Origin of the sequence: Frigoribacterium sp. PvP054 (assembly GCF_040547465.1) — a bacterium.
Classification (GTDB): Bacteria; Actinomycetota; Actinomycetes; order Actinomycetales; family Microbacteriaceae; genus Frigoribacterium.
This window is the reverse complement of sequence record NZ_JBEPPU010000002.1, coordinates 1-57,671: the sequence shown is the minus strand read 5'-3', so window position 1 is coordinate 57,671 and position 57,671 is coordinate 1. Positions and strand designations below refer to the sequence as shown.

The following is a 57,671-nucleotide window of genomic DNA, read 5'->3' as shown; positions in this document are numbered from 1 at the left end:
CGGTGGCCGGGGCGACCGCGACGGCCGCCGAGATGCTGGACCGCGCCTCCTCGGTGCTCGGGCTCTCCGGCCTGCCGTCCGTCGCCGGCCAGGTCGTCGTCGTGTCGGGGGCCGGCACCCTCGGACTGGTCGCGACGGCGATGGCGACCGACTCGGGTGCCCGCGTCGTGGTCGTCGACCCGCAGGAGGCGCGGCGCGAGCGGTCGCGCGCGTTCGGCGCCGTCGCCGTGGTCGACCCCGCGGCGACGGCCGGGCCGCACGCCCTGTCGCGGGTGCTCGCGGCCGTCGACCGGTCGGGGCGCCACCGCACGGTCGGGCTCGCGGTCGACGGGGCCGGGGCGTCGACCTTGGTCGAACAGGTCGCGGTCGGGGGAGTCGTCGTGCTCGCGCGAGGGACGGTGCGCGGGGACGACGTCGTCGTCGCGGGCGCGCGACTCGTCGAGGGGCTCGTCACGGTCACGGGAGCGGGCGACACCGGGCCCGAGAGGCTCGCGTCGGCCGTCGCGTGGGCGTCCGAGGCCTGGCGACGGTGGCCGCTGGGGTCGCTCGTCGGCGAGACGGTGCATCTGACCGACGTGGGGGCGGCCCTGAGCGCGGCGGGTCCGGGTGACGGCCTGATCGGAGTCGAGCCCGCCCCCGCGGTGCGGTGAACCTGATCGCGCGTGGTGGGTCCGGTGTCGTGTGGCTGACCCACATGCTGTGCTTCGCCGCGGCCACATCGGTCATTGGTGGGGCGTGACACCCCGGATGGGGGGCGCGAGAGCCTCCATGAATTGAGCTATCGTCATCACGGCTCTCGCCCGAACGGGCCGTCATCACGCTGGACAGGAACCTCATGACGAACGTCAACCCGCCCACTTCCGACCGCCGGCCGCGAGGGTTTCGCCCGCGGTACATCGGCTATGCCCTCGTGGCCCTCGCCTTGCTGCTCGGTCTCGTGTCATCGGGCTTGAGTGGCCTGCTCATCATGGCCGGCCTCCTCGGCGGAGGGTTCGCGCTGTATACCGTGGTCAGCGGTCGCAAAGGCCTGCTCGGCTTTCCCTCGCGAGGGGCAGGAGCGTTGGCCTCTGTCGGCGCCGTCATCGTCCTCGTGGTGGGCGGTGTCGTCGCTCCGGCTCCGTCGAGTGACCCGAGCACTGCCGCCGGAGAAAGTCAATCGGTGGCAGGTTTCGCTGCCACGTCGCAGGCAGACAAGGATCGTGCCGACCAAGAGGAACGAGCCAAGGTAGCCGCGGACATCGAAGAGGAGAAGCGAGCGAAGCTCGAGGCCGAACGTGCCGCGGCCGACGCCGAGGCCGCTCGGATCGCCTCCGAAGAGGCTGCACAGCAAGCCGCGGCGGAGCAGGCTGCAGCCGATCAGGCAGCTGCGGCGGCGGCTGCACAGGCCGAGGCTGATCGTGTGGCCGCTGAGCAGGCCGCAACCGCCCAGGCCGAAGCGGATCGGGTTGCCGCGGAACAGGCTGCCGCTGCTGCCGCAGCACAGGCGCCGGCCCGGTCGACGTCCACCTACTACGCGAATTGCACGGCTGCGCGCGCCGCGGGTGCCGCCCCAGTCCGAGTAGGCGACCCTGGGTACGCAAGCCACCTCGACCGTGACGGTGACGGCATCGGCTGCGAATGACGGCTGCGAGGCCGAGCCGGCGCCGCGGTGAACCACGATCCGCGCGGAGAGCCCCGGACTCCGTGGCCTGTGGCGGACCCAGCTTCGTCGCGATCGGCAGCACGGGACGGCGTCGGCGGACCGGTCAGGAGGCGCGGCGCAGCCGGTGGAGGACGTGCGGCCGCAGCTCGTGGCCGGGTGGCAGCGCCGGGTGCTCGAAGTCGTCGGCCGGGTCGTGCGTCATGCCGAGGCGGCGCATCACGCGGCGGGACGGTTCGTTGATCGCGGCGGTGAAGCTGATGAGGGCGGGCAGGTCGGCACCGGCCGGGTCGAACGCGAGGCGGACGACCTCGCGCGCGGCCTCGGTCGCGAAGCCGCGGCCCCACGCGTCCCGGGCGAGCCGCCAGCCGATCTCGACCTGCTGGTCGAGCACGGGGTCGAACGACGGACGCGACAGCCCGACGAAGCCGACGAAGGCCCCCGTGTCGCGACGTTCGACGGCCCAGAGCCCAAACCCGTCGGACTCGATCGCGGCGTCGAGCCGGTCGACCATCGCGTCGCTCTCGGCGCGCGTGCGCGTCGAGGGGAAGTAGCGCATCACCTCGGGGTCGGCGTTCAGGGCGGCGAACGGCTGCCGGTCGGAGTCACGCCAGCGGCGCAGCAGCAGGCGGTCGGTGGTGAGCACCCGGCGACGCTAGCAGCCCGGAGGCGCCGGGGCAGGGGAGGGGGCGGGGCGGACGAGCCGAGGTGCCGGAGAACCCCGTTCCGAACGACGCACCCGGAAGAGACGGGGTGCATCGTTCGAAACGGGGTTCAGGGTCGTGTCGTGGCCTGGCGTGGCGCCACCGGGCGGATCAGCCGCGGTCGCGCGGACGACGCAGTCGCAGGGCCACCCCGAGCGCCATGATCAGGAACGCCGCGACGGCGATGCCGATCCACTCGCCCGAGCCCGTCCAGGCGAGCCCGGCCGGCGAGGCGACGACGGTGCCGCCCGAGCCGGTCCCCGAGCCCGAGCCGCCACCCGGCGTCCCCGCACCCGGCGTCCCGGCACCGGGGGTGCCGGCACCGGGGGTGCCGTCACCCGGCGTGCCGCCCCCGGGGGTTCCGGGGTCGCCGGGACCGGCCGCCGCGAGCACCGTCAGCGTGGCCCGCGCGATCTGCCCGGACCCTTCGAGCTCGACGACGTGCGCCCCGGGCTCGAGGTCGGCCGGCACGACGAACCGCAGCACGCCGACTCCGGCCGCCGTGGCGTCGGTGCCACCGATCGACTGCGGCTCCGAGAACACCGTGCCCGCCAGGGCCTCGCCGCCCACGAAGCCCGTCGCCGTGATCGACACCGTGTCGCCCGGTCGTGCGGTCGCGGGGTCGAGCGTGCCGGGCACGACGACCTTCGTCGGCTCGACGACGCCCAGCTCGATGCCGAGGACCGTCGCGAACCGCGCGAGGGCCACGTCGGGCAGTCCGCGTTGCAGGGCGTTCTCGGCGTCGGCCGTCAGGGCGGCCGACCCGTCGGCCGCCGAGCCGTCGACCATCGCCGCCTGGGCGAGGTCGCGGGCGATGGACACGAGGTCGTCGGCCGTGGCCATCGCGCCGAGGTCGGTGCCGCCGAACGGCGTCACGGCCGCGAGCAGGAGGCGCAGGGCCGTGGCCGCGTCGGTCACCGTCCCGTCGGCGTCCCACACGTCGGCGTCGAGCACGTCCTGCACCGCCTCACGGGCCGCGCCCTCGGGCAGGGAGGCGACCAGCGCCTCCAGACGGTCGCGCTCGCTGTCGGTGCGCAGGCCCCAGCCGTACGGGTAGAGCGGTTCGTAGTCGGCGTCGCCGACGTTGATCGGCACCTGGTCGGCGCTCGCCGCCCAGGTCACGGGCAGGCGTCCGGTGAAGGGCCGGTCGCCGAACAGCACGTCGGCGACGCCGGCGCCCTCCGAGCCCGGCAGCGAGGACGCGACGACCGCGTCGGCCGCGCTGACGACGTCGCCGAGCAGCTGCGGACGGCCCGAGACGACGAGCACGACGCACGAGGCGGTCGCCGCGCACACCTCGTCGACGATCGCCTGGTCGGACGCCGTCAGCGACAGGCTCGAGCCGTTGTTGGGCACGTCGCCCTGACCCTCGGCGTACGGACGCTCGCCGACGACGACGACACCGGTCTGACCGGCGCCGATCGGGGCCGACGCGTCGGGGCTCAGCGTGACCGAGGCTCCCGGGGCGACCTCGCGGATGCCCTCGGCGATGCTCGTCCCGGTCGTCGTGTCGCCCGAACCGCCCTGCCAGCTGATCGTCCAGCCGCCCATCTGGCGGCCGAGGTCGTCGGCGGTGGAGCCGGCGACGTAGAGGTCGGCGTCCGCGGCCAACGGCAGCGCGCCTCCCGCGTTCTTCAGCAGCACCTGCGACTCGCCGGCGGCCTGACGGGCCACGGCACGGTTCTCGGCCGAGCCGACCCCGTCGACGTTGGTGCGGTCGGCGAACGGCTGCTCGAAGAGGTTCAGGTCGAACTTCTGGGTGAGGATGCGCCGCACGGCGTCGTCGACCCTCGACTCGGCGACGTCGCCCGAGCGCACCGCCGCCACGATCGCGTCGATGAACGCACCGTAGTTGTAGGGCGCCATCGCCATGTCGAGCCCGGCGTTCACCGAACGGACGGCCTTGTCGGCGTAGCTGCCGCCCGGCAGCTTGTCGATGCCCTCCCAGTCGCTGATGAGGAATCCCCGGAAGCCCAGGTCGCCCTTCAGCAGGCCGGTGTTGAGCGCCGCGTTCTCGTGCATGCGCACCGGGCCGTCGCCGAGGTCGACCGCCGAGTACGACGGCATGATCGTGCCCACGCCCGCCTGGAGGGCCGGCAGGTACGGGTCGACGTGCAGCCGGGTGAAGTCCTCGAGCGAGTCGGCGTTCGTGACGCCCTGGTCGATCGGGTACGCGCCCGTGCCCGCGACCGACTCGTCGTAGCTCGTGCCGCCGTCACCGGCCCAGTGCTTGGCGGTGGCGAGCACCTCGTCGGCTCCGCCGATGTCGGTGGGGTCGTCGCCCTGCAGGCCGACCACCGACGGGGCGGCGAAGGTGCGGACCAGGTCGGGGTCCTCGCCGAACGACTCGTAGCTGCGACCCCAGCGCTCGTCACGCGAGACGCAGAGGCACGGGGCGAACGTCCACGGCACGCCGGTCGCGCGCACCTCGGTCGCCGTCACGCGGGCGATCTCCTCGACGAGGGCCGGGTCGCGGGTCGCGCCGAGGCCGGTGTTGTGCGGGAAGATCGTCGCGCCCACGACGTTGCTGTGGCCGTGGACGGCGTCGACGCCGTAGACCATCGGGATCTGCAGGCGGGTCGACAGGGCCTCGCGCTGGTACGCGTCGACCATGTCGGCCCACGCGACCGCGGTGTTGCCCTCGGGCACCGAACCGCCACCGCTCAGCAGCGAACCGAGCGCGCGACCGCTGATGTCCTGCGGCGACGACAGGCCGAGCCGCTCGGCTTGCGCCATCTGGCCCACCTTCTCGTCGAGCGTCATGCGTCCGAGCAGGTCGGCCACGCGGTCGGCCGTCGGCAGCGAGGCGTCGAGGTACGGCAGGTCGTGCGCACCGATCACGACGCGCGGGCCGTCGCCGACCTTGGCCGTGGTCGACGCCAGCGACACCGAGAACTCCTTCGACTCGGCGGCCCCCGAGGAGGCGCGGGTCGACACGGTCACGGGCTGCGCCGTCCCCGAGGCGGTCCCCGCCGCGAAGGTCACCGTGCCGGACGCGGCGTCGTAGTCGGTGCCCTCGGCGGCGGTGCCGTCGGCGGTCGTCCAGTCGACCGACACGTCCGACGCGAGCGGCTCGTCGCCCGCCGTCGTCACGGTCAGCGGGATCTCGACCGAGCCGCCGGCGTCGACCAGGTAGACGTCCTGCGACGGGTCGACCGTGACGGACGCGGCGCTCGCCGGGGTGCCGTACAGCTGCGTGTCGTCGATCGCGTAGCCGACCGGGGCAGGGGTGCCCGGGGTGAAGGTGAACGAGTAGCCGAAGGCACTCGTCAGGTCGAGCGTGCCGTTCGTCGTCGCCGCGTCGCCCGGCTGGTAGCCCGACGGGGTGAACGACGAGAAGGGCAGTTCGACGAGCTTCCAGCGGCTGGTGCTGCTGCCCCAGTTGTCCTTGAAGGTGGTCGCCCAGAGTTCGCTCGTCTCGGCCGTGCTGCCACCGGTCGGGTTGCCGTCCTTGACCTCGACCTTGATGTCGGCGCCCGCGGTCGGCGAGGCCGGGTTGTTGGACTGCGACGCGTACCACCAGAACCTCAGGCCCTGGTAGCTCGACCAGTCCTGGCTGTCGGCCAGGTTGTGGCTGAGGCCGCCGTAGCCGCCCGCCGGGATCGCGAAGTCGCCGCTCATCACGTGGTTGTCGGCACGGCCGTCGCGCTCCTGCACGGTGACGTCACGGCTGATCGTGGGCTCGAGCGGTGCGGGGGAGCCCCAGGTGAAGAAGCCGACCGGGTCGGTCGTCGTGCCGAGCGGCACGTCGCCCTCGAAGTCCTCGATCGTCGTCGCGCGCTCGAAGAGGGCGACGTCGTCGAACTGCCACGAGCCCGCGCCGAGTCCGGTCAGGGTGACGGCGAAGCCGGTCGAGGCCGAGGGGTCGAAGCGCAGGTCGCTCGACGGCTGGCCCTTCTGCCGCAGGTCGGCGAACAGCACGCTGACCTGCTTCCAGTCGGCGCTGTCGTCGACGACGGTCTGCTCGAACAGGGCCGCGTTGCCGTTCTTCAGCTCGTAGTGCAGGGGCAGGCCCGAGGCGGTGCCCTGGAACCAGAACGAGAAGCCGTCCGCGTCGCTCCAGTCGGTGGCGGGGGTGTCGTGCGAGAAGCCGAACCAGCTCTCGGCGGTGGTGGGGCCGGCGACGGTGGCACGCAGGGCCTGGCCGCCCGTCGCTCCCTCGCGCTGCGCCTCCACGGTGTCGAGGACGGGGGTGACCTCGGGGCTCTGGCCCCAGCCGAAGTAGCCGGCGGGCACGCCGCCCTCGAAGTCGTCGAGCACGGTCGTCGCACCCGCGTTGGGCAGGGTGCCCGTCGGGGTGAGGGCCACGGTCAGGGTCGCCCGCGTGCCGAGCACGGTCGGGTCGCTGGGCTCGGACGCGGTCAGCTCGATGGTCTTGCGCGGGCTGAGCGCGCCGGTCGACGTCGTCACGAGGTCGACGGAGGCGCTGGTCGCGCCGGGCGCGAAGGTCACGGTCTCGTCAAGGGCCGCGTAGTCGGTGACCGCGGTCGCCGTGCCGCCGGTGGAGCGCACGCGCACGGTGACCGGCTCGTCGCTCGGGCCGGTGAGGCTGAGGCCGGCGGTGAGGGTCTGACCGGCCGCGACGGTGGCGGTCGATCGGTCGAAGGTGACCGAGCGCGTCTGCGCCTCGCCGAAGACCTGGAGGCCGTAGGCCGAGTAGCCGTAGAAGTGCTCGCGGGTCGCGTCCCAGGTGGCGGCGGCGCGCTTCAGCATGCTCACGCGCACGTAGCGGGCGTCGGTCGGGGTCGAGAGGGTGACGTCGTCACGCCCGCCGTCGCTCGTGACCGTCTGCGCCGTGGTCCAGCTCTCGGCCAGCGTCGGGTCGCCCGACGTGACGTCGACGGTGTAGTCGGTGGCGTACGAGGTCTCCCAGTCGAGGCCGATCGCGTCGACGCGGGCGGTGCCGCCGAGGTCGACGATCACCGACGCGGTGAACTCGACGTCCTCGTCGGGGCCGTTGCCGCTGGCCCAGCGCGTGGCGGGGTCGCCGTCGATCAGGGCCTCGGCGGGGAACGTGCCGTCGCCGTCGGCCTGGCTCGCCGAGGCGGTGACCGTGCCGAAACGGGCGAGGTCGACGGGGGCGGCCTGGGCGGCGATCGCCGGCAGGCCGCTCAGCAGCAGGGCCGCGGCGGCGGTCCCGGCGGCGAGCGCGAGACCGCGGCGTCGACGACGTGCGGGACGCGACCGAGGGGTCGAGGAGGAGCGGGCAGGGGCAGCGGACACGATTACTCCCTTGTAATCACGGCTGTCTCACGACAGAGCTGGAGCCACCCCCGAACGAGGGCGGCTCACGTCTGGCTCATCGTAGGGTCACAGGCGCTTCGAGGGCAATGGGGGCGGGTCCGCGTTCCGCGGTGGTCCCTCCCCGGGTGACAGCGCACCGCGTCTCGTGCACCGCGCCTCGTCTCGACCGGGTGTGGTGCACGAAACGCGGTGCAGCGCTGCTCGACGCTGCCGGGCGCGACCCGGTTCAGGAGGCGCGGGTGCGGGCGCGCAGGCCGACGAACGACACCAGCGCGCTCGTCACGAGCAGCACGGCGACGACGACGACGACGCGGTGGAACCCGCCCACCGTGAGCGCGCCTCCGGCGATGACGCCGAGGAAGGCGACGGCGACGAGCCCGGCCACCCTCGAGATGGCGTTGTTGACCGCCGAGGCGATGCCCGACTGCCCTGACGGGATCTGCGACAGCACCGTGGAGGTCAGCGGGGCGACGGTCACCGACAGGCCGAAGCCGAACAGGACCACGCCGGGCACGATCTGCCACCAGACGTCGATCGGGTCGCGGACGAGGAGCATCCAGAGGAACCCGCTCGCGGTGATCAGCGGCCCGACCGTCATGAAGGGGCGGGGCCCGTGCGTGGCGGCGAGCGTGCCGAAGAGCGTCGAGAACAGCAACGAGACGATCGTCGTGGGCAGGGTGACGAGACCGGCCAGCGTCGCCGGCAGCCCGGCCAGCTCTTGCACGACGAGGGGGATCGTCAGGGTGCCGAGGCTGAGCGCCGAGTAGATGCCGACGGTGGCCAGGTTGCCGACCGTGAAGGTGCGGGTGCGGAACAGGCCGAGCGGCATCATCGGGGCGGTCGTGCGGCGCTCCCACCAGACGAAGGCGGCGAGCGCGGCGAGCCCGACCACGAGCGGCGTGACGACGAACCAGGCGCCGAACCCGACGCGCTGCCCCTCGATGAGCGCGAAGACGGGTCCGGCCAGGCCGACGGCGGCCAGCACCGCGCCGACGACGTCGACCCGTGGGGGAGACCCCTCGCCACCCCGGTGGGCGTCGCCGGGCAGGCGGCTCATCAGCCCGAGCGTGAGGACGACGGGCACGACGACGACGGCGAACACCCAGCGCCAGCCGAGCGTGTCGACGAGCGCGCCGCCGGTCAGCGGGCCGATCAGGAAGGCGACTCCGGTCCAGGCGGTCCAGCTGCCGATGGCCTTGCCCTGGGCCGGACCGCTGAAGGTCGAGGTGATCAGCGCGAGGCTGCTCGGCACGAGCAGGGCCGCGGTGACGCCCTGCAGCGCGCGGGCGGCGATCAAGAGGCCCGGGTCGGGGGCGAGGGCGGCGAGCAGGCTCGTCACGGCGAAGCCGACGAGCCCCGCGCGCAGCACGCGCACCCGGCCGAACGTGTCGCTGAGCGAGCCGGCCACGAGCATGAGCGATCCCAGTGTCAGGAGGTAGGCGTCGACGACCCACTGCTGCAGGGCGAGGCCGGCGCCGCCGTCGCCGGCTGCGCCTCCAGCTACCGTGCCGCCGAGCTCGCGGGCGATGGCGGGCAGCGCCACCGTGACGATCGACCCGTCGAGGAACGCCACGAACGAGGCCAGCACGGCGACGACGAGCACGACCCTGCGGCCGCGCAGGGTCGCGGCGTCGCTCGGGGCCGGGGGAGGTGTGCTCATGCTGCACTCAACACCCGGGGGGCGCACATCGATGCCCCTCCCGCCAGACGGCGCCAGGAGATGGGCACAGCGCCAGGCCTTCTCCTGGTGCCGTGCCCACCTCGTGGCGTCGTGCGGTGCCTCACCCCTCGCGGACGACGTCGTCGGGCGACTTGTCGGGTCGCCACCCGCGCCAGCTCGGCTGCCGCAGCCGCCCGGTCGCGGTCCACTCGGCGATCGACACCTCGCCCACCCGTGACGGGGTGACCCAGTGCGCGTCGCGCGCGTCGACCGCGGGCACGCCCACCAGCGGGCTGGTCTTCCGCTCGGCCGCCCGCAACGACGGCAGCAGCTCGTCGAGCTCGCGGTCGGTGAACCCCGTGCCGACCCGGCCGACGTAGTGCAGCCCGTCGTCGCCGGGCACGCCCATCAGCAGCGAGCCGACGCCGTCCGCCCGTCGACCGGCACCGGGGCGCCAGCCGGCGATCACGACCTCCTGCGTCTGGTGGTGCTTCATCTTGATCCAGGCCCGCGACCGTCGGCCGGCGCTGTAGGTCGCGTCGCGGCGCTTGGCGACCACGCCCTCGAGCCGGAGGCGCTTCGAGGTGGCGACCGCCGCCCCCAGGTCCCCCTCGAACGCCGGGGGCACGTCGATCGCGCCGCCGCTCTCGACGATCCGCTCGAGCACCTCGCGCCGGTCGTCGTACCCGTCCTTCACGAGCGAGCGCCCCTCGGCCCGCATGACGTCGAAGAGCAACAGCTTGACGGGTGCACCCTTCGCCGCCCGGGCCACGTCGCGGGGCCGCGTCAGCCCCATGCGCGTCTGCAGCAGGCCGAAGTCGGGGCGACCCTTCTCGTCGACGGCCACGATCTCGCCGTCGAGCACCGCGCCTCCGTCGCCGTCGACCCGCTCCGCCAGCACCTGCAGCTCGGGGTAGGCCGGCGTGAGGTCGTTGCCGTTGCGGCTGGTCAACGTGACCGCGCCGTCGTGGACGACCGCCACCGCGCGGATGCCGTCCCACTTCATCTCGAACGCCCACCCGCCCTCGGCGACGTCGTGCGCGTCGCCCGTCGTCGCCAGCATCGGGGCGACCGGGTCGGGTGCGGGCATCTCCTCCTTCGCGTCACGAGCCGAGGAGGCGCGGCTCGCCTTTCCGGGGGAGCCGCCGGCCGCGCGCGACGTGCGTGAGGACGTGCCGACGTCCGACCTCCCGGCGTGCGCACTCGCGTGGCCGCCACCGTCACCCGACTCGTCCTTCATGCGGTGGATGAGCCAGTTCGACTCGGCCCGTCCGCCGCCGTGCCCGGTGTGGATCAGCGCCACGCGTCGCGTGCCCCGCTGCTCGCCGTGCAGCACGACGATGACCTCCTTGCCGTCGCGCCACTTCTCGAGGTCGTACTCGCCCGAGTCCCAGATCGTGACCTCGCCGGCGCCGTACTCGCCCTTGGCGATCGTGCCCTCGAAGGTGCCGTACTCGAGCGGGTGGTCCTCGGTCTGCACGGCGAGGTGGTTGGTGCCGGGATCGTCGGGCTCGCCCTTGGGAAGCGCCCAGCTGACGAGGACGCCGTCGTGCTCGAGCCGGAAGTCCCAGTGCAACGAGCTCGCGTGGTGCTCCTGGATGACGAAGCTCGTGCCGTCGGTCGAGGCGGGGGCGTCGGCCGGCACCGGTTCGGCGGTCTTCGAGGCGTCCCGCTTCGACCGGTAGACCTCGAGGCGGTCCCGGGTCTTCTCGGACGGGTCGTGGTCCGCGGCCTCCGTGTTGCGGAAGTCCTCGCCCAGTTCCCCCGACGGCACCGGCACGTGGGCGGAGACGTCGGCCAGGGGGTCGCCGCGCCGCTTCAGACGCGAGAGCACGTCGGTGTACTCGAGCTGCACGAGCGTCTTCGAGGCGAGCTCGCGCCAGGTGCGCGGCATCGCCACGGTCGGCCGGGTCCGCCCCCGCAGCGAGTACGGCGCGACCGTCGTCTTGGCGCCGTTGTTCTGCGACCAGTCGAGCAGCACCTTGCCCCGGCGGTCGGCCTTGCCCATCGTGCTGAGGACGAGGTCGGGGTGGTCTGCCTCCATCGCACGGGCCAGTTCGTGGGCGACCTCGCCGACCTGGGCGCTCGTCTGCCGCCCGTCGAGCCGCGCGTAGAGGTGGACGCCCTTGCTGCCGCTCGTGACGGGCATCAGCTCGAGTCCCATGCCCTCGACGATCGGGCGCAGCAGCGTCGCCACGGCCACGCACTCGGCGAGGCCGACGCCCTCACCCGGGTCGAGGTCGAGAACCAGCCGGTCGGGGTTGCGTTGCGCCCCCTTCGGGCCGAACCGCCACTGCGGGACGTGCACCTCGAGGGCGGCGACCTGCGCCAGCCAGGTGAGCGTCGCCAGGTCGTTGACCATCGGGTAGACGTTCGCGTGGTCCTTGTGCTCGATGGTGTGCCGGGCGACCCAGTCGGGCGCCGAGTCGGGCAGGTTCTTCTCGAAGAACACCTGGCCGTCGACGCCGTCGACCCAGCGCTTGCGGGTGGCCGGCCGGCCCTCGACGTGCGGCAGCATCCACTCGGCCACGGAGGCGTAGTAGCCCAGCACGTCGGCCTTCGTCGTGCCCGCGTCGGGGTAGAGCACCTTGTCGAGGTTCGTCAGCTGCAGCCGGTGCCCGCCCACCTCGACGGTCTCGCCGCGTCCCTTGCCCGCCATCGCGCGCCTCCCTGCCTCGTGTGCTTCTCGTTCTACCCGGGTCTCGTCCTCGCCGGGTCTCGTCACCGCCTCTCGGCCACGGGGACGACCGCGGCCCGCCGCCCCGCGCGAGCGGGACGACGGGCCGGGGTGTCGTCAGGACGACCGAGCCGAGGAGGCGCGGGTCAGACCGCGGGCATCGCTCCGGCGATCGTGATGGTCGCGCCCGAGGTGTAGCTCGACTCGGGGCTCACGAGGTGCACGTAGGCCGCGGCCAGCTCGGCGGGTTGACCGGGACGACCGAACGGCGCCTGGCCGCCGAACTCCGACACCGTCTCGGCGTCGTCGGAGCCGGGCTGCAGGGGAGTCCACACCGGTCCGGGCGAGACCTGGTTGACGCGGATGCCCTTGGGTGCGAGCTGCTGGGCGAGACCCGAGGTGAAGACGCCGATCGCACCCTTGGTGAGGGCGTAGTCGATCTTGTCGGGGCTGGGCTGCGTGCCCTGCACCGACCCGGTCGTCACGATCGACGAACCGGGCTCGAGGTGGGGGATGGCGGCCTGGGTAAGCCAGAAGAGCGAGTAGACGTTGGTCTTGATCGTCGAGTCGATGTCCTCGGTGGTGAGCGTGAGGATGTCGTCGTTGCTCTTCATGCGGCCGGCGACCATGACGAGGGTGTCGAGTCCGCCGAACTCGTCGACGGCCCTCTGCACCAGGTCGTGGCAGTACTGCTCGTCCGAGATGTCGCCGGGGACGAGGACGGCCTTGCGACCCTCGCCCTCGAGCAGGTCGCGCACCTCTTCGGCGTCCTTCTGCTCGCTGGGAAGGTAGCTGAGCACGAGGTCGGCACCCTCGCGGCTGAGCGCGATCGCGGCGGCACGGCCGATGCCCGAGTCCGCCCCGGTGACGACGCCGCGGAAGCCGGTGAGGCGCTCCTTGCCGACGTAGCTGGTCTCGCCGTGGTCCGGCTTCGGGTCCATCTTCCACGCCTCGCCGGGCAACGACTGCTCCTGCTTCGGGAACGGCGGTGCGGGGTAGAGGTCGACCGGGTTCTTCTTGTCGTATTGGCTCATGCGTCCACGGTGCCCGCACCGCGCCTCCCGCGGTCGGGGCCTGTACCCCGCGAACGGTCATTCGGAGCGCACGCGGAGAAAGATGAGCGTCATGCGATCGATCTGGAAGGGCGCGATCACGTTCGGGCTCGTCAACGTGCCCGTCAAGCTGTACAGCGCCACCGAGGACCACGACGTGTCGCTGCACCAGGTGCACGACGCGGACGGCGGGCGCATCCGCTACCAACGGAAGTGCGAGATCTGCGGCAAGGTCGTCGACTACGAGCACATCGACAAGGCCTACGACGACGGCGACCGCACCGTGGTCATCACGGGCGACGACCTGAAGTCGCTGCCCGAGGAGCGCTCGCGCGAGATCGACGTGCTCGAGTTCGTGCCGAGCGACCAGATCGACCCGATCATGCTCGACCGCAGCTACTTCCTCGAGCCGGACGGCACCTCGCCGAAGGCGTACGTGCTGCTGCGCCGCACCCTCGAGGAGACGGACCGCACGGCGATCGTGCACTTCTCGCTGAGGCAGAAGACCCGGCTCGCCGCCCTGCGCGTGCGGGGCGACGTGCTCATGCTGCAGACGCTGTTGTGGGACGACGAGGTGCGCGAGGCGAGGTTCCCCGCCCTCGAGAAGCAGACCCGCATCACCGACAAGGAGCTCGACATGTCGTCGTCGCTCGTCGACTCGCTGAGCGACGACTTCGAGCCGGCCGACTTCAGCGACGACTACCAAGAGGAGCTGCGGCAGCTCATCGACGCCAAGCTGGAGGAGGGCGAGTCACTCGACACGGACGCCACCTTCGGCGAGAAGCCGGACGACGACGACGGTGAGGGCGGCGAGGTCATCGACCTGATGGAGGCTCTGCGTCAGTCGGTCGAGAAGAACCGGTCGGGCGGGCACCGCAAGCCGGCGAAGAAGCCGGCCGCGTCGGGGACGGGCTCTTCCACTGGTGCGAAGGAGCCTGCCACGAAGAAGCCGGCCGCCAAGAAGCCTGCGGCGAAGAAGCCTGCGGCGAAGTCGTCGACCACGACGTCGTCTCGTTCAGGAGGCGCGGGGACCGCCGCGAAGGGGGAGCCCGCGTCGTCTGCTCCGAAGAAGAGGGCGGCCCCCAAGAAGAAGGCCAGCTGACGGCTCGACGGACGAGTCGCCGCCCGGTCGTCCACCAGGCCGCGGACACGTCGACGGACGGCGACCCACGCGGTCAGTGCTCGCGGAGCGCCTCGATCAGCTCGGCCTTCTTCAGGTCGGAGTAGCCCGTGAGGCCGAGTTCCTTCGCCCGGTGCCTGAGGTCGTCGACGGTCCAATCGTCGTACGACCCGGCCTTGCCCCCCTTGGCTGCGACCTTCTTCTCGCTGTTGCCCTTCCGGGCGGCGGCGTTGGAGATGCGCGCCGCCTTCTCCTTCGAGGCGCCCTCGTCGCGGAGCGCCTCGTACATGTCGGGATTCTTCAGCTGCGGGGGAGTGTCGTCCTTCGGCGTCATGCGCCCGACCGTACGCCCGGCCGGTCGGCCTGTCGCATCCGTCAGGCCCCGAACTGCCAGCCGGTGACGTCCGGGTGGTCCTCGCCGTGCTCGTAGGCGTACGCCCGGGCGGCCTCGCGTCGTGACTCGACGTCGGCGACCAACTCAGGGTGCTCGTCGGCCAGCCCGGGCACCCGGTGCAGCACGTCCAGCACGAGGCGGTACCGGTCGATGTCGTTGAGCATGGCCATGTCGAAGGGCGTCGTGGTCGTGCCCTTCTCCTGGAACCCTCGCACGTGCAGGTTGTCGTGGTTCGTGCGCCGGTAGGTCAGTTGGTGCACGAGCGACGGGTAGCCGTGGAAGTCGAAGACGACCGGCTTCGAGGTGGTGAAGAGCGCGTCGAAGTCGTCGCTCGTGAGGCCGTGCGAGTGCTCGGTGACGTCCTGCAGGCGCATCAGGTCGACGACGTTGACCACCCGGGTGGTCAGCGACGGCAGCATCTGGCGCAACAGGTCGGCCGCCGCGACCGTCTCGAGGGTCGGCACGTCGCCGGCGCAGGCCAGCACGACGTCGGGGTCGACGCCGTCGACGGGCGTGCCCTCGGTGCCGGCCCACTCCCAGATGCCGGCGCCGCGCCGGACGTGCTCCTCGGCTTCGGCCAGGGACAGCCAGGCCGGTGACTCCTGTTTGCCGGCGACGATGACGTTGACGGTGTCGGTCGTGCGGAAGGCGTGGTCCGCCACCGCGAGCAGCGTGTTGGCGTCGGGCGCGAGGTAGATGCGCACGAGGTGCGCCTGCTTGTTGACGACGACGTCGAGGAACCCGGGGTCTTGATGGGAGAACCCGTTGTGGTCCTGTCGCCAGACGTGCGACGAGAGCAGATAGGTGAACGACGAGATGGGCGCGCGCCACTCGATCTCGTCGGCGCTCTCGAGCCACTTGGCGTGCTGGTTGAACATCGAGTCGACGATGTGCACGAACGCCTCGTAGGTGTTGAGCAGGCCGTGGCGCCCGGTCAGCAGGTACCCCTCCATCAGGCCCTGCAGGAGGTGTTCGCTGAGGACCTCCATGACGCGACCGCTGCGGGCGACGTGTTCGTCCTCGGGCCAGATGTCGGCCGACCAGACCCGTTCGCTCACGTCGAACACGCCGTCGAGCCGGTTCGACACCGTCTCGTCCGGCCCGAAGAGCCGGAAGGTCGACGGGTTGTCGCGCACGATCTCGGCGAGCCACCGGCCGAGCACGCGGGTGGCCTCGGCCTGCGTGCGCCGGTCGTCCGACGTCTCGACCGCGTGCGCCCGGTAGTCGCTCAGGGACAGGTCGCGTCGGACCAGGCCGCCGTTCGACGCCGGGATCGCGCTCATCCGCTTCGCGCCCCGTGGCCGCAGTCCGTCGAGCCACGCCACGGGTCGGCCCGTCTCGTCGAAGAGTTCGTCGGCCCGGTAGGAGCGCATCCAGTCGTCGAGCTGCGTGCGGTGGGCGTCGTCGTCGCGGACGCCGCTGAGCGGCACCTGGTGGGCCCGCCAGGTGCCCTCGATGCGCTCGCCGTTGACGACCTTCGGGCCGGTCCAGCCCTTCGGGGTGCGGAGCACGATCATCGGCCAGCGTGGCCGCTCGGTGTCGTCGCCGGTCCGGGCCGCTCGCTGCAGCTCGTCGATGCGCGCGAACGCGTGGTCGAGGGTCGTCGCCATGCGCTCGTGCACGCGCATCGGGTCTTCGCCGTCGAAGCCTCCCGCCACCACCAGCGGGTCGTAGCCGTAGCCCCGCATGAGGTCGAGCAGCTCGGACTCAGGGATGCGCGAGAGCACCGTCGGGTTGGCGATCTTGTACCCGTTGAGGTTCAGGATCGGCAGGACGGCCCCGTCGTGCCGGGCGTCGAGCAGCTTGTTCGCGTGCCAGCTCGTCGCCAGCGGACCGGTCTCGGCCTCACCGTCGCCGATGACGCAGACGGCCACCAGGTCGGGGTCGTCGAGCACGGCGCCGTAGGCGTGGCTCAGCGAGTAGCCGAGTTCTCCGCCCTCGTTGATCGATCCCGGGGTCTCGGGGGCGGCGTGCGACGGGATGCCCCCGGGGAACGAGAACTGCTTGAACAGCTTCTGCATGCCGCCGGCGTCCTGCGACACCTCGGGGAAGAGTTCGCTGTAGGTGCCCTCGAGGTAGGTGTTGGCGACCATGGCCGGACCCCCGTGCCCCGGGCCGCAGACGTACAGCAGGTCGCGGTCGTCGCGCCGGATCACCCGGTTCAGGTGGGCGTAGACGAAGCTCAACGCGGGCGACGTGCCCCAGTGGCCGAGGAGGCGCGGCTTGACGTCGTCACGTGCCACCGGTCGCGAGAGCAGGGCGTTGTCCATCAGGTAGATCTGCCCGACGGTCAGGTAGTTCGCGGCCCGCCACCAGGCGTCGACGAGGGAGAGGTCGTCGGTCGTCGCTGGCGTGGGCGGCGTCGCGTCACGGTGCATCACTGACCCTCCAGGTCGTCGGTCGTGCCCTCGCGGCCCATCTCGTCGATGGTGATCGCCGCGTTGACGAGCGCGAGGTGGCTGAGGCCCTGGGGCAGGTTGCCGAGGAACTGCCCGTCGTCGGCGCTGATCATCTCGGTCAGCAGGCCGACGTCGTTCGGCTGCCGGACGAGCTCGTCCATGAGCTCGACGGCTTCGTCCTGCCGGCCCACGCAGGCCAGGGCGCTGGCGAGCCAGAACGCACAGGCCACGAACGTGCCCTCTTCTTCGTGGACCTCGCTGTACCGGAACACGAGGGGGCCGGCGCTGAGCTCGCGCCGGATGGCGTCGATGGTGCTCGACATGCGCTCGCCGCGGTCGAAGCCGCTCGGAGCGTGCAACAGCACCGAGGCGTCGAGCTTCTCGCTGCCCGGGTACATGACGTACGAGCCCACCTCGTCGTTCCAGCCGTGCTCGGCGACCCAGTCGACGATCAGGTCGCGGTTCTTCTTCCAGAACACGACGTCGTCGGGGTCGGGGTGCATCTGGCCGACCTCGGTGAGGTGCAGGGCGGCGTCGATGGCCTGCCAGCAGCCCATCTTGCTGCTGACGTAGTGCTGCTCGTCGCCGAGCTCCCACATGCCCGAGTCCTTCTCCTGCCAGCGACGGCAGGCGTCGTCGGCGAAGCCGGCCAGCAGGTCGCCGGTCGACTCGTCGAGGATGTTGCCGTCGGCGGCGTACTGGCTCATGATCGCCAGGATGTCGGCGTAGGTGCCGAGCTGCAGCTGCTCGCCCGCCGGGTTGCCCTTGTAGACCGGGCCGATGCCCCGCCAACCCTCGGAGCCGGTCTCGTGCGTGCCGTCGGGCACCGTGCCGTCGAGGTTCAAGAAGATGTGCATCGTGCGGCCGTTGGCCTTCAGTGCCGACAGCAGCCACGACACGGCCGCCTGCGTCTCTTCGCGCAGGCCGAAGCGGACCAGCGCGTTGACCGTGTAGGCCAGGTCGCGCACCCACGCGAAGCGGTAGTCCCAGTTCTTGTCGCCCGTGAAGTTCTCGGGCAGGGCGGCGGTCGCCGCCGCCGCGATCGCCCCCGTGGGGCTGAAGATCAGCAGCTTGAGGGCCAGCGCGCTGCGCTGCACGGCGTCGGACCACGGGCCGTCCCAGTTGAACTCGTCCGACCAGGTCTGCCAGTTGCGCACCGTGCGGTCGATGCCCTGGTCGACCACGTGCGGGTCGGGCAGGTGCAGCGGTTCGTCCTCGACGCCGCACAGGCAGATCAGCGAGCGCGAGCCCTCGTGCGTGGTGAACTCGCCCCAGAAGCGGTGCGGCCCGCCGTGGGACTCGCCGTCGCCCGGCTCGATCGAGTCGAGGCGGCCGTGCTCGAAGCCGACGAGCGCGAGGTTGATGTCGGCGGCGCGCAGCACGGGGCCGTGCAAGGTCTCGACCCGACGGATGGGGTGCGTGCCGAACGTGTTGCCCGGGATCACGGCCCACCGCATGTCGACCGAGCCCGAGACGCCCTCGACGCGTCGGGCGAGCTCGGCCCAGGGGAGGCGCCCGGCGATGCCCGTGACCAGGGCGTCCGTGATCTGCACCACGCCCGAGGAGGTGCGGAACCGCGTGACGAGGACGTTGGTGTTCACGACGTACTCGCGCTGCACCTCGAAGTCGTCGTCGACGGGGCGCAGTTCGATGCGGCCGCCCTTGCCCGAGTCGACGATGCCCGAGAAGACGGGGTCGCTGTCCATGTCGGGCATGGGCAGCCAGTCGATCTGGCCGTCGCGGGCGATGAGGGCGACGGTGCGGCCGTCGCCGATGGCGCCGTACGACCGCAGCGGCACGTAGCCGTCGTCCCGCGGGTCGGGTCGGTGCCACTCACCGGCGGCGCCGGTCGTCGCGCCGTGGTGGTCGGCCTGGGTGTCGTCGGTGGTCTCGAGGGTGTCCGTCACCCGTCCTACGGTGGCCCGTCGCGCCTCCCGGTGTCCGCCCCTCGCAGTGTTCTGTGTGCCAGGGGCAGCCACCGTACCCCTGGGGGCGAGGCGTGGAGCCGCCGGACATGCCGAGCGCGTAGACCGGTGCGATGTCCCTACCGACCGGAACCACGTCCGAACCCCGACTCTTCCTCGACGCCCGGGCCACGCTCGGCGAGAGCCCCGTCTGGGACGTCGACGCCCACGAACTCGTCTGGACCGACATCACGAACGGCCTGCTGCACCGCACCTCGGCCGACGGCACGCGCGACACGACGGTCCTCGTCGACCCGCCCCTGCCGAGCTTCCAGCGACGCCGCGGCGGGGGCCTGATCGCGGCCCTCGACGACACGGTCGTCGTCATGCGCGACGACGGCACCGATCAGCGGACGATCGCCACGGTCGACCACGCCGACGACCGGCTGCGGCTGAACGAGGGCAAGTGCGACCCGTTCGGTGCCTTCGTCGTCGGGGCCATCGACCCCGAGGGCAGCCCCGTCGCCGGCCTCTACCGCGTCGCCCCCGACGGCGCGCTCACGCAGCTGCGTGACGACTTCGCGACGACGAACGGCTTCGAGTGGAACGACGACGGCAGCGAGATCTACCTCGCCGACACCGGTGACGACACGATCTACCGGGCGTCGTGGGACGCCGAGGGGACCCTGGGCGAGCTCGTCCCGTTCTCGTCGCAGGGCGCCCACGACGGCCTGGCCCGCGACGAGCGCGGCGAGTTCTGGGGGGCCATCTACGGTGAGGGGACGGTCGTGCACCTCGACGCCGAGGGCGGCCTCGTCGACGAGATCGCCTTCCCCGTCCCGAACCTCACCGGCATCGGGTTCGGCGGCGACGACCTGCGGACGCTGTTCGTCCTGTCGGCCCGCGAGGGGCTGAGCGACGAGCAGCTCGAGGAGTTCCCGCTCAGCGGCGGCATCTTCGCCCTCGAGCTCGACCGGGCCGCCCGCCCGCCGTTCCTCTTCGGCTGACGCGGCGTCGTGCGGGGCCTCGACACCCCGGACGACGACGACGCACGGTCGACAGGACGACGCCCGCCCGATCTTGTGATCGGACGGGCGTCGTCGCGTCGGTGGCGGAAGGGCCTCAGATGCGCCCGGCCAGCTCGTCACGCGGCACGGCGCCGGCGGCGATGATCTCCCGGGCGGCGTCCCGGGCCTCCTCGACGTTCCAGAGCAGCACGCCCTCGACCGTCCCGCCGTCACCGAGGTAGTAGGCGACCGCGCGGTCGCCGCCCTTCTCGTCGACGACCGTCTCGAGCGACGCGTCGAGCGTGCCGACGGCCTCGTACGAGATGTCGAACACCTTCGAGTAGTAGTACGGCGTGTGGTCGTAGACCTCGTCGGCACCGGTCATGTTCCGACCGACGACGGGGCCCTGCGACTTGGCGTTGTCGACGTGCTCGACGCGGCGGCGGCCGAGGATCGCGTCCGGGTACGACGCGACGTCGCCGGCGGCGAACACGTTCGGGTCGCTCGTCCGCAGGTGCTCGTCGACGACGATGCCGTCGTCGGTCGCCAGGCCCGAGTCGGCGGCGAGGTGGTCGTCCACCGAGATGCCGAGGCCGACGACGACCGCGTCGGCGTCCAGGGTCGACCCGTCGTCGAGCCGGAGGTGCACGCCGGCGTCGTCGGCCGTGCCGCCCTCGACGCGACGTCCGCGGGCCAGCTCGACCCGCGCCTCCTCGAAGGCCTTCTCGAACGTCGACGCGATCGACGGCGGGAAGACCGATCCGCCGAGCACGTCGTCGGGGAAGACCAGGGTGACACGGGTGTCGTTCTGCACGAGCGCCGCGGCGAGCTCGGTGCCGATGTAGCTGCCGCCCACGACGACGACGTGGCGACCCGAGCCCGAGAGCGACCGCAGCCGCCGGTAGTCCTCGGCCGTGCGGAAGTACACGACGCGCTCGTCGTCGGGCAGGTCGAGGGCCGTGGGGCTGCCGCCGGTGGCGAGGAGCAGGGCTCCGTAGCCGATGACGTCGCCGTCGCTCGTGGTGACCGTGCGCGCCTCGCGGTCGATCGACTCGACGAGGGTGCGCAGGCGGAGCTCGGCACCCGAGTCGGACACCGTGCCGAGGTCGTTGTCGGCCTCGGTGTACTCGGGGTCGGTCCAGAGCTTCTTCGACAGCGCGGGGCGCGTGTACGGCGCGTCGACGTCGGCACTGACGATCAGCACGGACGCGTCGGGGGTGGTCTCGTGGATCGCCTTCGCGGCGGCGTCGGCGGTCATGCCGCCGCCCACGATGACGTGGTCGAACGATTCGGTCATGGGGTCGTCCCTTCGACGAAAGAGGGCACCGCCCGGGAGGCGCGGATCGCGCGGTCTCGGACGGTGCCCTGCTGAGGTGGTGGGGTCAGTTGGCGACGGCGCCGACGCGGTCGAGGCCCTCGGCCATGGCGTCCTCGTCACGCTGACGCGTGGCGTCCTGGCGGGCGTCCTGCTCGGGGTGGCGGTTCTCGGCACCGGTCATCCAGGCCAGCTGCTCGAGGCGCTCGAGGATGCTGTGCAGGATGTCGGCCGTCGTGGGGTCCTCGTCGTCGACGTCGTCGTGGACGGTGCGCATCGTGCCCGTGACGGCGTACATGCGGTCGACGATGAGGTCGACGACGGCGGTCGTCTCGACCGGGCCCGCGGGGAACTCGGGCAGGCTGGTCTCGCGGGTGACGGTCGAGGTGCGGCCGTCGGGCACGAGGTAGACCGCGCGCATGCGCTCGGCGACCTCGTCCGAGAAGCCGCGGGCGGCGTCGACGATCTCGTCGAGCTGCAGGTGCAGGTCGCGGAAGTTCGAGCCGAGCAGGTTCCAGTGCGCCTGCTTGCCCTGGACGTGCAGTTCGATGAGGTCGACGAGGACCTTCTGCATGTTGTCGCGGAGTTGGTCGGTTCCCTGGAACATGTTGTCTCCCGTTCGTCGTGGGTGTCGTGCGGAGTCGTCGCACCGGTGGGTGCGTCGTGGACGGTAGACCGCGGGCCCGGGCGGCGGCTCAGCCTTCGGGGGACAGCTGGGCCCGAGACGCGTCGTGAGGGCGCCGACCGCCGTGACCGACTCGTGATCGGTGGGCCTGGAGCCCGGACCGTACCGGATGGTATGTTCGCCTGCATCGGCATCGCTGCCGACGCCCGGCCGCGGGTACCCGATCCGTGGCCATGCTCTGAGGGGGGCTGACATGGCACGAGCGGTACCCGGACGCGCCGACCGTCGAGGTTTCGACGCGGCCGAGATCACCCGGCTGCGGCGCGAGATCGAGAGCGCCTGGGGGGCGTTCGACGACATCGAGCAGATGGACTTCGCGCACCGCGTCCGCGTCGTCCACGGTCTCGCCGACACCCTGCCCGACGCGGCCAGCGCGGCGGCTCGAGCGGGCCTCGGCGACCTGGCCACGGCGCTGCTCGACGACGCCGCGGCCTTCCCGCCGCCGTGGGCGTCGATCTGCGGCCGGTGGGACCTCACCCTCGAGATGGCGAGGGCCGCGGTCGAGTCGATCGCCTGGCCCGAGGGCGAGCCCTGGGGCGAGGTGCCCCTCGTCGGCACGGCGGCCTGACGTCGCGGACGTCGCGGACGCCGTCGACCCGTTCCGCCTAGCCTGACGGGATGGGTTCCACACCGTCGCGTGGGCGCGGCAGGCGCCGGGTCGGTCTCTGGCGGTTCGTCCGGACGCTCGTGTTCGACTACCGCTACGTCTGGTGGGTCCACCTCGTGACCCGGTCCGGTCGGGTCGTCCCGCGGCGCTACCGCGACGGTGACCGCGAGCCGGTCCTGTTGCTGCCGGGCGTCTACGAGACCTGGCGGTTCCTGCGGCCGGTGGCCGACCGTCTGAACGACCTGGGCCACCCGGTGGTCGTCGTTCCGGGCATGGGCCACAACCGTCGGCCGATCGCCGCCACCGCCGAGGTCGCCCAGCGCATCCTCGACGCGCACGACCTGCGCGACGTCGTCGTCCTCGCGCACAGCAAGGGCGGTCTGGTCGGCAAGACGATGATGGTCTCGACCGACCGCGAGGGCCGCATCGCCCGGATGGTCGCCGTGAACAGTCCCTTCTCGGGCACGCGGTGGTCGACGGTCCTGCCGAACAAGGCGCTCCGGGTCTTCTCGCCGCGCGACGCCGACCTGCTCAGGCTCGCCGAGCAGCGCGACGCGAACCGCACGATCACGTCGATGGCGTCGCGCTTCGACGCCCACGTCACCGAGGGCAGCGTGCTGCCCGGGGCGGTCAACCTCGAGTTCCCGGTCGACGGGCATTTCCGGCCGCTCGGCCACCCGCGGTGCGTCGCGATGATCGTCCGCGAGGTCGAGAGCGGGGCCGGGTCACGACCGCGTGGCGACGGCGGCCGCTAGCCCTCGACCCAGCCCAACGCCCGCAGGGTCTCGTGGGGCCGCTCGACGTGGGCGAAGTGGCCGCAGTCGTCGAGCAGCGTCGTGTGGGCGTGGCGCACCACCGTCGAGAGGCGGTCGAGGTCCGAGGGGCGGGCGAAGACGTCGTCGATTCCGCCCACGGCCGCCACGTCGCAGTCGATGCCGCGCCAGCGCGTCGCGTCGTAGTCGCGTCCCGAGCGTGACGCGGCGAGGAATCCTCGGGGTCGCAACTCGGCGACGAACGCCTCGAGCACCGATCGGGGGACGCGCTCGACGTGGCGGAACACCGGCGCGGAGAGCGCGCGCAGCAGACCGATGCGGGCGGCCCCGCGCAGCAGCGTCACGGAGGCGCGGGGCAACAGTCCGAAACCTGCCCGCAGCAGGGTGAAGGCCGGCAACGCGACGAGACCGCGCACCGGGTGCGAGACGGCGTCGATCGCCGAGAACGAGGTGGCCGACACGACCGAGACGCTCAGGACGAGGTCGGGGCGGGTCGCGGCGAGGTGCAGGGCGATGAACGCACCCATCGAGTGGCCCACCAGGTCGAACTCGGTGACCCCGAGCGCCTCGGCGACCTCGACCACGACGGCGGCGGCGGACTCGACGTCGAGGCCGGGGTCGGGCTCGGGTGAGTCCCCCCAGCCGGGCAGGTCGATCAGCACGGGCCGCGAGACCAGGGCGTCGACCTCGCGGGCGGCCTGGAGCAGGGGAGTCCACGTGGTCCACGACCCGGCCGCCCCGTGCAGCATCACGGTGGCCCGGCGTCGCGCGGACGGGTCGGTCGCCGACGCGGCGTGGTGCACGATCGTCCGGCCGTGGGCGGTCTCGACCGTCTCACGGGCGAGCCCGAGGAGGGCCGGTTCGGTGACGAGGTCGAACGGGGCGTAGCCGTCGACGGTCGGCGCGACCACCCCTGTCGCCCGGCCCCGTCGCATCGTCGGATGCTACCCGATGATCTCTTCGCGCACGCGTCTCAGGTCTTCGAGCAGGGAGCCGACCAGCACCCAGTTGTCCGGGTCGGGACGCAGCACGCTGACCGGCGAGGTCAGGGCCGGACCGTCGTCGACGCCCGCGCCGGCGTGCCCACCGGGGGCGTCGGTGGCCGAGGAGGCGCGCCCGGCCGGATGCGCCTCCTCGGTCGTCCGCGCCAGCAGGCGCACGTCGTGGGCCGCCCGCCGCAGGTCTTCGGCGATGCGTTGCACCACGGGGTCGTCGGCCAGCCCGGCGTCGTAGTTGTCGTGCACCGACCGGACCATGCCGACCACGCGGTTGACGAGCACCGTCAGCCGGCCGAGCAGGGCGGCGTCGGCCTCGAGCACGCTGCGGTTGCGGCTGGCCCGGGGGTTGAGCTGCAGGCTCTCCTCGCCGGCCGTGATCGCGTCGACCGCCCGGGCCTGGGCGGCCCGCAGCTCGCGCGCCCTCGTCAGTCCCGTGGCCAGGCGTGCCTGCTCGACCGGTTCGTCGAGGACGGCGGCGGTCTCGTCGAGCACCGACGCGATGTCGCGGGCGAGGCGCCCCACCGCGAGGTGGGCGGGGGCCAGGGCCACCGGAGGGACGACGAGGGCGTTGATCGCGAGGGCGATCGCGGCGCCGATGACGGTCTCGAGCACCCGGTCGAGGGCGTAGTCGGGGGTCTGCGCCCCGATGGCCAGCACGAGCATGGCCGAGATCGGCACCTGGTTCGCCGAGCTCGGCGTCAGCCGGAACGCCCACGCCACGAGCAGGCTCACCACGACGATGGCGAGCACGATCCAGGTCGCGTCGCCGAACACCTGGCCGGCGGCGTAGGCGATGAGGACTCCGGCGATCACGCCGACGCTGCGTTCCAGGCCGCGCACGAACGACTGGTTGACGCTCGGCAGCACCACCAGAAGCGCGGCGATCGCCGCGAAGATCGGCAACGGCTGCTGCAGCAGGGCCACCGAGGCGAACCAGGCCGCCATGACGGCGACGCTGGTCTTCACCACCTGCAACAGGGGCGTGCGCTTCGTCTGCCGGATGCGCGAGACGATCTTCACGACACCCAGGGTAGACGGGGAGGCGCGGCGTGCGGGGCGCCCCGCCCCAGGTCACGAATCGGTCACCCCGCCCGCGCCTCCCCGCCGATCACGTCCGGTGCTGGTTGACTGCGTCCCCGTGTGGCCCAACTCCGCCGAGGTGCTCCCCGCCGCGTTCGCGGGCACGGGGCTGACCGTCGTCGCCTTCCGACCCCACTCGGTCGAGCCCTCGGGCGCCGGGTTCCTCTACGGCTACGAGGTCGACACGGTCGACCCGTCGGGTGCGACCTCGACCGTGCTCACCTTCATCGACACCGACGCGCGCGCCGTCGACGGCTCGTCGGTCCTCACCCGCGACCCCGGCACCGGGCAGCCGCTCGCCGTCTGGGCGTACCCGGCCGACCCGATGCTGCCGGCGCTCGCCGGGGCCACCTACCCCGACCGCGTGGTCGACTCCCTGGCGGCCCTCGGCGTCGTCGTCGGCGAACCCCGGCTGAGCGTGGCGGCGTACCGGCCCGGCAAGCGCGCGGTGATCCGGCTCGACGCGGCCGAGACGACGGTGTTCCTCAAGGTCGTCCGGCCCGACCGCGTGGGGCCGATCGTCGCCCTCCACGAGGCCTTCCGGGCCCAGGGGCTGCCGGTGCCCGCCGTGCTCGCCTCGCGGGCCGACGGCCTGCTCGTGCTCGAGCGCGTCCCCGGCGTGCCGGCCGGTCAGCGCGTCGTCGAGCTCGCCGACGACTCCCGGTTCGTCGAACAGATGGTCGACCTCGGCACGCGCATCGCCCGGGTCGAGGTGACCGGGCGGGCCCAGTCCGACGCGCTCGACCACGGGGCCTGGCACCGCGCGACGCTGCGGGCCGCGCTGCCCGACCGGGCGCCCGAGATCGACGGCCTCTACGACGAGATCGACCGTCGCCGCGCCTCCTCGGCCTCGGACGCCCTGAACGTCATCCACGGCGACCTGCACCTCGAGCAGCTCTTCGTGCACCCGTCCGAGCCGTGGCGCGTGACCGGGCTGCTCGACGTCGACACGGCGGGGCTCGGGCACCCGGCCCGCGACGCGGCGGCCCTGGTCGCGCACCTGGTCGTGACCGGGCAGTGGCACCGGGGCAACGGCGACGAGGCCGAAGCCCGGGCCTGCGAACGCCTCGCCGACGACGTGACGCGCACCTGGGTCGAGCGCATGCCCGGCCTGGCCGACCGCCTCGCGCCCGGCGTCGCGTCGCAGCTGCTCGCCCACGCGGGCGGTCAGGCCACGCTCGGCACGGACACGGGCCGCCGCAAGGCCGTCCAGCTGATCGGCGCCGCCGCCGGCACCCTCGCCCGCCCGGCCTGACCCCCACCCCGCGCCCTCTCCCGGCGCGCCCTCACCCGGCGCGCGGCGGCCGACCGGCCTACCGTGGCGCGCAGCACCCACCCGCGCACCCGGAGGCCCCCATGCCGTCACCCTGGCTCGACGCCGCGCCCGACGTCACGACCGACACGGTCGACCCCGAGACCGTCTACGACGACGTCATCGTCGGGGGCGGCCTGACCGGCCTGGTCACCGCCCTGCTCTTCGCCCGGCGCGGCCACCGCGTCGCCGTCCTGGAGGCGCGCTCGGTGGGCAGCGTCGCGAGCGGCAGCGGCACGGCGTCGATGTCGTTGCTGCAGGGCAAGCAGCTCCAACGCATCCGCACGAACACGTACCAGGCCGTCGTCGACGCCTACGTCGCGGGCAACCGGGCCGGGTTCGACTGGATGGTCGACTACCTCGACGAGGCCGGGGTCGAGGTCGAGCGACGCGACGCGTTCAGCTACTCGACGACCCGGGGCGGCATCGCCACGGTCGACGACGAGTACCTCGTGGCCCGCCGGGCCGGCCTGCCCGTCGTCAAGGAGTTCGGGCTCGACCTGCCGTTCGGCACGACGGGCGGCCTGCGGCTGCCCGACCAGGCGCAGTTCGACCCGATGCAGGCCGTCGCCGCCCTCGTGGCCGACGTCCGCGCGCTCGGCGGCATCGTCGTCGAGGGCGTGCGCGTCACGGGCGTGGACGCGTCGGACCCGACGGTGACCCACAGCGACGGGCCGGACGTCCGTGGCCGCCGGGTGCACGTCACGACCGGCAGCCCGGTGCTCGACCGCGGCCTGTACTTCGCGAAGCTGCGCAGTGAACGCTCGTACGGCCTGGCCTTCGACGGCGCCGACGACCTGCCGGACGGCATGTACCAGGCCGTCGACGGCCCCGCCCGGTCGTTCTCGGCGGTGGGTGACCGCCTCGTGACCGGGGGCAACCGGCACGCGGTGGGTCGCGCCTCCTCGACCACGGCCCTGGTCGACGACCTCGTCGACTGGAGCACGCGGCACTGGCCCGGCGCGCGCCTCACGCACTCGTGGAGCGGCCAGGACTACGGCACGCCGCACCACGTGCCGTTCGTGGGCTGGCTGCCCCGCGGCCGCGGCCGCATCTACCTGGCGACCGGCTACGAGCACTGGGGCCTGACCAACGCCGTGCAGGCGGCGATGACGCTCGTGTCGGACGTCCTCGGCGACCCGCAGCCCTGGATGACCACGCTGCACCGGCGCGTCACGACGCCGATCGCGATCGCGTCCGGCATCGGCATCAACGCGGCCGACGCCTGGTGGGCGGCCAAGGGGTGGGCCGGGGCCATGACGCGCCGTCTCGTCTCGGTGGCGCCCGCCGAGGGGCAGGGCGAGGTCGGCCGGTCCGGAGGTTTCGCCCCCGTGGCCCGTTCGACCGTCGACGGCGAGGTCTGCACCGTGTCGGCCGTCTGCCCCCACCTCGTCGGCATCGTCACGTGGAACGACGCGGAACGGTCGTGGGACTGCCCGCTGCACGGCTCGCGCTTCGCGGCCGACGGCACCGTGCTCGAGGGGCCCGCGAAGCACGGTCTGCGCCGCCGCGGCTGACCCGCCGCGGCGTGGCCGACGTCTCGACCCGCGAAACACCGGGAGGCGCTGGTGGCGTACCGGCGTGAGGTACGCGTAAACTGTCCCCAGCTTCACCGCCCGGGTGTTCTCCGGTCCGCGCCTCCTCCGGTGCGAGTCGACACCTCGGCGTGACGGGGCTTCGGGGCACGCCGTCGTCGGACTGCCCGCCACGAAGGCCGCCCGTCGCGAGGCAGGTACAGCTGTACACCGCGCGGCACCCCGCCCCGCACGCACCCGGCGCGACCGTCTCGGTCGCCGTCCGTCCCGGGTCGCCGAGCCTCTCGGCGTCCTGCGCAGCACCCGCCGCCGACACGGCGGCACAGCACCGTCGACGCCTCGCGTCGACCACGAGGAGGAGCCTTGGCTCGACCAGGCCAGCGTCAATCGGGTGGCACCCGCACCGCCCAGCGTCCGAACCGTCGCCGCGAGGTCGACAACGACGGGCTCATCCCCGTCCTGGCCCGCGCGGTGCGCGAGGTCGAGGCCGCGGCCCAGCGCGGCCAGGTGAAGCCCTCGAGCCGCACGAAGTTCCAGGTGATCGCCCTGCTCATGCGCGAGGAGCGCACCCGGGTCCGGGGCGACAAGGCCATCAGCGAGTCCGAGCGCGCCGAGCAGATGAAGCGCCTCGACGGCGTCGCCCAGATCCTCGCCAAGACGGCGGCCCGCGACACCTCGCTCATCACCCTGCTGGGTGAGGCGGCGACGGTCAGCGAGGCCGCGAAGACGCTCAAGCGCGACATGCAGATGTCCGCCGGCCTCGAGCTCGAGCCCGAGCAGCAGATCATCGTCACCGAGGCCGCCCCCGTGGCCCCGGTCTCCGAGCGCCAGGTCGTGCCTCAGTCCGTCATCTCGCGCCAGCTCGCGAACCCGTTCCTGCCGCCCGACTTCGCGCTCGCCGAGGTCGCCCGCGAGGCGCACCCGCGTCGGCTGGCCAACTGGGAGCTCTTCGGCCCCCTCTTCAAGTCGTTCGAGTACGGCGCGGGCGGCGGTTCGGCCTGCATGCCGCTGCCCGAGCCGACCACGGTCGACGCCCCGGCCGGGGCCACCCTGATGCACCACCAGGCCCAACTGGTCGAGTCCGCCCGTCAGGGCCACCGCACGTACCTGCTCGCCGACGAGCCCGGCCTCGGCAAGACCGCCCAGGCGCTGCTGGCCGCGCAGGCAGCCTCCGCGTACCCGCTGCTCGTCGTCGTGCCGAACGTCGTCAAGACGAACTGGGCCCGCGAGGTCCAGCTGTGGACGCCGACGCGGTCGGCGACCGTGATCCACGGCGACGGCGAGAAGCTCGACGCGTTCGCCGACGTCGTCATCGTCAACTACGAGGTCCTCGACCGCCACGTCGGCTGGCTCGGCGATCTCGGCTTCAAGGGCATGATCGTCGACGAGGCCCACTTCATCAAGAACAAAGAGAGCCAGCGGTCGCGCCACGTGCTGCAGCTGGCCCAGCGCATCCGCTCTCGCACCGCGCACCCGCTGCTCATGGCGCTCACCGGCACGCCGCTGATCAACGACATCGAGGACTTCCGCGCCATCTGGGAGTTCCTGGGCTGGATCGGTGACAAGAAGCCGGCCGCCGAGCTGATGGAGCGCCTGGAGGAGGTCGGCCTGACGCCGGCCGACCCCGGCTTCTTCTCGTCGGCGCGTGAGATCGTCATCGACCTCGGCATCGTCCGCCGGAAGAAGGTCGACGTCGCCTCCGACATCCCCGCCCGACGCATCGCCGACCTGCCGGTCGAGCTCGACGACGAGGTGGGGCTGTCGATCCGCGACGCCGAGCGCGAGCTCGCCCGCCGCATGGTGCAGAAGTACCGCACCGCCCTCACCACCCGCACCTCGGGGGTCCGCGTCGAGGGCATCGACCACGACCTCGTCCGTCAGGTCGCGAAGTGGGAGCTCGAGGACGCCAGCGCGTCGAGCACCGGCGAGAACGTCTTCAGCATGGTGCGGCGCATCGGTCAGGCCAAGGCCGGACTCGCCGCCGACTACACGGCGCAGCTCGCCCGCAACGTCGGCAAGGTCGTGTTCTTCGCCAAGCACATCGACGTCATGGACGTCGCCGAGGCCACCTTCGCCAAGCGCGGCATCAAGTACTCGTCGATCCGTGGCGACCAGACCCCGGCCGTCCGCCAACGTCAGATCGACGCGTTCGTGAACGACCCCGAGGTCGAGGTCGTCGTGTGCTCCCTGACCGCCGCCGGCGTCGGCCTCAACCTGCAGGTCGCCTCGAACGTCGTGTTGGCCGAGCTGTCGTGGACCGACGCCGAACAGACGCAGGCCATCGACCGCGTGCACCGCATCGGCCAAGCCGAACCGGTCACGGCGTGGCGGGTCATCGCGGCGCAGACGATCGACACCAAGATCGCCGAGCTGATCGACAGCAAGGCCGGCCTCGCCGCGCGTGCCCTCGACGGCGACGACTCCGAGGTCGTCGACTCGGTGGACGTGCAGCTCTCGGCCCTGGTCGCCCTGCTCACCGAGGCGCTCGAAGCCTGACCCGGCTGCACCCCGCCGCCCCGCAACGCTCCACCGCCCCGCAACGCTCCACCGCCCCGCAACGCACCGCGTTTCGTGCACGGCACCGCTACTAGTCACGGTGCCGTGCACGATTCGCGGTGTGGACGCGTGGGACGCCCGCTCGCTCGAGCCGCGTGACGATCCGCTGCGGACGCGCGAGATCGCGCCAGATGGTGCGCGTCACCCGCTTCACGTAGGGCAGAGCCCTCAGCCGGTCTTCACGGACCTTCTCGAGGACCACGATCTCGTCCGCCGTCAGCCCGTGCCGCATCTCGCGATCGAGGTACTTCACGAATCCGTCGAACTCGTCGTACACGCCGTACGCCTCCCACCCGAAATCGGTGAAGCCGATGAGCCCTTCGTCGTCGACGTGCCGTTCCTGCAGACGGGGTGCCGGGAACCCGAGACCGTCGAGGGCGACCCGGTAGACGGATTCGCCGGCGGAGCCCGCCAGCGGGCTGGCGAACTCGGCGACCCAGGAGGCGCGGGTCGACCCCCGGACACGATCGCGTCCCAGCAGGCACGCCTGGTACTCGGCCAGTGTGCACAGTCGACGTCGCAGGCAGTGGTCGAGGACGGCCACGGCCTGGCTCCGCGTGCCGGTCAGGGCGACGTCCACGGCGGTGCGGGCCGGCGTGGTCACGACGAGACCGCGATGACGGGTGATCTGCTCGGCGGGCAATCGTGCCGCATGCCTCGTCACGTGTGCGCCGGTGTGTGTCCGCGCGCGCGCCGGGTCGGTCGTCGAGACGCGGGCCAGCGGTGGGCCGAGCACGGGCATGCCCCACACCGCGGCGGCCGAGGTGTGGGACACGACGACCTCGTGACGCATCCGTCCGACTGCGGCCACCGTCCGGAGGGCGTGGCGCTCCTCTCGACGCAGCCCGCGCCAGGTCGTCGACTCGACGTAGCGTCCCGGCGCGACTCGCACGAGTTCGCCGCGTGCGTGGGCACGGCGTTCGGCCGGATCGTCGAACCGTGATCGGATGAGGAGGGAACGGAGGTCTCGTTCGTCGGTGGTCACGCGTCGATCGTCCCGGGCGATCGAGGACTCCGTCATCGAGTTGCGCCGCCCTGTGGACGCATCCGGGGGACGGCCGGGCGGGGGACGAGAGGCCCCTCCCAGGAGGCGCGAGTTCGGTGGTCGGAGAACGCCCGACCACCGAAGGAGCACCCCATGCCCGAACTCTCCGGCTACGCCCACGTCGCCATCACCGTCTCCGACCTCGACGCGAGCCTCGCCTTCTACGAGAAGCTGCTCGGCGCCGGCCCGGTCGGCCGCATCGAGCTCGACGGCCTCGACCGCCGCATCTTCTCGGTCGGCAACGGGCAGATCCTCGGGGTGACCGCCTACACCGACGGTTCGTCGGCGGCCTTCGACCCGACCGTGCCCGGGCTCGACCACATCGGCCTCGCCGTCAGCGACCGCGACGGCGTCGTCGCCTGGCAGCAGCACGCGACGTCGGTCGGCATCGAGTCCGACCTGCAGGACGTCGACTTCGGCCACGCGCTGATGATCAAGGACCCCGACGGCAACCAGATCGAGTTCTTCGCCCCGCCCGCTCAGAGCTGATCGGGGCCGCCTGCCGGGATCGCACCGCGTTTCGTGCATCACACCGCGACTAGACGGGGTGTGCTGCACGGAACGCGGTGCCGAGATGTGGGGCCTTCGGGCCGGGCCGGGCCGGGCCGGACGGGGCTGCCTGCCGGCATCGCGCCGTGTTTCGTGCATCGCACCGCGACTAGATGGGGTGGGTTGCACGAAACGCGGTGCAACGGGGGAGTGCGGGGTGCGGCGGGCGGGGTGCGGGGTGCGGCGGGCGGGGTGCGGCTCGCGGGTGCCGCGCGCGTCCTCAGCGGCGGCGGGCGGCGGCGACGAGGTCGCGTTCGTCGGCGGGCTCGAGCCCCGCGCCGTGGGGGCCGGCCGGGCCGGGGCGCGAGAGCTCCCACGCGAGGACGTCACGGAGCGTCTCGTCGAGCGGGCGCGGCACGAGCCCAGCGGCGCGACCCGCGCCTCCTGACCGGGCTCCGAAGCCCGCGTGCGTCGCGACCGGCACCCAGAGCGGCAGCGACCGCGGTCCTGCCCAGGGGTTCACGCCGTGGGCGTCGAGCCAGGCCTCGTCGACGGTGACCACCTCGCCGGTGTGACCGGCGACCCGGCGGGCCGTGGCGAGGTGGTCGGCCAGCGACCGTCGTTCGCCCACCGCGTCGACGGTCCCCGAGAGGCCGCGTTCGACGGCCAGGACGATCCAGGCGGCGAGGTCGCGCACGTCCACGGGCTGCACGTCGAGACCCGGGACGTCCGGTACGAGCACCGGGTCAGCCTCGCTCGACGCGGCGGCCCGGGCGAAGCGCAGGGGCCACCAGCCCGTCCGACCGGTGTGGTCGCCCGGCCCGCCGAGGAGGCCGGCCCGGACGATCAGCGACCGGTCGGAACCGAACGCGTCGACGACGGCCCGCTCACCGGCGACCTTGGACCCGCCGTAGTCCGACTCGTCGGCGTCGACCAGCGCCGCGGGCTCGTCCGCCCCGGTGGTGGCGGTGTCGGCGTAGACGCTGACGCTCGAGACGAAGACGAAGGAGGCGCTGACGGGCTCGAGCACCGTCGCGGCGTCGCGGACGTGCGACGCGTCGCGACCGAGGTCGACGACGGCGTCCCAGCGCTGTCCGCCCTCGACCACGGGGTCGTAGGCCCCGGTGGTGCTCCGGTCGGCCCGCACCAAGCGCGCACCCTCGGGGACCGTGCCGGACGACCCGCGGGCGAGACAGACGACCTCGTGGCCCCTCGAGAGGGCCGCGGCGACGATCTCGCCGCCGAGCCAGGCCGTGCCGCCCAGCACGAGGAGGCGTGACGGCCGCGGGGCCGACCCGGCGGCGGGGACCGCTGAGCCCACGTCGGTCGAGCCCACGTCGGCGGTCAGGCGCCGAGCTTCGCCTGCACGTCGGCGAGCGACGGGTTCGTGGCCGTCGAGCCGTCGGGGTAGATGATCGTCGGCACGGTCTGGTTGCCGTCGTTGACGCTCTGCACGATCTCGGCCGTGCCGGGCACCTCTTCGATGTTGATCTCGGTGAAGCCGATGCCCTGCTTGCCGAGCTGCTGCTTGAGTCGGGCGCAGTAACCGCACCACGACGTGCTGAACATGGTGATGGTGCCGGCCTCGGGGACGTACGTGCTCGCGATGTCGCTCATGCGTCCAGGTTAAGCCCGGTCGGCGGTGAGCGCCGGGGGAGTTGGCTGGGAGGCGCTCCAGCACGCTCCACGAAGGGAACACCATGGCAGACACGGTCGCCGACCAGATCATCGCCCAGCTCGTCACCGCCGGGGTCCGGCGCATCTACGGCATCGTCGGCGACAGCCTCAACCCGATCGTCGACGCGGTCCGTCGCACGGGCGGCTCGGCGAAGGGCGGGATCGACTGGATCCACGTCCGCAACGAGGAGGCCGCGGCGTTCATGGCCTCGGGCGACGCCCAGATGAGCGGCGAGCTCGCCGTCTGCGCCGGGTCGTGCGGCCCGGGCAACCTGCACCTGATCAACGGCCTGTACGACGCGAACCGCAGCCGGGCCAAGGTGCTGGCGATCGCCAGCCACATCCCGAGCGCGATGATCGGCTCGGACTACTTCCAGGAGACGCACCCCGACCGGCTGTTCGTCGAGTGCTCGGGCTACAGCGAGATGATCTCGACGGCCGAGCAGTCGCCGATGGTCGTCGCGAGCGCGATCCGGCACACGCTGGCCGGCGAGGGCGTCAGCGTCGTCACGCTGCCCGGCGACATCGCCGAGCTCGATGCCGTCGGCAAGGTGCCCGCGTACGTGGCCGTCCGGCCGCCCGAGCTCGTGCCCGACCGGCACGACGTCCAGGCCCTGGCCGATGCCATCAACCAGGCCGACACCGTCGCGTTCTTCGTCGGTGAGGGCGGGCGCGGCTCGCACGACGAGATCATCGCGCTGGCCGACCTCGTCGGCGCCCCCATCGGGCACAGCCTGCGGGGCAAGGACGTCATCCAGTACGACAACCCGTTCGACGTCGGCATGACCGGCCTGCTCGGCTACGGCGCCGCGCACGCCGGCATCCACGACGCCGACCTGCTGGTGCTGCTCGGCACCGACTTCCCCTACCCGCAGTTCCTGCCGGACGCCTCGAAGGTGACCATCGCGCAGGTCGACGTCGACGCCGCCGTGATCGGCCGTCGCGCCGACGTGCAGGTGCCCGTGCACGGCGCGATCGCCCCGACCATCCGTGCGCTCATGCCGCTCGTGACCCGCAAGAAGAACCGGAGGTTCCTCGACAAGACGCTCAAGAAGCACGAGAAGCTCATGACCGGTGCGGTCGGGGCGTACACGAAGAACGTCGAGAAGATGCGGCCGATCCACCCCGAGTTCGCGGCCTCGCTGCTCGACGAGGTCGCCGCCGACAACGCGATCTTCACCGCCGACACGGGCATGGGCAACGTCTGGGCCGCCCGCTACGTCACGCCGACCCCGCGTCGCCGCATCTTCGGGTCGTACCTGCACGGCTCGATGGCCAACGCGCTGCCCCACGCCCTGGGCGCCCAGATGGCCTTCCCCGACCGGCAGGTCGTCTCGATCTCGGGCGACGGCGGTCTCTCGATGCTGATGGGCGAGCTCGTCACGGCGCAGATGTACCAGCTGCCGGTCAAGATCGTCGTCTTCAACAACTCGACGCTCGGGCTGGTCAAGCTCGAGATGCTCGTCGACGGGTTCCCCGACTTCGGAGTCGACGTGCCGTACACGGACTACGCGGCCGTCGCCCGGGCCATCGGCATCCACGCGGTCCACGTCGACGACCCCCGCGACCTCCGTGCGGCGTACGAGGCGGCTTTCGAGCACGACGGCCCCGCGCTCGTCGACATCGCGACCGATCCCAAGGCGCTCTCGCTGCCGCCGACGATCACGGGCGCCCAGGTCAAGGGCTTCTCGCTCGCCATGTCGAAGATCGTCATGAACGGTGGGGCGGGCGAGGCCGTGGCGATGGCGCGCACCAACCTGCGGAACGTGCCGCGTCCCTGACCGCGCCGCCGCGCCTCCCGTGCCCTCGTCCGTCGAGGGCGCAGGAGGCGCGGGCACGACCTCGGGGACGCCTCGCGTCGGCCTCGGCGCGGCTCAGCCGGCCGCGGGTGCGCTGCGGGCCGCGAGCCGTGCCACCGCCGCGAGCGGGATGTCGATCCAGTCGGGTCGGTTGCGGCTCTCGTAGATGGCCTCGTAGACGGCCTTGTCGATCTCGAACGCGTCGAGCAGGGCCCGGGCGGCCCGGACGTCGACGCCGGACGACTCGACGTAGCCGTCGACGAACGCCCGGCGGGCGTCGTGGGCCCAGGCCCCCGCGTCGACGGGCGCGGCCTCTTGCGCGAGCGACCCGGCGACGTAGTCGAACGACCGGAGCATGCCCGCGATGTCGCGGATCGGCAGGTCGGGGCGTGAGCGCTCGGGCATGGGCCGCAGGGGCTCGCCCTCGAAGTCGATGAGCATCCAGCCGCGCTCGGGCGACAGCAGGGCCTGACCGAGGTGCAGGTCGCCGTGGATGCGCTGCAGGTCGGGCCAGTGCAGGTGCTCGGCCGCGTCGTAGACGGCGCCGATCGCGTCGGCGTGCTCGGCGATCCGGGGCACCTCGCGGGCGGCGGTCGTGATGCGGCGGCGCATGCTCGTCAGGGCGCCGGCGATCTCGTCGTCACCCGCGGGGACCGTGCCGAGGTCGGTGGCGAGCGTCGCGTGCACCTCGGCGACCGCGACGCCCAGGGCGTGGGCCTCGGCCGTGAAGTCGGTGCCGGCGGCCGCGGCGCCCAGGGCCACGACCCAGGCGTCCTCGAGACCGGGCAGGAACTCCTGCGAGAAGGCGAGGTGGCCGGTCGCCGTGCCGCCCTCGCGGCCGACGTCGGGCCAGGTCGCACGCAGCGAGCCGAACGACGAGGGCACGTGAGTCGACCCGCCGCGGGTCAGCGCCGCCTGCGTGGTGACGTCGGGGTTGTCGCCGTGGTGCAGCACGCGGAAGACCTTGGCGATGACCTGGTCGACCGGTCCGCCCTCGACGTCGTACACGATCGAGGTGTTCGACTGCTCGCCCGAGAGCACGCGCGAGCGGCGCACCTGCCCGGGGTCGACGATGCGGGTGCCGTCCACGGTGACGTCGGCCCCCACGACGTGCGCCTCGGCGGACATCGAGCGCAGCAGTTCGCGCGCGTAGGCCGGGTCGTGCGGGCCGTCGTAGAGGTAGCGTCCGTCGGCCGAGCCGATGAAGGCGGCGTCGCCGCCCGGCAGGGGCGTCGCACGACTCACGACCGGCACCTGGTAGAGCACGGGGACGTCGGCCGCCTCGTCGATGACCAGCAGCGTCATCGCGAGGGCGTCGTCCACCTCGGCCTCGAACGAGGCGATCACCCGCAGGGCAGGCGTCCGTCCCTTCGTCGCGTACCAGCGCTGGCGCGCCATCCATCCGGCAAGACTCGGGGCCACGTCGCTCATGCGACGACCCTACGCCGGGGTGGCTGCCGAGGCTCGGGTGACGGCCCACCGGCTCGCCCGACTACAACGGAGGGCATGAGCCACGCCGACCCCCGCCGCACCGAACAGACCGAGATCGAGCGCAAGTACGACGTCGACGAGGGCGCCACGGTGCCCGAACTGTCCGGGGTCGGCGGCCCCGACCTCGCCGTCGCGACGGTCGAGCACGACGACGCGGTCGAGCTCGCGGCCACGTACTGGGACACCGTCGACCACACGTTGCTCGGGGCACGCACGACCCTCAGGAGGCGCGAGGGCGGTGACGACGCCGGCTGGCACCTCAAGCTGCCGCCGTCGGCCGGCGGCTCCGGGCGTCGCGAGGTGCACTGGCCCCTCGGCGAGCCGGACGAGGCCGTGCCGGACGCCCTGCGGCGACTGGTCGAGGCCCGGCTCCGCGGGCGACCCGTCCACCCCGTGCTGCGGCTCGGGACGACCCGCACGGTGACCCGGCTGCTCGACGACGCGTACCGGCCCCTGGCCGAGCTCGCCGACGACGTCGTCCGTGCCTCGAACCCCGACACGGCGTCGCTCCGCACCTGGCGGGAGTGGGAAGTCGAGCTCGCGCCGGGCGTCGACGGCGCCGAGGGCGAGCGGCTGCTCGACGCGGTCGCCGACCGGCTCGAGGCGGCCGGGGCGGCGGCCTCGTCGTCGAAGTCCAAGCTCGCCCGGGGCCTGGGGGCCGAGGCGACCCCCTCGGCCGCAGCCGTGCCCGCGGCTGCCGTGGAGGAGGGCTCGGCCGCGGCGTTCGTCACCGCGGCCGTGGCGGGGCTGCGCGACGAGCTGCTCGCGGTCGACGCCGCCGTGCGCGACGACGATCCCGGCGCGGTGCACCGGCTCCGGACGACCGCTCGTCGCCTGCGGGCCGTGCTGACGGTCTGGGACGGCGTCCTCGATCCGGGGCTCGCCACGACGGTCGCCGCGGGCGCGGGCCACGTCGGCCACGTGTCGCGGGCCGCACGGGACGCCGAGGTGACGAGGGGCCGGGTGGTGGCGCGCGCCTCCTCGGCTCCGTCGGGGTTCGTGGCCGCGCAGGCCACCGGCCGGCTCCAGGCCCGGCTCGGCGAGCGACTCGCCGAGGCCACGGGCGACGTGCGACGGATGCTCGACTCGCCCGCCTGGTTCGACCTGCTGGACGGCGTGGACGCCCTCGTGGCGGCTCCGGCCACGGGGCCGCACGCCGCGGACCCGGCGGCGGGGTTCTCGGCGACCCGGCTGAAAGCGGAGCGGAGGCGCGCGTCGAAGGCCGTCCGCGCGGCCCTCGAGGCCACGGCGGCGTCGGGGGGCGGGGGCACGGACGACGCGTCGACGGGCCTGCGTCCGACGGGCGGGTCGATCGTGGCGGGCGCGGGCGCGGGTGCGGGCGAGGACGGGCACGACGCGACGGCGACCCTGCGGCACGCGCGCACGGCGGTCCGGCGGCTGCGGCACGCCCTCGAGGTCGACCGTGCCCGCAGCGGGTCGGGTCGAGGTCGGGCACGCCGGGCCCGGGCCGTCCAGGACGCACTCGGCGAGCACGGGGACGCACTGGCCACCGTGCGGACCCTGCGCGAGGTGGCGGACGTCGCCCACCGGTCGGGCGAGGACACGTTCGGCTACGGCGTGCTGGCGACCCTCGAGGCCGATCGGGCCCGGGAGGCGCTGCGTCTGTTCGCGCGGGCGGCCCGGCGGCTCTGAGACGGCACGGGCGGGCCGTGCGGTGCCGAGGCCGACCGGGGCCGGTCCGTCGGTCGAACCCGACCTCCGGAAGGCGGGGTCAGCGGGCGCGGCGGGCGAGCAGGGCCTCGATCTTGCGCACCGTGGCGTCGTTGCGGGCGGTGACCGGGGTCGGCAGGGCGCGCCACCAGCCGGCGGGCACCCGCGAGGCGAGCACGCCCGACGGCAGCCACTGGTAGACGGCGTCGGGGGTGACGACGGCCTCCTCGTCGCCGAGGTCGACGTCGGGAGGCGCGATCCCCTCGAGCGCGCCGGGCACCTGGACGAACGCCACCGAGAGCAGCCTCGGGTCGCGACCGTCGCGACGCAACGGGTTCGCGGTGGCCGACCGGGCGAACCGGTCGGCCTCGAGCAGCACGAGGTCGGCGTCGACGCCGGTCTCGCGCGCGATCGCCGACCGGAGCCCGGCAGCGGCGTCGGTCGCGAGCGGCCCCGGGGCGCCGAAGACCAGGTTGCCGCTGTTCAACAGCGTCTCGGGTCGGTCGAAGCCGAGTGCGGCGGCCACGCGGCGCAGGTCGGCCATGGCGACCCGCTTGGCGGTGCCGACGTTGACGCCCCGCAGCAGGGCGACGTGGTCCACGACGGTCAGGCGCGCCCGAGCACGTCGAGCATCCACGCGATCTCGAAGGCCCGCTCACGCCACGACTCGTACCGACCGCTGACGCCGCCGTGCCCTGCCGACATCTCGGTCTTCAGCAGCACGGGCGCGCCCACCTCGCGGAGCCGCGCCACCCACTTCGCGGGTTCGACGTAGAGCACCCGGGTGTCGTTGATCGAGGTGACGGCGAGGATGCGCGGGTACGTCACGTCGTCGCGGACGTTCTCGTACGGGCTGTAGTCCCGCATGTACTCGTAGACCTCGGCGTCGTGCAGCGGGTCGCCCCACTCGTCCCACTCGATCACCGTGAGCGGCAGGTCGGGGTCGAGGATGCTCGTCAGCGCGTCGACGAACGGCACGGCCGCCACGATGCCGGCGAACCGGTCGGGCGCGACGTTCGCGACGGCACCCATCAGCAGGCCGCCCGCGCTGCCGCCCTCGGCCACCATCAGCTCGGGCGTCGTGCGGCCCTCGGCGATCAGGTGGTCGGCGACGGCGACGAAATCGGTGAAGGTGTTCTTCTTCGTGAGGGTCTTGCCGTTCTCGTACCACGAGCGGCCGAGCTCGCCCCCGCCCCGGACGTGCGCGACGGCGAACACCACGCCGCGGTCGAGCAGCGACAGCCGGGCCACGCTGAAGCCCGGGTCGATGCTGTGCTCGTACGAGCCGTAGCCGTAGAGGTGCACCGGCGACGGACCCTCGGCGGGCACGGCGTCGCGGCGCCAGACGAGCGAGACGGGCACGCGGGTGCCGTCGGTGGCCGTGGCCCACTCGCGGGCCTGGTCGTAGTCGGCCGGGTCGTATCCGCCGAGGACGTTCTGGCGCTTGAGCAGGTGGCGCTCGCCCGTGCGGACGTCGAGGTCGTAGACGGTCGACGGCGTCACGAAGGACGTGTAGCCGAACCGGACGGTCGGCTGGTCGAACTCGGGGTTGCCGCCGACCCCGGCGGCGAAGAGCGGCTCGTCGAACCCGACCTCGGAGAACTCGCCGTAGCCGTCCGGGCCGAGCGGCACCACCGCGAAGCGCGGCAGCGCGTCGCGGCGGTACTCCACGACGAGGTGGCCGGCGAAGGCGTCGACCGACTCGAGCCGGACGGAGGCGCGGTGCGCGACGATCACGCGGCGGTCGGTCGTCGAGGTGGGGTCGTCGGCCGGCACGTCGACCAGCTCGAAGTTCTCGGCCCCGTCGTTGTGGACGATCAGGAGGCGGTCGCTGCCCGCGACGACCGCGTGCTCGACGTCGTACTCGACGCCCTCGCGGCGCGGCCAGACGACCCGGAACTCCCCGGTCGGGTCGGCGGCGTCGAGCAGCCACGTCTCGCTCGTGATCTTCGAGCCGACGTCGACGACGAGGTACTGCCGGCTGCGGGTGAGCCCGACGCCGATCCAGTAGCGGTCGTCGGTCTCGGTGAACACGGCGACGTCGTCACCGGCCTGCCCGACCTCGTGGCGCCAGATGGTGTCCGGTCGCCACGACTCGTCGACGGTCGGGTAGAAGACGTAGCGGCCGGTGGCGTCGAACAGGGCGCCGGCCGCCGTGCCGGTCACGACGTCGTCGAGGTCGTCGCCCGTGGCCAGGTCGCGGATGCGCAGGGTGTAGCGCTCGTCGCCCTCGACGTCGACGGCGTAGGCCAGCAGCGTGCCGTCGGGCGAGACGTCGAAGCTGCCGATCGAGAAGAAGTCGTGGCCCTCGGCCTCGACGTTGCCGTCGAGCAGCACTTGCTCGCCGTCGGCGGCCTCGCCCGCCTCGATCGACGGGGGAGTCCAGTCGTCCGGGCCCGAGATCGGCGCACGGCAGTGGATGCCGTACTGCCGTCCCTCGGCCGTGCGCGAGTAGTACCACCACGAGCCCTCGCGGACGGGGACGCCCAGGTCGGTCTCTTGAACCCGGCCCTTGATCTCGTCGAAGACGGTCTCTCGCAGGTCGGCGAGGTGCGCCGTCTCGGCCTCGGTGTGCGCGTTCTCGGCCTCGAGGTGGGCGACGACCTCGGGGTCGTCCTTCGCGCGCAGCCATTCGTAGTCGTCGACGAAGTCGTGACCGTGGTGTGACCGGGTGACGGGCTTCTGGGGGGCGCGGGGTGCGGGTGCGGAGGCCATCACCCGAGCCTAACGGCGGCTCAGATCGAACGGTCGCTCGCGGTGATGCCGCCGAGGGGCGGCACGTCCGGGTACTCGTCCGAGGCGACGTGCACGTCGGCCGGGCCGGGCGCCTCGGCCTCCCGCGCCTCGTCGATCGCCTGCTCGGGGGTGCCGGCCTTCTCGGCGGCCGACTCGGAGTGCGTGCCGGGGACGGTGATCGTGGCGTCGACGTCGTGGCCGGCCGGGTCCGGTGCGTCGGTCTCCGCCGCGTCGGCCGCGTGGCCGTGCGGGGTGCTGTCGGGGGCCGGGGTCTCGTCGCGGTCGCTCATGTCGGGGACGCTACCCGCGCCTCCTCGGTGGCGTCCGTCGGCGAGGGGCGTCGACGATCGGCGAGGTCGGCGACGGTCAGTCGTCGACCGGCAGCACAGTCGTCGGCGTGGCCAACGCCTGCACCGTGGCGCCGAGGTGCGCCTCGCCCGGTTCGAGGTCGGAGATCGACCGGCGGTCGGACCTCAGCCGTCGCACCGAGGCGTTCAGCCGGGCGTGCAGCTGCATGAGGTGCAGTCGGTACCGCTCGGGCGCGTCGTCGCTGTCGTCGAGGAAGGTGTTGCAGGCGAGGGTCATCTCGTTCAGCACCGGCAGCGCGCTCGACCGGGGGCGCAGGGCGCGCCGGGCCCGCCGGATCTCGCCCCGCAGGGCCGAGATCGAGTGCCGCGCCTGTTCGTAGACCGGGTCGAGGGCCCGGGGGTTCGGGCTGAGCCGTGGCGCCACCCGCCGCAGCACGCGACGGAAGTGGATCTCGGTGATCAGTTCGTTGAGGGCCGAGGCCTCACGCCGCCTCGACTCGATGAGACGCACGAGGAGGTTCGAGGCGAACGCCGCCCCGGCACCCACGAAGGCACCCACGGTCACCGTCACGACGTCCCACCAGCTCATGGGGCCACGCTACGGTGCACCACCGACACGCGCGACGGCGGGGGACCGTGGTGCTCAGCGGGAGGCGTCGTCGAGGCGCCCCATGAGCGACCAGACCGCGCGCGACAGCTCGGGGTGCCAGAGCGCGATGGTGCGCAGGTAGCCGAGCTCGTCGTCGAGCCCGAGGCCGGTCGCGGTGGGCACGCCGTCGACGCCGAGGGCGTCCGCCCGCAACGAGATGACGACCTGCTCGTCGACGGTGGGCAGACCGGGGATGACGTCCCACGGGTCCTCGCCGTTGCGGCAGCGCAGCTCGACGAGGGCGGACAGCTCGTCGTGGGCCTCGGCGCGCAACACCTCGAGGCTGCGGCCGGCGCCCCGGAACTCGGGCCCGGGGCGTCGCCTGCCGCCGGATCGTGCGTCGGACATGACGACGAGCCTACGCGCGACGTGCCACGTGCGAGGCCGGTAGCCTGCCGTCATGCCGGTCTACCGCGTCTGCGTCACCTACCTGATGCGCGAGCACGACGGGAGCGTGCAGGTGCTGCTCGGCCGCAAGAAGCGCGGACTCGGCACGGGCCGCTGGGTCGGGCTCGGCGGCAAGCTCGAACCGGGCGAAGGGGCCGAGGAGGCGGCGGTCCGTGAGATCGCGGAAGAGAGCGGCGTCGAGGTGGTCGCCTCCGACCTCGAGCGGCGGGGCGACCTGCTGTACCTCTTCCCCCACCGCGAGAGCTGGAGCCAGCGGTCGACGGTCTTCGTCACCACGACCTGGACGGGCGAGCCGGCCGAGAGCGACGAACTCGCGCCGCGCTGGTTCGGCCTCGACGAGCTGCCGCTCGACGAGATGTGGGACGACGCGTCGCACTGGTTGCCGGGCGTGCTCGCCGGGGGACGGGTCGCGCGCACGTTCGTGTTCGCGGCCGACCTCGCGACGGTGGCCTCCGAGGGCGTCCTTCCCGCCGAACACGCTGGTCACTGAGGGGTCGGCACCCGGACGGGTGCCCCTCGCAGAGGGGGGCGCGGCACGGCCCCGGCCCCGCCTAGGGTCGGACCCGAAGCGGACGCCGGGGGACACCCTCGTCCGTCCGACGGATCTCACGGGGAGCGACATGACCAGCTACGACGGCCTGACCCTGACCCCGACGCGCGGTCTCCCGCGCGCGGCCGTCGCCGCCCCGCGTCGCAGGGCGCCCGTGTGGCTCCCGATGGCAGCCTGGGCCCTCGGCCTGGTCGCCGTCGTGGTCGGCGCCGCGTTCGGCGGCACCCTGCTCGTGCTCTCGAGCCTCGCCGTCATCGCGCTCGTCGCGGGCATGGCCGTCACGGCCGCCCGGTGGCGTCGGGTCGAGCGCCTCGCCGCGATCGAGCTGGCCGAGCGCCGCGCGTCGGCGGCCGAGGCCCGGCTGGTCTGACGCCCGGCGGGCACCTCGTCAGCGGACGCTGCCCTCGTCTCGACCGAGGGACGGCGACGTGACCCGTCCGTCCGCCACGACGCGGACGGGCCGCGTCGAGAGCTCGTCGGCCTCGAGGCCGCCGGGTGCCCCGAGGAACATGTCCCCCCGCTCGGCCGGGTCGCCCAGGTCGTCGCGTTCGTGCACCGGGATCGTGTTGATCGTGCCCGTGTCGGTCGCCACCAGCCCGTGCCGGGCGAGGACCTCGTCGCGCTCGCGGGTCAAGAACTCTCGGTTGGCGTTCTGCGCGTCGGCGAACATCGTGGTGCGGCCCGACACGATCCGGGCGATGCGACGGTTCTCCCACCAGCGCTTGCCCACGATCATCAGCACGACGCCCAGCGCGGCGTAGCAGAGCATCATCGTGACGCCGCGCTCGTAGCCGGGGCCCACCCCGTACAACACGCGCTTGAGCATCTCGGTGATGCCGCTGCCGACCACCACGGCGTTCAGCCAGGCGAACGGCTGCGGCATGAACCAGGCCGGGTACGCGGCTCCGGACGACGGCATCGACAGGAAGACGAAGACGATCATCGCGGGCAGGGCCACGAACCGGCCCACGAAGTAGCTGATCCCGTTGACGGCCAGGCCGATCGCGATGATCCAGGCCCAGGCGATGAAGAAGAGGGGCACGAAGTGGCCGTCGACGGCGCCGATCACGGGCCCGGCGAGCACGTTCGTCACGAGCGAGATCACGCCGCCCCCGACGCCGATGACCGTCATGCGGGTGCGGTGGCGCAGCGGCGCACCCATCAGCCCGATGAACATCGCCACCATGTAGCCCCCGATGCACCACGAGAGCATCAGGTACATCGACACCGTGCCGTACTCGTCGTTCGGGGGCAGCGGAGCGAGGTCGGTGACGGTGGGCGTGACGCCCTCGGCCTCGAGCACCGGCGTGATCGTCGCGGGGATCAGGGCGGCGACCTGGTACTGGTGGGCGCTCGCCGTGTAGATCGTCGTGTCCGCGGGGTCGTACGCGACGGCGACGTGGCCGGCGAGGACCGCCTGCTCGGCCTCGTCGGCCGACGCGTAGGCGCGGACGTCGATCACGCCGGGCCGTGCCTCGTCCAGGCTCGTCTGCAGCTCGGCGGCGGCCGAGGACGACCCGACGACGGCCACGGGGACGTCGTGCGGGTGGGGTGCGTGGAAGGCCGCGATGTAGCAGAGGCAGAAACCGACGATGAAGAACAGCGGCAGCCAGAGCTGCAGGCCGATCAGCTGCAGGGACGGGTGCAGGGTCGAGTACCAGCGGCGGTACCGTCCGAGCTCGGGTTTCGAGGGTCCGCCCGCGCCGCCGGTCACCGTCTCGTCCGTCGTGGTCGCCACCGTGCCGTGTCCCTTCGTCGTCCGCGGGCCGTCCGTCTCGCCGCCGATGCCGCTCACGATACGCCGGGCGGCGGCCCGGCCCCGTGCGCGCGTCACGACCTCGTGCTCGTGAAGGCCGAGGTGTCCATGGCGAGCTCCTCGGCGTCGAGGCCGAGCAGCACGCGTCGCATCACCTCTTCGTCGACGTTGCCCGCGTCCCGCTCGCGCAGCACGACCTCGCGGCGCTTGGCGAGCAGCTCGCGGCGGATCGTCCCGAGGGCCTGGGGCGCCGCTCGGCGGCGGGCGCGCTGGGCGTCGGTCGCCCCCGAGGCGCCTCGTTCGTCGGCGTCGTCCAGGGCCGTGCGCTGCAGGGCGTCGTTCTGGCGCAGCAGCCGTGTCGTCGAGAGGGTCACGGCCCGTTCGGTCAGCTCGACCCCCCACCGTCGTTCCCACTCGCCGCGGCGTTCGGCCACGTAGGCCATCGTCTCGTCGGTGCTCGACGAGAAGACGGCCAGCTCGGCGGCCAGGTCGCGGTCGCGTTGGGTCTCGTCACGCACCCCCAGCACCCGGATGACGAACGGCAGCGTCAACCCCTGCAGCAACAGGGTGCCGACCGTGACGATGAACGCGATGAGGAACATCGTGTCGCGCGCGGGCACGGGGATGCTCGACTCGGTGACCGCCGGGATCGACACGGCGGCGGCCAGGGTGACCACGCCGCGCATGCCGGTCCACGAGATGACGGTCAGCTGTCGCCAGTCCATCCGGGGCTGCGGGTGGTACCGCACGGTCCGCAAGGCGGGCGCACGGCGGAGCCGACGCAGGGCCGGCACCCGCCGGAGCTTCCGCAGCACCGTCGACAAGAACAGGTACCGGCCCGCGCGGGCGGCATGGTACGTCCCGAAGACGAAGGCCGGTCGCACGAGCACGACCACCGCCAGGACGGCCAGCGCGACGCCCACGCTCTCGCCGAGGCCCCGCTCGCTCTCGCTGACGTCGAGCACGACGGCCCGGAGTTGCAGGCCGATCAGCGCGAACACGAAGCCCTCGAGCACCACGTCGGCGGCCGACCAGAACGGGCGCTCCTGCAACCGCGTCGCGTAGCCCGTGCGGGGCGAGTTGAAGCCGACGTAGAGGCCCGCGGCGACGACGGCCAGCACGCCGGAACCGCTCAGCTCCTCGGCGGCGACGTAGGCGATGAAGGGCAACAGCAGGCCGATGACGTTCTCGACCACGGGGTCGTCAATGCGCACGCGCACCCGGTGCGCGACGAGACCCAGGGTCAGGCCGACGGCCACCCCCACGCCGATCGCGAGTCCGAAGATGCCGAGGTCGTCCCACAGGGTCAGGCTCGCCCCGCCCACGATGGCGAGGAAGACCTTGACGAGCGTCAGCGACGCCGCGTCGTTGATCAGGCTCTCGCCCGAGAGCACGGTCATGACCTTCCGCGGCAGGCCGAGCTTGCGGCCGATGGCGGCCGCCGACACGGCGTCGGGAGGCGCGACCACGGCCCCGACGAGCAGTGCGGCCGGCAGCGTCATGTCGGGGATCATCACGTAGGCGACCCCTCCGACGGCGAACGCCGTCACGACCACGGCGCCCACGCCGAGCCGGGCGATCTGCACGCGGCTCTCCCGGAAGTTCAGCAGCGACACGTCGAGGGCGGCCGAGTAGAGCAGCGGCGGCAGCACCACCGTCAGGATGACCTCGGAGTCGATCTCGATGTCGGGCACTCCGGGGACCAGCGACACCAGCAGGGCGATGCCCACCGTCAGCAGCGGAGCGGGCAGGCCCCTCCAGCGGGCGAAGGCGGTCACGACGAGCGACCCGGTCAAGATGATCAGCAGCTCGCCGAGTTCCATGTGAGCCGGGCTCCGTCCAGTCGTCGCGAGCAGCCGTACGGCGTGCACCGACTGCAAAGTTCGTCCCATCCTCCCAGGCGCCCCCTAGGAGAACGTCGGGTGAACGCGCGCGGCGGGCGGCCGGAGCCCCCGTAACATCGCCCCGTGACCGCACAGCCCCGGGTGACGGCCCCGGCCCCCGACCTCGTCCGCACCACCCGCTCCGGCGAGGTCCGCGGCGTGCGGGAGCGCGACGTGCTCGCCTGGCGCGGCATCCCGTTCGCGGCACCACCCGTGGGGCGCCTCCGGTTCCGGGCTCCCCAGCCGCCCGTGCCGTGGGCCGGGGTCCGCGACGCCAGTCGGTTCGGGCCGGCCGCGCCGCAGGACCGCGTGCAGTTCGTCGGCGTCGACGCGACGACCCCGCTGAGCGAGGACTGCCTGACGCTGAACGTGATCGCACCCGACGGCACGGCACCGGGTGACGGGCTGCCCGTGCTCGTCTTCGTCCACGGAGGCGCGTACAGCGTGGGTTCGTCGCGCGAGTTCCCGAGGCAGGGTGAGACGCTCGTCCGCGAGGGCGGCATCGTCTACGTCAGCCTCAACTACCGACTGGGCGCGTTCGGCTACCTCGACTTCAGCCACTGGGCGACCGACGACCGGCCGTTCGACTCGAACCTCGGCCTCCGCGACCAGGTGGCCGCCCTCGAGTGGGTCCGCGACAACGTCGCCGCGTTCGGCGGCGACCCCGACCGCGTCACCCTGTCGGGCGAGAGCTCGGGCGGAAACGCCGTCACCACCCTGATGACGGTGCCCCGCGCTCGCGGGCTCTTCCGAGGCGTCGTCGCCCAGAGCGCCCCGCCCAACGCGATCTACCCTCCGGCCGTGACGCAGCGCTGGGCGGGGGAGTTCCTCGAGCTGCTGGCCCACGACCTCTCCGACGACGACCTCGAGGCCACGAGCGTCGACGACGCGGCCGACCTGTTGGCCGGGGCACCGACGACGGCGATCGTCCGGGCCGCCAGTCGACTCCAGCTGCGCACCCCCGACGAGGACCCCGGCACCATCTGCTTCAGCCCGGTCATCGACGGCGACTTCCTGCCGGAGCGCCCCCTCGACGCCTTCAAGGCGGGCCGGGCCCACCCGGTGCCCCTCGTCATCGGCACGAACGACCGCGAGGGCTCGGTGTTCACCGGGCGCCGCGACATCCTCGCCACGACGAAGCCGCGCATCCGGGCGATCTTCGCCGCGACCGAGAAGAAGGCGCGCAAGGCGATCAAGCGGCACTACCCCGGCCTGCCCGACCGGCCGGCCGCCCTCGACTTCGGCGGGGACTACGCGTTCTGGTTCCCGAGCGTGAAGGTCGCCGAGCGCCATGCCGTGCACCAGGACGTGCGCTTCTACCGTTTCGACGCGACGACGCGCATCTTGCGCACGGTCGGGGTGGACGCCTTCCACGGCCTCGAGCTCTGGGCGATCTACGACCGCATGGGGTCGGCGTTCGGCTGGGCGATGAGCCTGCTCGGCGGTCGGCGGGCGTTCCTCCGCACCGCCGCACGGACGCGGTCCCGTTGGCTCGAGTTCGTGCGCACGGGTGCCGTCGCCGACTGGCCGACCTACGACCCCCATCGTCGGCGCACGTTGATCATCGACGTGCGCGACCGGGTCGAGCACGACCCGCGGGGCGAGCGGCGGCGGGCCTGGCAGGACTTCGTGCCGCACGTCTGAGTCGCGCGCCCGGGGCGTCGACGGGACCGCGTCACCCGCCGTCCACCGGGATGTACCCCGCGGGACACCGTCGAGTTGACCCGCGTCCACCCACCTGTGACACTCGGGCCGGTGGACATCACACTCATCGTCGTCCTGGTCATCGCGTTGGCGCTCTTCTTCGACTTCACGAACGGGTTCCACGACACGGCCAACGCCATGGCGACCCCGATCGCGACCGGTGCGATGAAGCCCAAGGTCGCCGTGACGGTCGCCGCGGTCCTCAACCTCGTGGGGGCCTTCCTCAGCACCGAGGTGGCCAAGACCGTCTCCGGCGGCATCATCCGTGAAGGCGACGGCGGGGTGCAGATCACCCCCGAGATGATCTTCGCCGGGCTCATCGGCGCCGTCGTCTGGAACATGTTCACCTGGCTCCGCGGCCTGCCGTCGAGTTCGTCGCACGCCCTCTTCGGCGGCCTGATCGGGGCCGCCATCGTCGGTGCCGGCTTGGGGTCGGTCGACTTCGGCGTCGTGCTGTCGAAGGTCGTGCTGCCCGCCCTGCTCGCCCCGCTGATCGCCGGGGTGGTCGGCTACACGGCCACGCGACTGGCCTACACGATCACCCGTCGCCGCGACGACAAGAGCGAGCGCGGCGGGTTCCGCTACGGCCAGATCTTCACGTCGTCGCTGGTCGCCCTGGCCCACGGCACGAACGACGCGCAGAAGACCATGGGCGTCATCACGCTGACCCTCATCGCGGGCGGGTTGCTCACGCCCGACTCGGGCCCGCCGTTCTGGGTGGTCGTCGTCTGCGCCTTCGCCATCGCGCTGGGCACGTACACCGGCGGCTGGCGGATCATCCAGACCATGGGCGGCGGGCTGACCGAGGTCAAGCCCACGCAGGGCTTCTCGGCCGAGGCGTCGACCACCGCGACCGTGCTCGCCTCGAGCCACCTGGGCTTCGCCCTGTCGACCACGCAGGTGGCCAGCGGGTCCATCATCGGCGCGGGTCTCGGGCGTCGGGGGTCGAAGATCCAGTGGGGCACGGCGGGCAAGATCGTCGTCGCCTGGTTCATCACCCTGCCCGCGTCGGCCGCCGTCGGGGCCGTCGCCGCCCTGATCGCCACGCTCGGCGTCACCGGCCTCGTGATCGACGCGGCCGTCGGAGCGGTCGTCATCGCCGGCATCTTCGTCGTGTCGCGCCGCCGACCCCACGACCAGGGCTCGGCGATCGAGGTCGACGTGGCCGCCACCTCGGTGCTGTCCCGTCGTCGTGCCCGGCGTGCCGTTCGCAAGGGCCGCGTCGACACCCCGGCGTCCGGCGTCGAGGCCCCGTTCGTGCGCATGGACGACCCGCCCGAGCCCGTCGTCGCTCCCCGCGGCGTGACGACGACCGACGACGAGGTGCGCTGATGATCGACTGGTCCGCCTTCGTCGTGGTCGCGCTCGTCGCCCTCTTCTCGGCCGCGGCGCTCGTGTCGCTCTACTCCCTCGGCCTGCGCCTCCTGACCGTCGAGGGTCGCACGACGGCCCGGACCGCCGCCGGGTACGCGTGCTTCGTGGTCTGCGCCCTCGGCGTGCTCTACGGCATCTACCTCATCGTCCCGGGCTTCCACCGCTGACCCCGACGTCGGTGTCGTCTCGTCCCCAGGGCGCGGGCGTCCCCGACGACGGCAGCCGCGCCTCCTCGGAACCACCGGCCCCCGGCCCCGCCGGTAGGCTCGACGGAAGCGTCCGGTCGACGACGACCGGGCCCCGACTGACGACGGAGGCGCACCACACGTGACGACCCAGACAGCAGCACCGACCCGCACCGAGACCGATTCGCTGGGCAGCCGAGAGGTCCCCGCCGACGTCTACTGGGGCATCCACACCGCCCGGGCCCTCGAGAACTTCCCGATCTCGCAGCGACCCATCTCGGTCTACCCCGACCTCGTCACGGCCCTCGCGCTCGTCAAGCAGGCGGCGGCCCGCGCCAACGTCGAGATCGGCGTGCTCGACCCCGTCAAGGCCGGGGCGATCGAGCGGGCCTGCGAAGAGATCCGCGGCGGGGCGTTGCACGACCAGTTCGCCGTCGGGGTCATCCAGGGCGGCGCGGGCACGTCCACGAACATGAACAGCAACGAGGTCATCGCCAACCGGGCCCTCGAACTGCTCGGGCACGCCAAGGGCGAGTACCGACACCTGCACCCGATCGACGACGTCAACCGCAGCCAGAGCACCAACGACACCTACCCCACCTCGATCAAGATCGCGATGGTGCTCACCCTGCGCCGTCTGCTGGTCGAGCTCGACCTGCTCGCCGACTCGTTCGCGGCCAAGGGTGACGAGTTCCACGACGTGCTCAAGGTCGGCCGGACGCAGCTGCAGGACGCCGTGCCGATGACGCTCGGGCAGGAGTTCACCGGCTTCGCGCACACCCTGGCCGAAGACGTGCAGCGACTGCGCGACGTCGTGCCGTTGCTCGGCGAGATCAACCTCGGGGCGACCGCGATCGGCACCGGCATCACCGCCGACCCGCTCTACGCCGACGCCGTCCGACGTCATCTCAGCACGCTCTCGGGCATGGACCTCGTCACGGCGCCCGACCTCATCGAGGCGACGAGCGACACCGGCGTCTTCATGACCCTGAGCGGCGCCCTGAAGCGCAGCGCCATCAAGCTGTCGAAGATCTGCAACGACCTGCGCCTGCTGTCGTCCGGCCCGCAGGCCGGCATCAGCGAGATCACGCTGCCGCCGCGCCAGGCCGGGTCGTCCATCATGCCGGGCAAGGTGAACCCGGTGATCCCCGAGGTCGTGAACCAGGTGGCGTTCTCGGTCGCCGGGGCCGACGTCACCGTGACGATGGCCGCCGAGGCGGGGCAGTTGCAACTGAACGCCTTCGAGCCGGTCATCACGCACTCGGTCATGCAGAGCCTGCAGTGGATGACCTACGCCTGCCAGACGCTGCGGGTCAACTGCGTCGACGGCATCGAGGCCAACCGTGCCCGGCTCACCCAGCAGGTCGAGACGAACGTCGGCAGCGTGACGGCGCTGACGCCCTACATCGGCTACACCGCGGCGGCGGCCATCGCCCACACCGCCCTGACCACGAACGCGGCCATCGCCCCGCTCGTGGTCGCGGCCGGCCTGATGACCGACGAGCAGGTGCGCAAGGTGCTCTCGCCCGCACGGCTCTCGGGCCTGGCACCCATCACCAGCGCGATCCCGGTCATCGACGTCGACGACCCCGCCGCGGCCGTGGCCCGGGCCGCCAACACCTCGGGTGCGCGCAACCCGGGCGACGAGACCGCCGGCTGAGGCGACCCCGCCGAGGAGGCGCGGTGCCCGTCGACCGGCACCGCGCCTCCTGCAGGTGGGAACGGCCCGTCGTCACGCACGGGCGGGCCCGTCGTGCCCGGCTACGACGTCGAGGGGGCGTGGCTCGTGGGATCGACCTGGTCGACCCGACCGGCCGCCGACGGCCGTTCGTCGGCCGGTCGGTCGCGGTCGGCCCGCAGGTGCACGAGCCGGAGGTCGTCGGGCTCGAGCACGCCCCCGTTCTCGCGCAGCGCCCGTTCGCGGATGCGCCGGCCGACCCGGACGTCCCAGGCCAGGTTGCGGGCGAGGATGTGGTTGCGGGCCGTGTCGCGCAACGGGAGGGGGATGACCTCTTCCGCCTGCACCCCGCGGCGCAGCTGGCGCAGGCGGAGGATCTCGCTGTCGAGTTCGCCCCCGATGACGAGGACGAAGTTGCTGATGTACGCGTAGAGCAGCACGACCACGACGCCGCCGACCCAGCCGTAGAACCGGTCGTAGTTCGAGACCGTCGCCACGTAGACCGCGAAGCCCAGGGTCGCGATCGCCCACCCGCCGAGGGCGACCGTGGCACCGTACGACACCCAGCGCAGGCGGGGCGGTCGCACGTTGGGGGTGAAGAAGTAGAGCATCGCGACCGAGAGCACGGCCAGGGCGACGAGCACCGGCCACTTGCCCACGTTGTAGAGGTCGGTCCACGGGCGGCCGATGCCGAACCGGGCGGCGACGGCGTCGCTGAGGGTGGGCGTCACGAGCAGGATCACCGCGATCGCGGCGAACGACACCATCAGCACCACGGTGACGATCATCATGTGCCCGCGGAACTTCCAGATGCGGCGACCCTCCTCGACCTCGTAGGCCGTGTTCATCGCTCGCCCGAAGGCCGTCGTGTAGGCCGACAGCGACCACAGGGTGAGCCAGAGGCCGATGCCGAAGGCGACGCCGGGGTTCGAGAGGCTCAGCATCTGCTCGAGCGGCCAGCGCAGCGTCTCGATCGCGTCGGGGGTCAGGACGTACCGGGCCACCGCGAGGATCTCGTCCACGGCGTCACCGTCGTCGACGAAGAGGGCGACGCCCGAGACGAGGGCCAGGGCGCCCGGCACCAGGGCGAGCATCGAGAAGAAGGTGAGCGACCCCGCGGCGTCGATCGTGCGGTGCCGCAGGAAGTCGTGCCAGACCCGCATCACCACGTAGCGGAACAGCGACGGGTCCTCGGGAAGGGAACGCGTCGTGGGCATCCTGCGAGATTACCGGGCCGGGCGCGCCGGTGCGCCCGGCCCCGGCCGCCAGGCCTGCCCCGGCTGCCCGCGCCGACCCCGGGCCCAGCCCGTAGGGTCGGGGCATGAGCTCGTCCGAGTCCCGGGGCGTCGGGCACGACGCGTACGGACGCCCCCTGACGCCCTACGTCGTCCCCGCCGGCACCGCGGCCGGTCAGTCGACCGGCCTGGCCCGTCCGGTGCTCGGCCCGGCCGCGAATCCCGAACCGGTCTGGTACCCGGTGCAACCCGTGTTCGTGCAGCCCGCCCCCAGGCGGCGGGTCGCCAGCGCCGTCGCGCTCGCCGTGGGCTTCACCGTGATCGGCACGTTCGCCGTGGCCGTGGGCCTGTACTTCCTGATCTTCGTCCAGCCAGCGGTGCTGCTCGCGGGCAGCCTGCTCGCCTTCGTCCCCCTGGCGATCGTGCTGGTCGGCATCTGGCTCGTCGACCGGTGGGAGCCCGAGCCCCGCGTGGCGCTGCTCTTCGCCTTCCTGTGGGGTGCCGCCGTGGCCGTCGGCACGGCCCTGATCGTGGACGTCGCCCTGACGACGGCGCGGGCGGCCCTCGGCGTCCGGTCGAGCGGACTCGAGGACGTGCTCGGGGCGGTCGTCCAGGCGCCGCTGGTCGAGGAGGGGGCGAAGGGGTTCGGCGTGCTGCTCGTGCTGTGGATCTTCCGACGCCACTTCGACGGCCCGGTCGACGGCATCGTGTACGCGGCGACCGTCGCCGCGGGCTTCGCCTTCGTCGAGAACATCCAGTACTTCGCCCTGCAGGTCGGCGAGGACCTCGCGACCGGCAGCCAGGGCCTGGCGTACGTCTTCTTCGTGCGGGCCCTCATGTCGCCCTTCGCCCACGTCATGTACACCGCCTGCACGGGCTTCGCCCTCGGCCTCGCCGCGCGACGGACCGGCCCGTACGGCGCGATCGGCTGGTTCTTCGTCGGCCTCGTGCCCGCGGCGGGGCTGCACGCGCTCTGGAACGGCGCGCTCTTCGTGGTGGGTGACGGCTTCTTCGCCTACTACCTGCTGGTGCAGGTGCCGATCTTCGTGGCCATGGTGCTGCTCGTGGTGTTCCTCCGGCGCAACGAGCGGCGCGTGACGCACGACCGGCTCGCCGAGTACGCGGCCGTGGGCTGGTTCAGCGCCGACGAGGTCGGCATGCTGTCGTCCAGCGCCGGTCGACGCCGGGCGAGGTCGTGGGCGGCGTCCCGGGGCATCCGCCCCGCGATGACGGTCTTCATCTCGAACGCGACGAGGCTGGCCTTCACCCGCCAGCGACTGGTCAAGGGGCGACGTGCCCTCGACGCGGCGGTGCAGCGTGACGAGGCCGAACTGCTCGACGCCCTGTCCGCGAGCCGCCTGGCGTTGCAGGCACCGCCCGCGGCCTTCGTCGGCTACCCGCAGCACCCGGGCTGGCTGCCGCAGGTGCCGCCGCACCCGGGGTCCCCGCAGTCGGGGCCCGGCTGGTGACCCGCACCGCGACTCAGGGCGTCGGCGCCTCGGCGTCGTAGCGGCCGAACGCGGGCGTGAGCCGCGCGACGAGCGCGACGAGTGCCACGACGAGCAGTCCGCCGAGCAGGGGCGGCCAGAAGACGGCGATGCCCGCGACCAGGCCGACGAACAGGTCGCCCACCCGCGGGCCGCCGGTCACCACGACGATGAAGATGCCCTGCAGGCGCCCTCGCATGGCGTCGGGCGCGGCCGACTGCAAGATGGTCGAGCGGAAGATCGAACTGACGTTGTCGCTGGCGCCCGCCCCGGCGAGGGCGACGGCCGCCCCGCCGAGGGCCACCAGGTTCGCCTGGTCGAGCCCGGCCGTGACGCTGCCCCCGTGCGCCGGCGTGACGAGCAGCACGACGCCGAAGGCCGCGATGCACAGGCCGTACGCGGTGATGGCCCACCGCACGGCGACGCCCTGCCGGCGCACGTGGCCGAGGCGTCCCGAGAAGACGCTGCTGAGCAGGGCTCCCACCGCGAACGAGGCGGAGAGCACGCCGACCGTCACCGCGCCTCCTCCGATCACGAGGGTGCCGACCACCGGGTAGAGCACCCGGGGCATGCCGAAGGTCATCGCCACGACGTCCATCACGAAGGTCGTGCGGATGTTGGGCGACCGCTTCAAGAAGGCCAGGCCGAAGCGCAACGACTCGAGGCCGGGGCGCTGGGTCTCGCCCTCCGGCCGGATCGGCGGCAGCGTGACGATGCCGAGGAACGCCGTCGAGAACAGCACGACGTCGACGGTGTAGGTCAGCGGGAACCCCACGCTCGCGACCAGGACGCCGGCCAGGGCCGGCCCGACGGTCAGCATGAGCCCCATGCTGATGCCGCCGAGGGCCGAGGCGGCCGGCAGCAGTTCTCGGGGCAGGAGGCGCGGCACGATCGAGGCGCGGGAGGTCGCGATCATCGTGCCCGCGACGGCGTTCACCGTCGTGAGCAGGTACAGCAGCCACACCTCGTGCAGGCCGAGGTAGGCGTGCAGCGCGATGGCCGCGGTCGACAGCCAGGCGAACACCGCGGCCACGAGGGCGACCTTGCGACGGTCGAACGCGTCGGCGAGCATGCCGCCGTAGAGCCCCGCGAGGATCATCGGCACGAGCGAGACGACGCCGACCAGGGCGACCGCGAAGGTCGAGCGGGTGATCTCGAAGATCTCGAGGCCGACGGCCACGAGCGTGAGCTGGGTGCCGATGCCGCTGATGGCGCTGCCCGCGAAGAGCCGGGCGAAGGCGGGGCTCGTGCGGAGCGGCGTCACGTCGACGACGAGGGGGCGGCGGACGGGCGCGACGGGGCGTGGCGACGAGGGGGGCGGGGGCGGGGTGGCGGTCAAGCTGCCATTCTTGCCGATCGTGCAGCATTCCGCGGACCCGGGGGGCGTCGCGGGCACCGTGCGACGCCGTCGGCCGATTTGGCGTCCCCGGGTGGTCGGAGTAGCGTCCATGTGTTCGCATCGATGATTCGGTCTCGGTGCGGACGTCGGGTCGGCTCCTCGAGCCTCGCAGGGAGGACGCGAGCAGCCGACCCGCCCCCTCGCCGCGTCGGTGGTTGGATGGTCGGCATGACCCACGACCCCCAGACCAAGCCCGAGATCGACGCCCCGACCGGCCCCGCCCCCACCGAGTTGACGATCACCGACGTGACCGTCGGCGACGGTGACGAGGCGCGGTCGAGCTCGACCGTCGACGTCCACTACCTCGGCGTCGAGTACGACTCCGGCGAAGAGTTCGATTCGTCGTGGAGCCGCGGCGAATCCGTCAACTTCCCGCTGCAGGCGCTCGTCCGCGGGTGGCAGGAGGGCATCCCCGGCATGAAGGTCGGCGGACGCCGTGAACTCGTCGTCCCGCCGCACCTGGCCTACGGCCCCGCCGGTGGCGGGCACCCGCTCTCGGGCAAGACCCTGATCTTCGTCATCGACCTGCTCGGCGTCAGCTGATGACGGTCGCCCCGTCGGTCGGCCTCAACGACGGCCGCACGCTGCCGCAACTCGGACTCGGCACCTACGGGCTGAACGGCGACGAGGGCACGACGCAGGTCGTCCAGGCGATCTCGTCGGGCTACCGTCTGCTCGACACGGCGCTGAACTACGGCAACGAGGCGGCCGTCGGGGCGGCGGTCCGCCAGAGCGACGTGCCCCGCGACGACCTCGTCGTCACGACGAAGCTGCCCGGTCGGCACCACGGCTACGACGAGACGCTGGCGAGCTTCGACGAGAGTCGGGCGAACCTCGGGCTCGACTTCGTCGACCTCTACCTGATCCACTGGCCGTTGCCTCGCATCGACAAGTACGTCGACACCTTCAAGGCGTTCGTCCGCCTGCAAGAAGACGGTCTCGTGGGCTCGGTCGGCGTCTCGAACTTCACGGCCGAACACCTGCAGCGCGTCGCCGACGAGACGGGCGTGGTGCCCGCCGTCAACCAGGTCGAGCTGCACCCGTACTTCCCGCAGGCCGAGCTGCGTGCCGTGCACGAGAGCATGGGCATCGTCACCGAGAGCTGGAGCCCGCTCGCCAAGCAGAGCGAACTGCTCCAGGAGGCGCGGGTCACCGAGATCGCGCGAGCCCACGGCAAGACGCCCACGCAGGTCGTCCTCCGCTGGCACGTCCAGCTCGGGGCCGTCCCCGTGCCGAAGTCGGCCGACCCCGGCCGCCAGCGGGAGAACCTCGACGTGTTCGACTTCGAGCTCACGCCGGACGAGGTCGAGTCGCTCAACGGCCTCGAGCGCGGCCGCCTGTGGGACGGCGACCCGCTGACCCACGAGGAGTTCTGACCGGCTCGCCGACGCGACCCCCCGGGAGGGGGGGGGGGGGGGGCCCCCCCCCCCGCCCCCCCCCCCCCCCGCCCCCCCCCCCCCCCCCCCCCCCCCCCCCCCCCCCCCCC

General features: G+C 72.8%; 46 protein-coding genes (1 of these 46 running past the window's edge). 21 read left to right on the top strand and 25 right to left on the bottom strand.

Annotated elements, in window-relative coordinates:
- Both ABID81_RS03045 and ABID81_RS03040 read left to right on the top strand, forming a co-directional pair.
- On the top strand, nt 1–650 hold the 3' portion of the coding sequence (locus ABID81_RS03045) for an alcohol dehydrogenase catalytic domain-containing protein (RefSeq protein WP_354593363.1). 598 nt of this gene lie to the left of the window's left edge; 650 of the gene's 1,248 nt are visible here — the last part of the coding sequence; its start codon lies off the left edge, out of view; the stop codon is at nt 648–650.
- Between the two features lie 185 nt (nt 651–835).
- Nucleotides 836–1,621: an excalibur calcium-binding domain-containing protein gene (locus ABID81_RS03040; protein ID WP_354593362.1), complete on the top strand. Its 786-nt coding sequence runs from the start codon at nt 836–838 to the stop codon at nt 1,619–1,621.
- Nucleotides 1,622–1,745: 124 nt separating this feature from the next.
- Here ABID81_RS03040 and ABID81_RS03035 read toward each other — a convergent pair whose 3' ends face one another.
- From ABID81_RS03035 to ABID81_RS03015, 5 genes are all read right to left on the bottom strand, one after another.
- A complete protein-coding gene (locus tag ABID81_RS03035; RefSeq protein ID WP_354593361.1) occupies nt 1,746–2,285 on the bottom strand; it encodes a GNAT family N-acetyltransferase in 540 nt (179 codons plus the stop codon).
- Nucleotides 2,286–2,454: 169 nt separating this feature from the next.
- Entirely contained in the window at nt 2,455–7,566 is a 5,112-nt protein-coding gene (locus ABID81_RS03030; protein WP_354593360.1) for a glycoside hydrolase family 3 N-terminal domain-containing protein, read from the bottom strand.
- Nucleotides 7,567–7,813: 247 nt separating this feature from the next.
- Entirely contained in the window at nt 7,814–9,247 is a 1,434-nt protein-coding gene (locus tag ABID81_RS03025; protein WP_354593359.1) for an MFS transporter, read from the bottom strand.
- Between the two features lie 121 nt (nt 9,248–9,368).
- Nucleotides 9,369–11,906, bottom strand: a complete 2,538-nt coding sequence (locus ABID81_RS03020) for an ATP-dependent DNA ligase (protein WP_354593358.1) — start codon at nt 11,904–11,906, stop codon at nt 9,369–9,371.
- Nucleotides 11,907–12,070: 164 nt separating this feature from the next.
- Entirely contained in the window at nt 12,071–12,958 is an 888-nt protein-coding gene (locus ABID81_RS03015; RefSeq protein WP_354593357.1) for an SDR family oxidoreductase, read from the bottom strand.
- A 91-nt stretch (nt 12,959–13,049) separates the two neighbouring features.
- On the opposite strand from ABID81_RS03015, the gene ku reads away from it, so the two are divergent.
- On the top strand, nt 13,050–14,078 hold the full coding sequence (ku, locus tag ABID81_RS03010) for a non-homologous end joining protein Ku (RefSeq protein WP_354593356.1): 1,029 nt from the start codon (nt 13,050–13,052) through the stop codon (nt 14,076–14,078).
- Nucleotides 14,079–14,151: 73 nt separating this feature from the next.
- Here ku and ABID81_RS03005 read toward each other — a convergent pair whose 3' ends face one another.
- The 3 genes from ABID81_RS03005 to ABID81_RS02995 are packed head-to-tail and all read right to left on the bottom strand — an operon-like array spanning nt 14,152 to nt 18,688.
- Nucleotides 14,152–14,430, bottom strand: a complete 279-nt coding sequence (locus ABID81_RS03005) for a DUF7218 family protein (RefSeq protein WP_354593355.1) — start codon at nt 14,428–14,430, stop codon at nt 14,152–14,154.
- A gap of 41 nt (nt 14,431–14,471) precedes the next feature.
- Complete coding sequence (locus ABID81_RS03000; RefSeq protein ID WP_354593354.1) at nt 14,472–16,868, bottom strand: phosphoketolase family protein; 2,397 nt, start codon at nt 16,866–16,868, stop codon at nt 14,472–14,474.
- The gene (locus tag ABID81_RS02995; RefSeq protein WP_354593806.1) at nt 16,868–18,688 is read right to left on the bottom strand and encodes a glycoside hydrolase family 15 protein; all 1,821 of its coding nucleotides are present in this window, start codon (nt 18,686–18,688) and stop codon (nt 16,868–16,870) included. The genes ABID81_RS03000 and ABID81_RS02995 overlap by 1 nt, the downstream gene beginning before the upstream one ends.
- A 239-nt stretch (nt 18,689–18,927) precedes the next feature.
- On the opposite strand from ABID81_RS02995, the gene ABID81_RS02990 reads away from it, so the two are divergent.
- Nucleotides 18,928–19,800, top strand: a complete 873-nt coding sequence (locus ABID81_RS02990; protein WP_354593353.1) for an SMP-30/gluconolactonase/LRE family protein — start codon at nt 18,928–18,930, stop codon at nt 19,798–19,800.
- Between the two features lie 115 nt (nt 19,801–19,915).
- Here ABID81_RS02990 and ABID81_RS02985 read toward each other — a convergent pair whose 3' ends face one another.
- On the bottom strand, nt 19,916–21,097 hold the full coding sequence (locus ABID81_RS02985) for an NAD(P)/FAD-dependent oxidoreductase (protein WP_354593352.1): 1,182 nt from the start codon (nt 21,095–21,097) through the stop codon (nt 19,916–19,918).
- Nucleotides 21,098–21,182: 85 nt separating this feature from the next.
- The gene (locus ABID81_RS02980; protein ID WP_354593351.1) at nt 21,183–21,722 is read right to left on the bottom strand and encodes a Dps family protein; all 540 of its coding nucleotides are present in this window, start codon (nt 21,720–21,722) and stop codon (nt 21,183–21,185) included.
- A gap of 271 nt (nt 21,723–21,993) precedes the next feature.
- Here ABID81_RS02980 and ABID81_RS02975 point away from each other — a divergent pair, with 271 nt between their 5' ends.
- On the top strand, nt 21,994–22,368 hold the full coding sequence (locus ABID81_RS02975) for a hypothetical protein (RefSeq protein ID WP_354593350.1): 375 nt from the start codon (nt 21,994–21,996) through the stop codon (nt 22,366–22,368).
- Between the two features lie 50 nt (nt 22,369–22,418).
- Nucleotides 22,419–23,162 (top strand): esterase/lipase family protein, encoded by a 744-nt coding sequence (locus ABID81_RS02970; protein WP_354593349.1) that lies wholly within the window; start codon nt 22,419–22,421, stop codon nt 23,160–23,162.
- Here ABID81_RS02970 and ABID81_RS02965 read toward each other — a convergent pair.
- Nucleotides 23,159–24,115: an alpha/beta fold hydrolase gene (locus tag ABID81_RS02965; RefSeq protein ID WP_354593348.1), complete on the bottom strand. Its 957-nt coding sequence runs from the start codon at nt 24,113–24,115 to the stop codon at nt 23,159–23,161. The two genes, ABID81_RS02970 and ABID81_RS02965, sit on opposite strands and share 4 nt — an antisense overlap.
- 9 nt (nt 24,116–24,124) lie before the next feature.
- Nucleotides 24,125–25,198 (bottom strand): FUSC family protein, encoded by a 1,074-nt coding sequence (locus tag ABID81_RS02960; protein ID WP_354593347.1) that lies wholly within the window; start codon nt 25,196–25,198, stop codon nt 24,125–24,127.
- 118 nt (nt 25,199–25,316) lie between these two features.
- Here ABID81_RS02960 and ABID81_RS02955 point away from each other — a divergent pair, with 118 nt between their 5' ends.
- The 3 genes from ABID81_RS02955 (at nt 25,317) to ABID81_RS02945 (ending at nt 30,601) form a co-directional block, all read left to right on the top strand.
- A complete protein-coding gene (locus ABID81_RS02955; RefSeq protein WP_354593346.1) occupies nt 25,317–26,513 on the top strand; it encodes a phosphotransferase family protein in 1,197 nt (398 codons plus the stop codon).
- A gap of 101 nt (nt 26,514–26,614) precedes the next feature.
- Nucleotides 26,615–28,087, top strand: a complete 1,473-nt coding sequence (locus ABID81_RS02950) for an FAD-dependent oxidoreductase (RefSeq protein WP_354593345.1) — start codon at nt 26,615–26,617, stop codon at nt 28,085–28,087.
- 381 nt (nt 28,088–28,468) lie between these two features.
- The gene (locus ABID81_RS02945) at nt 28,469–30,601 is read left to right on the top strand and encodes a DEAD/DEAH box helicase (RefSeq protein ID WP_354593344.1); all 2,133 of its coding nucleotides are present in this window, start codon (nt 28,469–28,471) and stop codon (nt 30,599–30,601) included.
- A gap of 91 nt (nt 30,602–30,692) precedes the next feature.
- Here ABID81_RS02945 and ABID81_RS02940 read toward each other — a convergent pair whose 3' ends face one another.
- Entirely contained in the window at nt 30,693–31,646 is a 954-nt protein-coding gene (locus tag ABID81_RS02940; protein ID WP_354593343.1) for a type IV toxin-antitoxin system AbiEi family antitoxin, read from the bottom strand.
- A gap of 153 nt (nt 31,647–31,799) precedes the next feature.
- Between ABID81_RS02940 and ABID81_RS02935 the strand changes: the two genes are divergently transcribed.
- On the top strand, nt 31,800–32,195 hold the full coding sequence (locus ABID81_RS02935) for a VOC family protein (protein ID WP_056262725.1): 396 nt from the start codon (nt 31,800–31,802) through the stop codon (nt 32,193–32,195).
- A 280-nt stretch (nt 32,196–32,475) separates the two neighbouring features.
- Here ABID81_RS02935 and ABID81_RS02930 read toward each other — a convergent pair whose 3' ends face one another.
- On the bottom strand, nt 32,476–33,516 hold the full coding sequence (locus ABID81_RS02930; protein WP_354593342.1) for an NAD-dependent epimerase/dehydratase family protein: 1,041 nt from the start codon (nt 33,514–33,516) through the stop codon (nt 32,476–32,478).
- Nucleotides 33,517–33,539: 23 nt separating this feature from the next.
- Complete coding sequence (locus ABID81_RS02925; protein WP_354593341.1) at nt 33,540–33,812, bottom strand: mycoredoxin; 273 nt, start codon at nt 33,810–33,812, stop codon at nt 33,540–33,542.
- Nucleotides 33,813–33,895: 83 nt separating this feature from the next.
- On the opposite strand from ABID81_RS02925, the gene ABID81_RS02920 reads away from it, so the two are divergent.
- Nucleotides 33,896–35,653, top strand: coding sequence for a pyruvate dehydrogenase (locus ABID81_RS02920; protein ID WP_354593340.1), 1,758 nt, complete (start codon nt 33,896–33,898; stop codon nt 35,651–35,653).
- A 93-nt stretch (nt 35,654–35,746) separates the two neighbouring features.
- On the opposite strand, the gene ABID81_RS02915 is transcribed toward ABID81_RS02920, so the two are convergent.
- Nucleotides 35,747–37,102 (bottom strand): maltokinase N-terminal cap-like domain-containing protein, encoded by a 1,356-nt coding sequence (locus tag ABID81_RS02915; protein ID WP_354593339.1) that lies wholly within the window; start codon nt 37,100–37,102, stop codon nt 35,747–35,749.
- Between the two features lie 75 nt (nt 37,103–37,177).
- Here ABID81_RS02915 and ABID81_RS02910 point away from each other — a divergent pair, with 75 nt between their 5' ends.
- Nucleotides 37,178–38,815, top strand: a complete 1,638-nt coding sequence (locus tag ABID81_RS02910) for a CYTH and CHAD domain-containing protein (protein WP_354593338.1) — start codon at nt 37,178–37,180, stop codon at nt 38,813–38,815.
- Nucleotides 38,816–38,894: 79 nt separating this feature from the next.
- On the opposite strand, the gene ABID81_RS02905 is transcribed toward ABID81_RS02910, so the two are convergent.
- The 5 genes from ABID81_RS02905 to ABID81_RS02885 all read right to left on the bottom strand — a co-directional run bounded on the left by ABID81_RS02905 (nt 38,895) and on the right by ABID81_RS02885 (nt 42,874).
- Entirely contained in the window at nt 38,895–39,434 is a 540-nt protein-coding gene (locus ABID81_RS02905) for a DUF1697 domain-containing protein (protein WP_354593337.1), read from the bottom strand.
- 5 nt (nt 39,435–39,439) lie between these two features.
- Nucleotides 39,440–41,548: a S9 family peptidase gene (locus ABID81_RS02900; protein WP_354593336.1), complete on the bottom strand. Its 2,109-nt coding sequence runs from the start codon at nt 41,546–41,548 to the stop codon at nt 39,440–39,442.
- A 20-nt stretch (nt 41,549–41,568) separates the two neighbouring features.
- Nucleotides 41,569–41,859, bottom strand: coding sequence for a hypothetical protein (locus tag ABID81_RS02895; protein WP_354593335.1), 291 nt, complete (start codon nt 41,857–41,859; stop codon nt 41,569–41,571).
- Nucleotides 41,860–41,935: 76 nt separating this feature from the next.
- Nucleotides 41,936–42,466, bottom strand: coding sequence for a hypothetical protein (locus ABID81_RS02890; RefSeq protein ID WP_354593334.1), 531 nt, complete (start codon nt 42,464–42,466; stop codon nt 41,936–41,938).
- A 54-nt stretch (nt 42,467–42,520) separates the two neighbouring features.
- Entirely contained in the window at nt 42,521–42,874 is a 354-nt protein-coding gene (locus ABID81_RS02885; RefSeq protein WP_354593333.1) for a hypothetical protein, read from the bottom strand.
- Between the two features lie 52 nt (nt 42,875–42,926).
- Here ABID81_RS02885 and ABID81_RS02880 point away from each other — a divergent pair, with 52 nt between their 5' ends.
- Both ABID81_RS02880 and ABID81_RS02875 read left to right on the top strand, forming a co-directional pair.
- On the top strand, nt 42,927–43,424 hold the full coding sequence (locus ABID81_RS02880; protein ID WP_354593332.1) for an 8-oxo-dGTP diphosphatase: 498 nt from the start codon (nt 42,927–42,929) through the stop codon (nt 43,422–43,424).
- A gap of 130 nt (nt 43,425–43,554) precedes the next feature.
- A complete protein-coding gene (locus ABID81_RS02875; RefSeq protein ID WP_354593331.1) occupies nt 43,555–43,854 on the top strand; it encodes a hypothetical protein in 300 nt (99 codons plus the stop codon).
- A gap of 18 nt (nt 43,855–43,872) precedes the next feature.
- Here ABID81_RS02875 and ABID81_RS02870 read toward each other — a convergent pair whose 3' ends face one another.
- Entirely contained in the window at nt 43,873–45,222 is a 1,350-nt protein-coding gene (locus tag ABID81_RS02870; protein WP_354593330.1) for an ABC transporter permease, read from the bottom strand.
- Nucleotides 45,223–45,314: 92 nt separating this feature from the next.
- The gene (locus ABID81_RS02865; protein ID WP_354593329.1) at nt 45,315–47,063 is read right to left on the bottom strand and encodes a cation:proton antiporter; all 1,749 of its coding nucleotides are present in this window, start codon (nt 47,061–47,063) and stop codon (nt 45,315–45,317) included.
- 144 nt (nt 47,064–47,207) lie between these two features.
- Between ABID81_RS02865 and ABID81_RS02860 the strand changes: the two genes are divergently transcribed.
- The 4 genes from ABID81_RS02860 (at nt 47,208) to ABID81_RS02845 (ending at nt 52,046) form a co-directional block, all read left to right on the top strand.
- On the top strand, nt 47,208–48,767 hold the full coding sequence (locus tag ABID81_RS02860) for a carboxylesterase/lipase family protein (protein WP_354593328.1): 1,560 nt from the start codon (nt 47,208–47,210) through the stop codon (nt 48,765–48,767).
- Between the two features lie 111 nt (nt 48,768–48,878).
- On the top strand, nt 48,879–50,159 hold the full coding sequence (locus ABID81_RS02855; RefSeq protein ID WP_354593327.1) for an inorganic phosphate transporter: 1,281 nt from the start codon (nt 48,879–48,881) through the stop codon (nt 50,157–50,159).
- Nucleotides 50,159–50,368, top strand: a complete 210-nt coding sequence (locus ABID81_RS02850) for a hypothetical protein (RefSeq protein WP_056262781.1) — start codon at nt 50,159–50,161, stop codon at nt 50,366–50,368. The genes ABID81_RS02855 and ABID81_RS02850 overlap by 1 nt, the downstream gene beginning before the upstream one ends.
- Before the next feature lie 160 nt (nt 50,369–50,528).
- Complete coding sequence (locus ABID81_RS02845; protein ID WP_354593326.1) at nt 50,529–52,046, top strand: aspartate ammonia-lyase; 1,518 nt, start codon at nt 50,529–50,531, stop codon at nt 52,044–52,046.
- A gap of 101 nt (nt 52,047–52,147) precedes the next feature.
- Here the strand turns inward: ABID81_RS02845 and ABID81_RS02840 are convergent, their stop codons facing one another.
- Nucleotides 52,148–53,281: a YihY/virulence factor BrkB family protein gene (locus tag ABID81_RS02840; RefSeq protein ID WP_354593325.1), complete on the bottom strand. Its 1,134-nt coding sequence runs from the start codon at nt 53,279–53,281 to the stop codon at nt 52,148–52,150.
- A 104-nt stretch (nt 53,282–53,385) separates the two neighbouring features.
- On the opposite strand from ABID81_RS02840, the gene ABID81_RS02835 reads away from it, so the two are divergent.
- Nucleotides 53,386–54,768, top strand: a complete 1,383-nt coding sequence (locus ABID81_RS02835) for a PrsW family intramembrane metalloprotease (protein ID WP_354593324.1) — start codon at nt 53,386–53,388, stop codon at nt 54,766–54,768.
- Nucleotides 54,769–54,781: 13 nt separating this feature from the next.
- Here the strand turns inward: ABID81_RS02835 and ABID81_RS02830 are convergent, their stop codons facing one another.
- Nucleotides 54,782–56,125 carry an MFS transporter gene (locus ABID81_RS02830; protein WP_354593323.1) on the bottom strand — a complete coding sequence of 448 codons (1,344 nt, stop codon included), beginning with the start codon at nt 56,123–56,125 and terminating at the stop codon, nt 54,782–54,784.
- A gap of 228 nt (nt 56,126–56,353) precedes the next feature.
- Between ABID81_RS02830 and ABID81_RS02825 the strand changes: the two genes are divergently transcribed.
- Both ABID81_RS02825 and ABID81_RS02820 read left to right on the top strand, forming a co-directional pair.
- Nucleotides 56,354–56,728, top strand: a complete 375-nt coding sequence (locus ABID81_RS02825) for an FKBP-type peptidyl-prolyl cis-trans isomerase (protein ID WP_354593322.1) — start codon at nt 56,354–56,356, stop codon at nt 56,726–56,728.
- Nucleotides 56,728–57,561: an aldo/keto reductase gene (locus ABID81_RS02820; protein ID WP_354593321.1), complete on the top strand. Its 834-nt coding sequence runs from the start codon at nt 56,728–56,730 to the stop codon at nt 57,559–57,561. The genes ABID81_RS02825 and ABID81_RS02820 overlap by 1 nt, the downstream gene beginning before the upstream one ends.
- Nucleotides 57,562–57,671 lie beyond the last annotated feature (110 nt).

Excerpts from the sequence above, each read along its gene's own strand:
- ABID81_RS03020 (WP_354593358.1), bottom strand. The coding sequence starts at position 11,906 with ATGGCGGGCAAGGGACGCGGCGAGACCGTCGAGGTGGGCGGGCACCGG.
- ABID81_RS02885 (WP_354593333.1), bottom strand. The coding sequence starts at position 42,874 with ATGTCCGACGCACGATCCGGCGGCAGGCGACGCCCCGGGCCCGAGTTC.
- ABID81_RS03040 (WP_354593362.1), top strand. The coding sequence starts at position 836 with ATGACGAACGTCAACCCGCCCACTTCCGACCGCCGGCCGCGAGGGTTT.
- ABID81_RS03005 (WP_354593355.1), bottom strand. The coding sequence starts at position 14,430 with ATGACGCCGAAGGACGACACTCCCCCGCAGCTGAAGAATCCCGACATG.
- ABID81_RS03015 (WP_354593357.1), bottom strand. The coding sequence starts at position 12,958 with ATGAGCCAATACGACAAGAAGAACCCGGTCGACCTCTACCCCGCACCG.
- ABID81_RS02950 (WP_354593345.1), top strand. The coding sequence starts at position 26,615 with ATGCCGTCACCCTGGCTCGACGCCGCGCCCGACGTCACGACCGACACG.
- ABID81_RS02820 (WP_354593321.1), top strand. The coding sequence starts at position 56,728 with ATGACGGTCGCCCCGTCGGTCGGCCTCAACGACGGCCGCACGCTGCCG.
- ABID81_RS02835 (WP_354593324.1), top strand. The coding sequence starts at position 53,386 with ATGAGCTCGTCCGAGTCCCGGGGCGTCGGGCACGACGCGTACGGACGC.
- ABID81_RS03000 (WP_354593354.1), bottom strand. The coding sequence starts at position 16,868 with ATGCACCGTGACGCGACGCCGCCCACGCCAGCGACGACCGACGACCTC.
- ABID81_RS02965 (WP_354593348.1), bottom strand. The coding sequence starts at position 24,115 with ATGCGACGGGGCCGGGCGACAGGGGTGGTCGCGCCGACCGTCGACGGC.
- ABID81_RS02895 (WP_354593335.1), bottom strand. The coding sequence starts at position 41,859 with ATGAGCGACCGCGACGAGACCCCGGCCCCCGACAGCACCCCGCACGGC.
- ABID81_RS02875 (WP_354593331.1), top strand. The coding sequence starts at position 43,555 with ATGACCAGCTACGACGGCCTGACCCTGACCCCGACGCGCGGTCTCCCG.
- ABID81_RS02900 (WP_354593336.1), bottom strand. The coding sequence starts at position 41,548 with ATGGCCTCCGCACCCGCACCCCGCGCCCCCCAGAAGCCCGTCACCCGG.
- ABID81_RS02935 (WP_056262725.1), top strand. The coding sequence starts at position 31,800 with ATGCCCGAACTCTCCGGCTACGCCCACGTCGCCATCACCGTCTCCGAC.
- ABID81_RS02980 (WP_354593351.1), bottom strand. The coding sequence starts at position 21,722 with ATGTTCCAGGGAACCGACCAACTCCGCGACAACATGCAGAAGGTCCTC.
- ABID81_RS02880 (WP_354593332.1), top strand. The coding sequence starts at position 42,927 with ATGCCGGTCTACCGCGTCTGCGTCACCTACCTGATGCGCGAGCACGAC.
- ABID81_RS02915 (WP_354593339.1), bottom strand. The coding sequence starts at position 37,102 with ATGAGCGACGTGGCCCCGAGTCTTGCCGGATGGATGGCGCGCCAGCGC.
- ABID81_RS03025 (WP_354593359.1), bottom strand. The coding sequence starts at position 9,247 with ATGAGCACACCTCCCCCGGCCCCGAGCGACGCCGCGACCCTGCGCGGC.
- ABID81_RS02910 (WP_354593338.1), top strand. The coding sequence starts at position 37,178 with ATGAGCCACGCCGACCCCCGCCGCACCGAACAGACCGAGATCGAGCGC.
- ABID81_RS02990 (WP_354593353.1), top strand. The coding sequence starts at position 18,928 with ATGTCCCTACCGACCGGAACCACGTCCGAACCCCGACTCTTCCTCGAC.
- ABID81_RS02865 (WP_354593329.1), bottom strand. The coding sequence starts at position 47,063 with ATGGAACTCGGCGAGCTGCTGATCATCTTGACCGGGTCGCTCGTCGTG.
- ABID81_RS02920 (WP_354593340.1), top strand. The coding sequence starts at position 33,896 with ATGGCAGACACGGTCGCCGACCAGATCATCGCCCAGCTCGTCACCGCC.
- ABID81_RS02825 (WP_354593322.1), top strand. The coding sequence starts at position 56,354 with ATGACCCACGACCCCCAGACCAAGCCCGAGATCGACGCCCCGACCGGC.
- ABID81_RS02850 (WP_056262781.1), top strand. The coding sequence starts at position 50,159 with ATGATCGACTGGTCCGCCTTCGTCGTGGTCGCGCTCGTCGCCCTCTTC.
- ABID81_RS02840 (WP_354593325.1), bottom strand. The coding sequence starts at position 53,281 with ATGCCCACGACGCGTTCCCTTCCCGAGGACCCGTCGCTGTTCCGCTAC.
- ABID81_RS02985 (WP_354593352.1), bottom strand. The coding sequence starts at position 21,097 with ATGACCGAATCGTTCGACCACGTCATCGTGGGCGGCGGCATGACCGCC.
- ABID81_RS02975 (WP_354593350.1), top strand. The coding sequence starts at position 21,994 with ATGGCACGAGCGGTACCCGGACGCGCCGACCGTCGAGGTTTCGACGCG.
- ABID81_RS02890 (WP_354593334.1), bottom strand. The coding sequence starts at position 42,466 with ATGAGCTGGTGGGACGTCGTGACGGTGACCGTGGGTGCCTTCGTGGGT.
- ku (WP_354593356.1), top strand. The coding sequence starts at position 13,050 with ATGCGATCGATCTGGAAGGGCGCGATCACGTTCGGGCTCGTCAACGTG.
- ABID81_RS02970 (WP_354593349.1), top strand. The coding sequence starts at position 22,419 with ATGGGTTCCACACCGTCGCGTGGGCGCGGCAGGCGCCGGGTCGGTCTC.
- ABID81_RS02925 (WP_354593341.1), bottom strand. The coding sequence starts at position 33,812 with ATGAGCGACATCGCGAGCACGTACGTCCCCGAGGCCGGCACCATCACC.